The 57,671-nt window shown below is 68.5% G+C and carries 44 protein-coding genes, 1 tRNA gene, 3 pseudogenes and 1 riboswitch (1 of these 49 running past the window's edge); of the genes and pseudogenes, 25 read left to right on the plus strand and 23 right to left on the minus strand.

Annotation, left to right across the window (positions count from 1 at the left end; translation table 11 throughout):
* Window positions 1–116 precede the first annotated feature (116 nt).
* Window positions 117–341 (minus strand): hypothetical protein, encoded by a 225-nt coding sequence (locus tag ACO057_RS10295; RefSeq protein ID WP_421991307.1) that lies wholly within the window; start codon window positions 339–341, stop codon window positions 117–119.
* Here ACO057_RS10295 and ACO057_RS10300 point away from each other — a divergent pair.
* The 10 genes and pseudogenes from ACO057_RS10300 (at window position 328) to ACO057_RS10345 (ending at window position 13,381) form a co-directional block, all read left to right on the plus strand.
* Entirely contained in the window at window positions 328–966 is a 639-nt protein-coding gene (locus ACO057_RS10300; protein ID WP_421991309.1) for a TonB-dependent receptor domain-containing protein, read from the plus strand. The two genes, ACO057_RS10295 and ACO057_RS10300, sit on opposite strands and share 14 nt — an antisense overlap.
* 19 nt (window positions 967–985) lie before the next feature.
* Window positions 986–1,198 (plus strand): annotated as a pseudogene (locus ACO057_RS10305) (TonB-dependent receptor domain-containing protein); the annotation flags it as partial.
* A complete protein-coding gene (locus ACO057_RS10310; RefSeq protein ID WP_421991311.1) occupies window positions 1,125–1,550 on the plus strand; it encodes a TonB-dependent receptor domain-containing protein in 426 nt (141 codons plus the stop codon). The pseudogene ACO057_RS10305 and the gene ACO057_RS10310, both read left to right, overlap by 74 nt.
* A 308-nt stretch (window positions 1,551–1,858) precedes the next feature.
* A complete protein-coding gene (locus ACO057_RS10315) occupies window positions 1,859–2,677 on the plus strand; it encodes a MotA/TolQ/ExbB proton channel family protein (RefSeq protein ID WP_421991612.1) in 819 nt (272 codons plus the stop codon).
* A 6-nt stretch (window positions 2,678–2,683) separates the two neighbouring features.
* Window positions 2,684–3,110 (plus strand): annotated as a pseudogene (gene exbD / locus ACO057_RS10320) (TonB system transport protein ExbD).
* Window positions 3,107–3,883: an energy transducer TonB family protein gene (locus ACO057_RS10325; protein ID WP_421991313.1), complete on the plus strand. Its 777-nt coding sequence runs from the start codon at window positions 3,107–3,109 to the stop codon at window positions 3,881–3,883. The pseudogene exbD and the gene ACO057_RS10325 overlap by 4 nt, the downstream one beginning before the upstream one ends.
* A 246-nt stretch (window positions 3,884–4,129) precedes the next feature.
* Window positions 4,130–5,548, plus strand: a complete 1,419-nt coding sequence (locus ACO057_RS10330; RefSeq protein WP_421991315.1) for an efflux transporter outer membrane subunit — start codon at window positions 4,130–4,132, stop codon at window positions 5,546–5,548.
* Window positions 5,549–5,566: 18 nt separating this feature from the next.
* The gene (locus ACO057_RS10335) at window positions 5,567–7,099 is read left to right on the plus strand and encodes an efflux RND transporter periplasmic adaptor subunit (protein ID WP_421991317.1); all 1,533 of its coding nucleotides are present in this window, start codon (window positions 5,567–5,569) and stop codon (window positions 7,097–7,099) included.
* Complete coding sequence (locus ACO057_RS10340; RefSeq protein WP_421991319.1) at window positions 7,096–10,287, plus strand: efflux RND transporter permease subunit; 3,192 nt, start codon at window positions 7,096–7,098, stop codon at window positions 10,285–10,287. Before ACO057_RS10335 ends, ACO057_RS10340 begins: the two co-directional genes overlap by 4 nt.
* 1 nt (window position 10,288) lies before the next feature.
* Window positions 10,289–13,381 (plus strand): efflux RND transporter permease subunit, encoded by a 3,093-nt coding sequence (locus tag ACO057_RS10345; protein ID WP_421991321.1) that lies wholly within the window; start codon window positions 10,289–10,291, stop codon window positions 13,379–13,381.
* 16 nt (window positions 13,382–13,397) lie between these two features.
* On the opposite strand, the gene ACO057_RS10350 is transcribed toward ACO057_RS10345, so the two are convergent.
* Window positions 13,398–14,702: an NAD(P)/FAD-dependent oxidoreductase gene (locus ACO057_RS10350; RefSeq protein WP_421991323.1), complete on the minus strand. Its 1,305-nt coding sequence runs from the start codon at window positions 14,700–14,702 to the stop codon at window positions 13,398–13,400.
* A 359-nt stretch (window positions 14,703–15,061) separates the two neighbouring features.
* Here ACO057_RS10350 and ACO057_RS10355 point away from each other — a divergent pair, with 359 nt between their 5' ends.
* A complete protein-coding gene (locus ACO057_RS10355) occupies window positions 15,062–16,213 on the plus strand; it encodes an HlyD family secretion protein (protein ID WP_421991325.1) in 1,152 nt (383 codons plus the stop codon).
* Window positions 16,206–17,774 (plus strand): MDR family MFS transporter, encoded by a 1,569-nt coding sequence (locus ACO057_RS10360; RefSeq protein ID WP_421991327.1) that lies wholly within the window; start codon window positions 16,206–16,208, stop codon window positions 17,772–17,774. The genes ACO057_RS10355 and ACO057_RS10360 overlap by 8 nt, the downstream gene beginning before the upstream one ends.
* Here ACO057_RS10360 and ACO057_RS10365 read toward each other — a convergent pair.
* The 8 genes from ACO057_RS10365 to ACO057_RS10400 all read right to left on the minus strand — a co-directional run bounded on the left by ACO057_RS10365 (window position 17,771) and on the right by ACO057_RS10400 (window position 26,164).
* Window positions 17,771–18,550, minus strand: coding sequence for an SDR family oxidoreductase (locus tag ACO057_RS10365; RefSeq protein WP_421991329.1), 780 nt, complete (start codon window positions 18,548–18,550; stop codon window positions 17,771–17,773). The genes ACO057_RS10360 and ACO057_RS10365 overlap by 4 nt on opposite strands.
* Before the next feature lie 18 nt (window positions 18,551–18,568).
* Window positions 18,569–19,567 (minus strand): tripartite tricarboxylate transporter substrate-binding protein, encoded by a 999-nt coding sequence (locus ACO057_RS10370; protein ID WP_421991331.1) that lies wholly within the window; start codon window positions 19,565–19,567, stop codon window positions 18,569–18,571.
* 160 nt (window positions 19,568–19,727) lie between these two features.
* Window positions 19,728–21,584, minus strand: coding sequence for a dihydroxy-acid dehydratase (ilvD, locus tag ACO057_RS10375; protein WP_421991333.1), 1,857 nt, complete (start codon window positions 21,582–21,584; stop codon window positions 19,728–19,730).
* 98 nt (window positions 21,585–21,682) lie between these two features.
* Window positions 21,683–22,666, minus strand: a complete 984-nt coding sequence (locus ACO057_RS10380; protein WP_421991335.1) for a Bug family tripartite tricarboxylate transporter substrate binding protein — start codon at window positions 22,664–22,666, stop codon at window positions 21,683–21,685.
* A gap of 69 nt (window positions 22,667–22,735) precedes the next feature.
* A complete protein-coding gene (locus ACO057_RS10385; RefSeq protein ID WP_421991337.1) occupies window positions 22,736–24,007 on the minus strand; it encodes an NAD(P)/FAD-dependent oxidoreductase in 1,272 nt (423 codons plus the stop codon).
* Between the two features lie 3 nt (window positions 24,008–24,010).
* On the minus strand, window positions 24,011–24,745 hold the full coding sequence (locus ACO057_RS10390; protein ID WP_421991339.1) for an amino acid ABC transporter ATP-binding protein: 735 nt from the start codon (window positions 24,743–24,745) through the stop codon (window positions 24,011–24,013).
* Entirely contained in the window at window positions 24,742–25,401 is a 660-nt protein-coding gene (locus ACO057_RS10395; protein WP_421991614.1) for an amino acid ABC transporter permease, read from the minus strand. The genes ACO057_RS10390 and ACO057_RS10395 overlap by 4 nt, the downstream gene beginning before the upstream one ends.
* Window positions 25,402–25,405: 4 nt before the next feature.
* The gene (locus ACO057_RS10400; RefSeq protein ID WP_421991341.1) at window positions 25,406–26,164 is read right to left on the minus strand and encodes an ABC transporter substrate-binding protein; all 759 of its coding nucleotides are present in this window, start codon (window positions 26,162–26,164) and stop codon (window positions 25,406–25,408) included.
* 177 nt (window positions 26,165–26,341) lie between these two features.
* Between ACO057_RS10400 and ACO057_RS10405 the strand changes: the two genes are divergently transcribed.
* From ACO057_RS10405 to ACO057_RS10415, 3 genes are all read left to right on the plus strand, one after another.
* A complete protein-coding gene (locus tag ACO057_RS10405; protein WP_421991343.1) occupies window positions 26,342–28,033 on the plus strand; it encodes a tetratricopeptide repeat protein in 1,692 nt (563 codons plus the stop codon).
* A 10-nt stretch (window positions 28,034–28,043) separates the two neighbouring features.
* Window positions 28,044–28,910 (plus strand): 4-(cytidine 5'-diphospho)-2-C-methyl-D-erythritol kinase, encoded by an 867-nt coding sequence (locus ACO057_RS10410; RefSeq protein WP_421991345.1) that lies wholly within the window; start codon window positions 28,044–28,046, stop codon window positions 28,908–28,910.
* Window positions 28,901–28,975 (plus strand) — tRNA-Gln (locus ACO057_RS10415). Before ACO057_RS10410 ends, ACO057_RS10415 begins: the two co-directional genes overlap by 10 nt.
* A 272-nt stretch (window positions 28,976–29,247) precedes the next feature.
* Here ACO057_RS10415 and ACO057_RS10420 read toward each other — a convergent pair.
* From ACO057_RS10420 to ACO057_RS10435, 4 genes are all read right to left on the minus strand, one after another.
* Window positions 29,248–30,915: a recombinase family protein gene (locus tag ACO057_RS10420; RefSeq protein ID WP_421991347.1), complete on the minus strand. Its 1,668-nt coding sequence runs from the start codon at window positions 30,913–30,915 to the stop codon at window positions 29,248–29,250.
* Between the two features lie 10 nt (window positions 30,916–30,925).
* Window positions 30,926–31,510: a DUF3489 domain-containing protein gene (locus tag ACO057_RS10425; RefSeq protein ID WP_421991349.1), complete on the minus strand. Its 585-nt coding sequence runs from the start codon at window positions 31,508–31,510 to the stop codon at window positions 30,926–30,928.
* Window positions 31,511–31,660: 150 nt separating this feature from the next.
* Window positions 31,661–32,827, minus strand: a complete 1,167-nt coding sequence (locus ACO057_RS10430; protein WP_421991351.1) for an MFS transporter — start codon at window positions 32,825–32,827, stop codon at window positions 31,661–31,663.
* Between the two features lie 306 nt (window positions 32,828–33,133).
* Window positions 33,134–33,535, minus strand: coding sequence for a hypothetical protein (locus tag ACO057_RS10435; protein ID WP_421991353.1), 402 nt, complete (start codon window positions 33,533–33,535; stop codon window positions 33,134–33,136).
* 1 nt (window position 33,536) lies between these two features.
* Between ACO057_RS10435 and ACO057_RS10440 the strand changes: the two genes are divergently transcribed.
* Window positions 33,537–33,932, plus strand: coding sequence for a hypothetical protein (locus ACO057_RS10440; RefSeq protein ID WP_421991355.1), 396 nt, complete (start codon window positions 33,537–33,539; stop codon window positions 33,930–33,932).
* A gap of 740 nt (window positions 33,933–34,672) precedes the next feature.
* Here the strand turns inward: ACO057_RS10440 and cnbZ are convergent.
* Genes cnbZ through ACO057_RS10455 form a run of 3 tightly spaced genes read right to left on the minus strand, consistent with a single transcriptional unit; the run spans window position 34,673 to window position 38,403 of the window.
* Window positions 34,673–35,440 carry a 2-amino-5-chloromuconate deaminase CnbZ gene (cnbZ, locus tag ACO057_RS10445; RefSeq protein WP_421991357.1) on the minus strand — a complete coding sequence of 256 codons (768 nt, stop codon included), beginning with the start codon at window positions 35,438–35,440 and terminating at the stop codon, window positions 34,673–34,675.
* Between the two features lie 39 nt (window positions 35,441–35,479).
* Window positions 35,480–37,069 (minus strand): ABC transporter substrate-binding protein, encoded by a 1,590-nt coding sequence (locus tag ACO057_RS10450; protein WP_421991359.1) that lies wholly within the window; start codon window positions 37,067–37,069, stop codon window positions 35,480–35,482.
* Between the two features lie 29 nt (window positions 37,070–37,098).
* Window positions 37,099–38,403, minus strand: coding sequence for an amino acid deaminase (locus tag ACO057_RS10455; RefSeq protein ID WP_421991361.1), 1,305 nt, complete (start codon window positions 38,401–38,403; stop codon window positions 37,099–37,101).
* A gap of 206 nt (window positions 38,404–38,609) precedes the next feature.
* Here ACO057_RS10455 and ACO057_RS10460 point away from each other — a divergent pair, with 206 nt between their 5' ends.
* The 4 genes and pseudogenes from ACO057_RS10460 to ACO057_RS10475 all read left to right on the plus strand — a co-directional run bounded on the left by ACO057_RS10460 (window position 38,610) and on the right by ACO057_RS10475 (window position 41,164).
* Window positions 38,610–39,254, plus strand: a complete 645-nt coding sequence (locus ACO057_RS10460) for a TetR/AcrR family transcriptional regulator (protein ID WP_421991363.1) — start codon at window positions 38,610–38,612, stop codon at window positions 39,252–39,254.
* Between the two features lie 37 nt (window positions 39,255–39,291).
* On the plus strand, window positions 39,292–40,332 hold the full coding sequence (locus ACO057_RS10465) for an amino acid ABC transporter substrate-binding protein (RefSeq protein ID WP_421991365.1): 1,041 nt from the start codon (window positions 39,292–39,294) through the stop codon (window positions 40,330–40,332).
* Between the two features lie 268 nt (window positions 40,333–40,600).
* Window positions 40,601–40,945, plus strand: a pseudogene (locus tag ACO057_RS10470) (IS481 family transposase); the annotation flags it as partial.
* Window positions 40,946–41,023: 78 nt separating this feature from the next.
* Window positions 41,024–41,164, plus strand: coding sequence for a hypothetical protein (locus tag ACO057_RS10475; protein ID WP_421991367.1), 141 nt, complete (start codon window positions 41,024–41,026; stop codon window positions 41,162–41,164).
* Window positions 41,165–41,654: 490 nt separating this feature from the next.
* Here ACO057_RS10475 and metF read toward each other — a convergent pair whose 3' ends face one another.
* From metF to ACO057_RS10495, 4 genes are all read right to left on the minus strand, one after another.
* Window positions 41,655–42,596 carry a methylenetetrahydrofolate reductase [NAD(P)H] gene (metF, locus tag ACO057_RS10480; protein WP_421991369.1) on the minus strand — a complete coding sequence of 314 codons (942 nt, stop codon included), beginning with the start codon at window positions 42,594–42,596 and terminating at the stop codon, window positions 41,655–41,657.
* Between the two features lie 60 nt (window positions 42,597–42,656).
* A complete protein-coding gene (gene metE, locus ACO057_RS10485) occupies window positions 42,657–44,981 on the minus strand; it encodes a 5-methyltetrahydropteroyltriglutamate--homocysteine S-methyltransferase (protein WP_421991371.1) in 2,325 nt (774 codons plus the stop codon).
* A gap of 104 nt (window positions 44,982–45,085) precedes the next feature.
* A riboswitch (cobalamin riboswitch) is annotated at window positions 45,086–45,302 on the minus strand.
* 421 nt (window positions 45,303–45,723) lie between these two features.
* A complete protein-coding gene (locus ACO057_RS10490; protein WP_421991373.1) occupies window positions 45,724–46,767 on the minus strand; it encodes an amino acid ABC transporter substrate-binding protein in 1,044 nt (347 codons plus the stop codon).
* Between the two features lie 55 nt (window positions 46,768–46,822).
* A complete protein-coding gene (locus ACO057_RS10495; protein ID WP_421991375.1) occupies window positions 46,823–47,473 on the minus strand; it encodes a TetR/AcrR family transcriptional regulator in 651 nt (216 codons plus the stop codon).
* A 210-nt stretch (window positions 47,474–47,683) separates the two neighbouring features.
* Between ACO057_RS10495 and rsgA the strand changes: the two genes are divergently transcribed.
* Together rsgA and ACO057_RS10505 are read left to right on the plus strand one after the other, a co-directional pair.
* Window positions 47,684–48,757, plus strand: a complete 1,074-nt coding sequence (rsgA, locus tag ACO057_RS10500) for a ribosome small subunit-dependent GTPase A (RefSeq protein WP_421991377.1) — start codon at window positions 47,684–47,686, stop codon at window positions 48,755–48,757.
* A 152-nt stretch (window positions 48,758–48,909) separates the two neighbouring features.
* Complete coding sequence (locus tag ACO057_RS10505) at window positions 48,910–50,106, plus strand: MFS transporter (RefSeq protein ID WP_421991379.1); 1,197 nt, start codon at window positions 48,910–48,912, stop codon at window positions 50,104–50,106.
* A 10-nt stretch (window positions 50,107–50,116) separates the two neighbouring features.
* Here ACO057_RS10505 and ACO057_RS10510 read toward each other — a convergent pair whose 3' ends face one another.
* Together ACO057_RS10510 and ACO057_RS10515 are read right to left on the minus strand one after the other, a co-directional pair.
* Window positions 50,117–51,223 (minus strand): ribonucleotide-diphosphate reductase subunit beta, encoded by a 1,107-nt coding sequence (locus ACO057_RS10510; RefSeq protein ID WP_421991381.1) that lies wholly within the window; start codon window positions 51,221–51,223, stop codon window positions 50,117–50,119.
* A gap of 13 nt (window positions 51,224–51,236) precedes the next feature.
* Entirely contained in the window at window positions 51,237–54,077 is a 2,841-nt protein-coding gene (locus ACO057_RS10515; protein WP_421991383.1) for a ribonucleoside-diphosphate reductase subunit alpha, read from the minus strand.
* A gap of 377 nt (window positions 54,078–54,454) precedes the next feature.
* Here ACO057_RS10515 and ACO057_RS10520 point away from each other — a divergent pair, with 377 nt between their 5' ends.
* The 3 genes in view from ACO057_RS10520 to ACO057_RS10530 are tightly spaced (at most 31 nt apart) and all read left to right on the plus strand, a layout consistent with a single transcriptional unit that may run on beyond the window.
* Window positions 54,455–54,577: a hypothetical protein gene (locus ACO057_RS10520; RefSeq protein WP_421991385.1), complete on the plus strand. Its 123-nt coding sequence runs from the start codon at window positions 54,455–54,457 to the stop codon at window positions 54,575–54,577.
* 31 nt (window positions 54,578–54,608) lie between these two features.
* Window positions 54,609–56,216 (plus strand): carboxyl transferase domain-containing protein, encoded by a 1,608-nt coding sequence (locus ACO057_RS10525; RefSeq protein WP_421991387.1) that lies wholly within the window; start codon window positions 54,609–54,611, stop codon window positions 56,214–56,216.
* Window positions 56,217–56,221: 5 nt separating this feature from the next.
* Window positions 56,222–57,671, plus strand: the 5' portion of a protein-coding gene (locus ACO057_RS10530; RefSeq protein WP_421991389.1) for an acetyl/propionyl/methylcrotonyl-CoA carboxylase subunit alpha. 563 nt of this gene lie beyond the right edge of the window; 1,450 of the gene's 2,013 nt are visible here — the first part of the coding sequence; the start codon lies at window positions 56,222–56,224; the stop codon falls past the right edge of the window.

The following is a 57,671-nucleotide window of genomic DNA, read 5'->3' on the forward strand; positions in this document are numbered from 1 at the left end:
GGACATCAACGTCAATGCCGGCAACGTGGCGATGCGCCTCAATGCCATGGCGATGCACCAGGACATCGCCCGCCGCGACCATGTCTATAACGAGCGCTGGGGCGTCGCGCCCTCGATCACCTGGGGGCCTCGGCGGCGACACGCAGGTCACCCTCAACTACCTGCACCAGACCGAGAACAACATTCCCGACTTCGGCATTCCGATCATCGCCGGCCGCGTCGCAAATGTCTCGCCCGGCAGCTTCTACGGCCTGCGCGGCGTGGATCGCGAGGAGTACATCACCGACGTGATGACGGCGCGCATCCAGCACCCGCTTCACCGAGGGCGTGACCTTCAGCAACACCACGCGCTACGGCAACTACTACCGCAACATCTCGTCCACCGCGCCGCGCATCGTGGGCACGGTGACCGCGCTCACGCCGCTGGCCAGCATCATGGTGAACCGCCAGGCGCAGCTGCGCGCCGGCACGACCAGCATCATCGAGAACCAGAGCGAGCTGCGCGTGCAGGCCACCACCGGCCCGCTGCAGCACAACATCGTCGCCGGCGTCGAGGTCGGCCACGAGGCGGTGCAGTTGCGCCGCTGGACCGCCACCCGCCCGACCGCGTCGCTGGTCAGTCCGAACTACGACCAGGCCGTCGGCTACCAGGACGCCCGCTCGCTCACGGCCGATACGCGCACCTCGGCCAATCGCGTCGCGGTCTATGGCGTCGACCAGATCCGTATCGGCCAGTTCTTCGAGCTGCTGGGCGGCTTCCGCTTCGAGAACTTCGATGCGAGCCTGACCAACCGCTTCACGTCGAACGCCAACTTCTCGAGCAACGACAACATGTGGAGCTGGCGCGGCGCCGCGGTGTTCAAGCCCGTCCAGGGCGTGCGCACCTATTTCGCGGCCGGCACCTCCTACAACCCCTCGGCCGAGAGCCTCGCGCTCACGGCGGCGACGGCCCCGCTGCCGCCCTGAGAACAACCTCACTTACGAGGTGGGCGCGAGCTGGGAGATCACGCGGAACTTCGAGGTCCGCGGCGCGCTCTTCCAGATCACCAAGGAAAATGCCCGAACGGTCGACCCGACCAACTCCACCGTGACCGTGCTGCAGGGTGAGCAGCGCGTCCGCGGCGGTGAGATCTCCTTCAGCGGCGCGCCGGTGCCGAGCCTGCCGGGCTGGAATCTGCTCGCCGGCTACACCTATCTCAACAGCGAGACCACCAAGTCCCGCAACCCGGCCGAAGTGGGCCGCGAGATGCTCAACACCCCCGCGCCACACCGGGACCGTCTGGACCACCTACGATCTGCCCTATGGCGTGACGATCGGCGGCGGCGCGAGCTATGTCGACAGCCGCTACGGCAACTCCACCAACACGGTGCGCGTGCCGGCCTATGTCCGCTACGACGCGACCGTCTCCTGGAACATCACCCAGGGCCTGACGGCGCGCCTCAACGGCCTGAACCTGACGGACCGCCGGTTCTACGAAGGCGTCTATCAGGGCAACATCACCCCGGGTGCGGGCCGCACCATCATCGGTTCGCTCACCGCGAGGTTCTGAACCACGTGCCACGACGCCTGACATCCGTGCCTGAAGAGAAGGCGTTGCGCGTCGCGCAACGCCTTTCCGCTTCCGCGCCCGGAATGGCGGGCGCGCTCGACGTCGTGGCCGTCCAGAGCATGGCATGCCCGGCCGCATCGCCGTCTTCCCGGCAGGAGTTGCCCTGCCCCCTCCTATCACCACCGGCCTGCGCGGCCCGTTTGGGGCGGCGACGCCCCCAGCGGGCCGCGCAGGCGCGGCCGCGCCTTCGCGGGTCGGGGCCAGCCCCGTCCCGCCACCGGCGAGGCCCGTCTGAGAAAGTGACCGCCATGTCCAAGCGCCTCCTCACCCGAATCCTCGCCCCCGCGGGCCTGCTCGTGATCGCCGCCGCCCAGGCCTTCGCGCAGGGCGATGCCCCCGCCGGCGCGCCCGTCAGCGCCGCGCGCGCGATGCTGCCGCAGGACCTCTCGCCCTGGGGCATGTTCTCGCATGCCGATATCGTGGTGCAGTCGGTCATGTGCGGCCTTGCCGTCGCCTCCGTGCTGACCTGGACCGTGGCCCTGGCCAAGACCTTCGAGCTGCTGGGCGCCAACCGCCTCGCCCGCGCCGGCCTCACCACCCTGGCCCAATGCCCGCAACCTGACCGAGGCGGCGCGCGACCTCGCCGGCCAGCCCGGTGCCGCCGCCGCCCTCCCCCCGCAGCGCCGCGGCCGAGCTCGCCATCAGCGAGGGCGCCGAGCGCGACCCCCTGCAGGAGCGCGTGGGCTGGCGGCTGGAGCGCATCGTCTCCAATGCCGGCCGCCGTCTGTCGCGCGGCACGGGCGTGCTGGCCTCGATCGGCTCGGTCGGTCCCTTCGTCGGCCTCTTCGGCACGGTCTGGGGCATCATGGACAGCTTCATCAGCATCTCGCGCGCCCCAGACGACCAACCTCGCCATCGTGGCGCCGGGCATCGCGGAGGCGCTGCTCGCCACCGCGCTCGGCCTGGTCGCGGCCATCCCGGCGGTGATCCTCTACAACGTCTTCGCGCGCGGCATCACGGCCCATAAGGCCCTGCTGGCCGACAGCGTGGCCGAGACGATGCGCCTGCTCTCGCGCGAGCTTGACCATCCCGCGCGTGCGCAGCATCTGCGGATGGTGGCGGAGTAAGCGACCATGGCCTTCCAGCTCGGTGGCGGCGACGACGATCTCGTCGAGACCCACGACATCAATGTCACGCCCCTTCATCGACGTGGTGCTGGTCCTGCTGATCGTGTTCATGGTGGCGGCCCCGCTCGCCACCGTGGACGTGCCGGTGGACCTGCCCTCCAGCACCGCGACGCAGCAGCCCCGGCCCGACAAGCCGATCTTCCTCACGCTGCGCGCGGACCTCACCCTCGCGCTGGGCGACACGCCGGTCACCCGCGAGGGGCTGCGCGCCGCGCTCGACGAGGCCTCCAGCAACGACCGCGACCAGCGCGTCTTCCTGCGCGCCGACACGGTGGTGCCCTATGGCGAGCTGACCGAGGCGATGAACCTGCTGCGGGCCGCGGGCTACCTCAAGCTGGCCCTCGTCGGGCTGGATGCGAGCCAGAACCCGTGAGCGGCGCCAGCCTCTCCTGGAGCGGCATCGGCGCGGGCGACACCAGGCCGCGCTGGAGCATCGCGCTGGCCGTGGTCGTCGCGCTGCATGGCGGCGCGGTCGCCGCGATGCTGCTGAAGCCCGCGCCCGCGGCCCGGATGGCAGCCGAGGAGTCGATCATGATCGACCTCGCACCCGCGCCGCCTGCGCCCGACCCGATTCCCGAGCCGGAGGAGGCCCAGGCCGCCCCCCCGCCCCCGCAATTCGAGGAACCCCCTCCCCCTCCCGAGCCGCCGCCGCCCGTGGTCGAGCCCGAGGTGGTGCTACCCTCGCCGCCGCCTCCGCCGACCCCGCCGCCGCCCCAGCGCCGCCCGCCCCGGCCGCGCCCGCCGCATCCGCAGCCGGTGAGCAGCCAGGCCGCGCCCGCCGAAACCTCCACCGAGGTCGCGCCCGTCGCGGCGCCGGCGACGACCGGGACGGCGACGGTGCAGCGCTCCGGCGGCGGCGGCGTGTCGAGCTGGCAGGGCCAGCTGATGGCGCGCCTCCAGGCCGCCCGCCGCTATCCGGAATCCTCGCGCTCGCGGCGCGAGGAGGGCGTGGTGCATCTGGCCTTCACGATGGACAGGGCGGGCAATGTGCTGAGCGCGCGTATCGCGCGGAGCTCGAACTATCCGGCGCTGGACCAGGAGACGCTGGAGCTGGCGCGGCGCGCCTCGCCGCTGCCCGCACCGCCCGACGAGGTCTCGGGCAATCCGATCTCGCTGACCGTGCCGGTGCGCTTCTCCCTGCGCTGACAGCCCGCTTTCCCCGGCCCCGGCTTACCCGGCCCACCTTCCCGGCCCACCTTCCCGGCATGGCAACCCGCCATATGCCTGCCGGGTTCCTGCTTTCTGATGCGCCCCGGCGCCTTTCCGGCGTCCCGGTCCCGGGAGCTGCTCCCGGCCGTGTCCGGACGCGGAGGTGACGGCTTTGTTGGCAAGATTTGCAAAGGGTAACAGTTGCTGCGCCGCCTCGGCGAACGCGTCATACAGGGCCCCGTGATGTCACCCCGTCTCCCTTCCCGTCGAGCCGCCCTTGCGCTCGCGCTCCTCCCGCTCGCCGGTTGCTCCACCTTCCGGCCGCATCCCGAGTCCGGAATCGCCCTGCCCGCGCAGTTCGCCTCCGCGACGGCCGAGGCGGCCAACTGGCCCGATCCGCTCTGGTGGCGCGGCTTCGGCTCGCCCGAGCTGGATGCGCTCATGCAGCAGGCGGTCACGGCCAATTTCGACATCCGCGCCGCCATCGCGCGGGTCCGGCAGGCCGATGCCCAGGTGCGGATCACCGGCCAGACGCTGCTGCCCACCGGCAACCTGACCGCCAGCGCCACGCGCAGCCAGTCGCCGACCTCCACCGCCACCGCGGTGAACATTTCGGGCGTTGGGCGCAGCCGCTTCACGCAGCGCGAAATCTTCCAGACCGGGTTGCAGGCGAGCTACGAGATCGACTTCTGGGGCAAGAACCGCGCGGCGGTCGTCGCCCAGGAGCAGAACGCCCGCGCCAACCGCTTCGACGTCAGCGCCGTGACCCTGACCACCGAGGCCTCGGTCGCCACCACCTATTTCACGATCCTCGCCTCGCGCGAGCAGCTGGCGATCCAACAGTCCAACCTCGAGGCGGCGCAGCGCATCCTGACCCTGCTCCAGCAGCGGCTCGCGGCGGGCACCAACACCGGGCTCGACATCGCGCAGCAGCAGACACTGGTGGAGCAGCAGCGCGCCGCCATCCCGCCGCTGCGCCAGGCGATCGACCAGAACACCTATTCGCTCGGCACGCTCACCGGCCAGACGCCCGAGCGGGTGGCGCGGCCGAGCATGGCGCTGGGCGATATCCGCATCCCGGTCGCCTCGCCCGGCCTTCCCTCGGAAATCCTGCAGCGCCGGCCCGACGTCTGGCAGGCCGAGGCGACGCTCGCGGCCGCCCAGGCGAGCGTGGAGCAGGCCCGCGCGGCAATGTTCCCCTCTATCACCCTGACGGCGAGCGGTGGCTTCCAGAACCTCGCGATCGAGAACCTGCTGAAGCCCGGTTCCGTGCTCTACTCCCTGGCATCGGGGCTGACGCAGCCCATCTTTCAGCTCGGCCAGCTGCGAGCCCAGTACCGCCTGACCCAGGCCCAGGCCGACGAGATCCTCGAGAACTACCGGCTGGCGATCGTCGCCGCGCTGGTGGATGTGGAGAGCGCGATCGTGGCCCTTCGCGAGACGACCGCCCAGGAAGAGCTCCAGGCGCTGGCGACCCGCAGCGCCGAGCGGGCCTATTCGATCTCCGAAGCGCAGCTGCGCGCCGGCACGATCGACCTGCTCACCCTGCTGAACACGCAGCAAACCCTGTTCAACACCCGCAACCAGCTCGCGCAGGTGCGTCTCCTCAAGCTCCAGGCCGCGGTCGGACTCTTCCGCGCGCTCGGCGGCGGATGGTCCTGAGGTCGAGGGAAAACAACGATGCCCGATACGCCCTTCCCGCTCGAACCCGCCGCCAAGGCGCTGCCCGCACCGCCGGTGCGGCCTGCCTTGCCGAGCCCGGCCAGCCCCCCGCCCGCCGGGCTGGAGCCTGAACCGCCGAGGAAGGGCCGCCGTTGGATCGGCTGGCTCGTCTGGCTGCTGATCCTTGGCGGTGCCGGCGGATCCATCTGGTATTACTGGCCGCAGCTGTCCCAGAAGTTCTCGGGACAGTCTGCCCAGGCGGGACCTGGCGGACGAAGCCGCCTCGGCGGCGGCGCCGTCCCGGTCACTGTCACCCCCGCCACGCGCAAGGACCTGCCCGTCCTGCTCGACGCGCTCGGCACGGTGCAGGCGCTCAACACCATCACCGTCCGTTCACAGGTGGACGGCATCCTCGTCGAGGTGGCCTTCACCGAAGGCCAGGAGGTCCGCCGCGGCGACGTGCTGGCCCGGATCGACCCGCGCACCTATGCCGCCGCGGTCGCCCAGGCCGAGGCGAAGCTCGCCCAGGACCAGGCGGTGCTGGCGAATTCGCGGCTCGACCTGCAGCGCTACATCGACCTCTCGCGCAGCAACGGCGCCTCGCGCCAGCAGCTCGACACGCAGCGCGCCCTCGTCGCGCAGAACGAGGCGCTGGTGCAGGCCGACCAGGCGGCGATCGACACCGCGCGCATCCAGCTCGACTTCACCACCATCCGCTCGCCCGTGGACGGGCGCGTGGGCCTGCGCCAGGTGGACCAGGGCAACCTGGTACGATCGGGCGACACCACCGGCCTCGTGGTCGTGACGCAGGTCGATCCGATCACGGTCGTCTACACCCTGCCGCAGCAGGACCTGCCGCGGATCCTGGCGGCGATGCGCGAGGGGCCTGTCGAGGTCCTGGTGATCGCCTCGGATGGCTCGACGCGGGCCACCGGCACGCTGCTGACGCCGGACAACCAGGTGGACCAGACCACCGGCACCATCAGGATGAAGGCGACCTTCCCCAATGCCGACCGCCAGCTCTGGCCGGGCGCTTTCGTGAACGTGCGCATGCTGGTCGGCACCATCCGCCAGGCCATGACGATCCCGCTCGTCGCGGTGCAGCGCGGGCCGGACGGCACCTATGCCTTCGTCCTCAAGGACGACAACACGGTCGAGCAGCGGCCCATCACGACCGGCTTCATCAACGCGACCGACGCGGTGGTGACGCGCGGCCTTCAGGTGGATGAGAAGGTGGTCACCTCGGGCGCGCTCCGCCTGAATTCGGGGGCGAGCGTGCAGGTGATCGAGCCCGTGGTGCCGGCCTATGTGGCGCCCACGCGCGGACGCCGCTTCCCCGGCGGCTCGGGCGGCCAGCGGCCCGCCGGCAGCGGCCCGCCGGGCGATGCCGGCACCGGCAACCCGACCTCGGGCGAGGCACGCCAGGGGCGCCGCGGCGACGCGGGCCAGGGCCAGGGTCAGGGTGCTTCGGGCGAGAGGCGGCCCGCCACACCGCCGGTCGGCCAGCAGCCCGCCGCGCCGCAGGCCGCGCCCGCCGCCGCAACGCCGTGAACGTTTCCGCCCCCTTCATCGCCCGGCCCATCGCCACCTCGCTCCTCGCGGTGGCGGTGCTGCTGGGCGGCATCTTCGGCTACCTGAAGCTGCCCGTCTCGGCGCTGCCCGAGGTGGATTTCCCGACCATCGAGGTGAGCACCCAGCTTCCCGGCGCCTCGCCCGAGACCATCTCGCTGCAGATCGCCGCCTCGCTGGAGCGGCAGCTCAACCAGATCTCGGGGCTGACCTCGATCAGCTCGATCAGCAGCCCGGGCACCAGCCGCATCACCCTGCAGTTCAACCTGGGCCGCAACATCGACGACGCGGCGCAGGACGTGCAGGCGGCGATCAACGCGGCGCGCGGCACGCTGCCGCTGAACCTGCCCTATCCGCCGACCTACGCGAAGGTGAACCCGGCCGATCCGCCGATCATGACGCTGGCGCTGACCTCGGATTCCATCCCCATCTACCGTGTCTCGGATTCCGCGGATTCGCTGCTGGCCCAGCGCCTTTCGCAGGTCACCGGCGTCGGCCGCGTGACGGTGCAGGGCAACATGCGCCCGGCCGTGCGGATTCAGGCCGATCCGCGCCGGCTCGCCTCCTACGGGCTCTCGCTGGAGGATATCCGCAGCACCGTCGTGGGCGCCAACCAGGCCGGCCCCAAGGGCTCGCTGGACGGGCCGCACCAGGCCTCGACGGTGATGGCCAACGATCAGATCAGCACGGCCGCCGCCTTCTCCAGCCTCGTCGTCGCCTATCGCAACGGCGCGCCGGTCCGCCTCTCCGACGTGGGCGTCGTGGTGGACGGGCTGGAGAACACGCTGAACGCCGCCTGGTTCAACGGCCAGCGCGCCGTGCTCATCGACGTGCAGCGCCAGCCGGGCGCCAATATCGTCGAGACGGTGGACCGCGTGCGCGCCCAGCTCGAGCAGCTCCAGGGCGCGCTGCCGGGCGGCATCACGCTGACCGTGGTGGCCGACCGGACGGAGACCATCCGCGCCTCGGTGCATGAGGTGCAGTTCACGCTGATCCTTTCCGTCGTGCTCGTGGTGGCGGTGATCTACCTCTTCCTGCGCAGCGCGCGCGCCACGGTCGTGCCCGGCGTGGCCCTGCCGCTCTCCATCATCGGCACCTTCGGCATCATGTCGCTCTGCGGCTTCTCGATGGACAACCTCTCGTTGATGGCGCTGACCATCGCGACGGGCTTCGTCGTGGACGACGCCATCGTGATGATCGAGAACATCGTGCGCCTGATCGAGGAGGGCGAATCCCCCCTCGCCGCCGCCTACAAGGGCGCCAAGCAGATCGGCTTCACCATCGTCTCGCTGACCGTCTCGCTGATCGCCGTCTTCATCCCGCTGCTCTTCATGTCGGGCGTGGTGGGCCGCCTGTTCCGCGAATTCGCGCTGACGCTGACCATCGCCGTCATCGTCTCCATGTTCGTCTCGCTCACGCTGACGCCGATGATGACCGGCCGCATGCTTCGCCCCGCCGGCGAGGACCGGCCCGGCTGGGTCTCCCGCCAGTTCGAGCGCGGCTTCGACTGGATGCGCGACCATTACGCGAGCAGCCTGCGCTGGGTGTTGCGGCACGAGCGGCTGATGCTGCTGCTGACGGCGGCGACCATCGCCGGCACGGTCGGCCTCTACATCGTCATGCCCAAGGGCTTTCTCCCCGCGCAGGATACGGGCCTGCTGGTCATCACCACCGAGGCTCCGGAGGACGCCTCCTTCGCCCGGGTCGTGGCGCTGCAGCAGCAGGTCGCCGCCGTGGTGCAGCAGGATCCGGACGTGTCGGGCGTCACCTCCGTCGCCGGAGCCGGCACGGTGAACGCGGCGGCGAATGCCGGGCGAATCACCGCCATCCTGAAGCCGCGTGCCGACCGCGCCGCCAACGCCCAGCAGATCGCGGACCGGCTGGCGCCGCGGATGGCCGCCGTCGCCGGCGTCGACACGCGCATCCAGGCCGTGCAGGACATCCAGATCGGCGCGCGCGTGGCCAGCACGCAGTACCTCTACACGCTGTCCGATTCCGACGCCGTGCAGCTCCGCCAATGGGCGCCGCGGCTCGTGGAGCGTCTGGCCGCCGCGCCCGCCCTGCGTCACGTCACCTCCGACCAGCGCGACGGCGGGCTGCGCGTCCATGTCGAGGTCGACCGCGACCGCGCGGCGCAGCTCGGCGTCACGATGCAGGCGGTGGATGACATCCTCTACGACGCCTTCGGCCAGCGGCAGATCTCCACGATCTACGCCCAGTCCAATCAGTACCGCGTGGTGCTGGAGACGACGCCCGAGATCCGCGATGACCCCTCGCTGATCGGCCTGCTGCGCGTGCCGGGCAATTCCAGCGGTACCGGCGGCACCATCGGCGCCACGCAGGTCACCTCCGGCGCCACCGTGACCGCGACCTCGGCCAGCGCCAGCGGCAACTTCCAGGTGCCGCTCAGCGCCATCGCCACCATCACCCGCCGCGCCGGCCCGCTCACCGTCACGCGGCAGGACCAGTTCCCCGCCGTGACCATCGGCTTCGACCTCACCCCGGGCTATTCGCTCGGCGACGCGGTGCAGGAGATCGAGCGGATCGAGCGCGCCATGGGCCTGCCGGACACCATCACCGGAGAGTTCTCCGGCGACGCCGCGGAATTCAACACCTCGCTGCGGAGCTCGCCCTATCTGATCCTGGCCGCGATGGTGGTGATCTACCTGGTGCTGGGCATCCTCTATGAGAGCGTGATCCATCCGATCACCATCCTCTCCACCCTGCCCTCCGCCGGCATCGGCGCGCTGCTGGCGCTCTGGGTCATGGGGCTGGACCTCTCCGTGGTCGGGCTGATCGGCATCGTGCTGCTGATGGGCATCGTGAAGAAGAATGCCATCATGATGATCGACTTCGCGCTGGAGGCGCAGCGCGAGCATGGCCGCTCCCCGCGCGACGCCATCTACGAGGCGAGCGTGCTGCGCTTCCGCCCGATCATGATGACCACCATGGCCGCGCTGCTCGGCGCCGTGCCGCTGGTGCTCGGCAACGGGCCGGGCAGCGAGCTGCGCCTGCCGCTCGGCGTCTCGGTCATCGGCGGCCTGCTGCTGAGCCAGGTCATCACGCTCTACACCACACCGGTCATCTACCTGGCCATGGAGCAGCTGCGCACGCGCCTGGGCGGCAAGCCCGAGGGGCAGCACGTCCCGCAGGGAGCGCCGGCGGAATAGCATGTCGATCTCGGCCCCCTTCATCCGACGCCCCATCGCAACCGTGATGATGTCGGTGGGCCTCGCGCTCGCCGGCATGGTCGCCTATTTCGCCCTGCCCGTGGCGCCCCTGCCGCGCATGGACCTGCCCACCATCGTCGTCACCGCGAGCCAGCCGGGCGCGGATCCGGCGGTCATGGCCTCCTCCGTCGCGGCCCCGCTGGAGCGCCGGCTCGGCGCCATCGCCGGCGTGTCGGAGATGACCTCGCGCTCCGCGCTCGGCAGCACCTCGGTCGTGGTGCAGTTCGACCTGAACCGCTCGGTCTCGGACGCGGCCAAGGACGTGGAGGCCGCGATCAACGCCGCCGGCACCGACCTGCCCGCCGGCCTGCCCAACCCGCCCACCTTCCGCAAGGCCAATCCGGCCGACGCGCCGATCCTGATCCTCGCCATCACCTCCGACACGCTGACGCCCGGCGCGGTCTATGACGCGGTGGACAGCATCGTCTCGCCGCGCATCGCCCGGATCGACGGCGTGGCGCAGGTGAACGTGACGGGCGCCGAGCAGCCGGCCATCCGCATCCAGGTGGACCCCGCGGCGGCGGCCTCGGCCGGGATCTCGCTGGAGAACATCCGCAGCACCGTCACCAGCGCCAATATCACCCAGCCGACCGGGCTCATCGACGGCACCGAACAGGGCGGCGCCATCTCGATCAACGACCGGATCGACCAGGCGTCGGACTACGGCAACCTCATCCTGCGCGCCCGGGACGGCGCGATCATGCGCCTCTCCCACATCGCCAATGTCGAGCTCGGCGTGCGCGACCGGCGGCAGGGCGGCAGCTTCAACGGCCGGCCGGCCGTCATCGCCGTCATCTTCAAGCAGCCGGACGCCAATGTGATCGAGGTGGTGGACAGCATCCAGCGCCTGCTGCCGGATCTCCAGCGCTGGCTGCCCAACGGCGTGCATATCCACACCATCCGCGACCGTTCGGAGACCATCCGCGCCAGCGTGGACGAGGTGCAGTTCACCCTCATCATCTCGATCGTCCTGGTGGTGCTGGTGGTGGCCGCTTTCCTGCGCCGCAAGGCCGCGGTCATCGCCGCCGCCATCTCCGTTCCGCTCTCGCTGCTCGGCACGCTCGCCGTCATGTGGCTGCTGGGCTATTCGCTCGACAACCTGTCGCTGATGGCGTTGACCATCTCCGTCGGCTTCGTCGTGGACGACGCCATCGTCATGATCGAGAACATGACGCGATTGCGCGAGAAGGGCATGCCCGCGATGGAAGCCGCGCTGGAGGGCGCGCGGCAGATCGGCTTCACCGTCGTCTCCATCACGGTCTCGCTGATCGCGGTCTTCATCCCGCTGCTCTTCATGCCGGGGATCGTGGGCCGGATGTTCCGCGAATTCTCCGTCACCCTGGCCGTCGCGGTGGCCTTCTCGGCGGTCATCTCCCTCACCGTCACGCCCATGGTCGCGGCACGCATGGCCTCGCATGCGGAGCGCAAGCCGGGCTGGTTCGGCCGGACCTTCGAATGGGGCATGGACGCGATCATCGCGGGCTATATGTCCAGCCTGAAGGTGGTGCTGCGCTTCCGCGCGATCATGCTGGTCTTCACCGTGAGCCTCGTCGGCCTCACCGTCTGGCTCTACATCATCATCCCCAAGGACTTCTTCCCGGCCCAGGACACCGGGCTGATCGCCGGCTTCGTCCAGGCCGCGCCGGACACGTCCTTCCAGACCATGATGAACCTGCAGCAGCAGGCGGTGGACATCATCCTCGCCGATGCGGGCGTCGCCTCGCTCGGCGTCTCGGTGGGCGGCGGGGGCGGCGGTTCGAGCAGCTCGGCGCGCATGTTCATCTCGCTGAAGCCGGAATCCGAGCGGCCCGGCGTCACGGCCGAAGACGTGATCAATCGCCTGCGCGGACCGCTCAATCGCATCCCCGGGGCGCAGACCTTCATGCGCTCCGTCCAGGACATCAACGTGGGCGGCCGCGCCGGCAACGCCTCCTTCCAATATGCGCTGCTGGCGCCGGACCTCGATGAGCTCCAAACCTGGTCGGAGCTGCTGGTGCGCCAGCTGCGCACCGTGCCGCAGCTGGCCGACGTCTCCTCCGACCAGGAGCGCGCCGGGCTGGTCTCCCGGCTGGTGGTGGACCGCGACGCGGCCTCGCGCCTCGGCCTCAGCATCCAGGCGATCAACCAGACGCTGAACAATGCCTTCGCGCAGCGGCAGGTCAGCGTGATCTACCGCACGCGCAACCAGTACCGCGTCGTCATGGAGATCGATCCGCGCCTGACCGAGGATCCGCACCAGCTCGACGACCTCTATGTCCCGGGCAGCGGTGGCCAGGTGCCTCTCAGCGCCGTGACGCGGGTGGAACGGTCGAGCGCACCGCTCTCCATCGCCCACCAGGGGCAGTTCCCGGCCTCGACCATCACCTTCAACCTGCAACCTGGCGTGGCGCTGGGCGAGGCGGCCGCGCTCGTCGAGAAGGCGCAGCGCGACATCGGCATGCCGCCCACGGTGCGCGGCGAGTTCGCCGGCAATGCGCGGGTCTTCCGTTCCTTCCAGAGCGGGCAGACGCTGCTGATCATCGCGGCACTGGTCTGCATCTACCTGGTGCTCGGCATCCTCTACGAGAGCCTGATCCATCCGCTGACCATCATCTCCACCTTGCCCACGGCGGGCATCGGCGCGCTGCTGGCCCTGATCCTGACCAACACGCCCTTCACGGTCATCGCGCTCATCGGCGTCATCCTGCTGATGGGCATCGTGAAGAAGAACGCCATCATGATGGTGGACTTCGCGCTGCAGCATGAGCGCGAGGGCGGCGAAGGCGGCGAGCAGGCCATCCTGGAGGCCTGCCGCGAGCGCTTCCGCCCGATCCTGATGACGACGCTGGCCGCGCTGCTGGGCGCCGTCCCGCTGGCGCTCGGCAGTGGCCCGGGCAGCGAGCTGCGGCAACCTCTGGGCATCGCGATCATCGGCGGGCTCGCCCTGTCGCAGCTGCTGACGCTCTATACGACGCCGGTGGTGTATCTCGCGCTGGAGAGCCTGGCCGGCGGAAAGCGCGAGCGGATCGCCACACCGCCGCTGCCGGCGGAGTAGCGCGCCAGCCGGTTCTTCAATGCAGCTTCACCCGCGGCGCCGGGCGCTGCGAGAAGAGCGACAGCCAATAGCGCCATAGCGTCGGCGCCCTCCCGTGCAGCGCTGCCAGATGCATCTGGTAGAGCGATCGGTACATCAGCCGCGCGAAGATCCCCTCCACGAAGAAGCTGCGCCCCACCAGGAAACCCATCAGGCTCCCCACCGTGCTGTACTCGCCGAGCGAGACCAGCGAACCGAAATCCTTGTAGACGAAGGGCTCCAGCGGCCTGCCGTTTAGGATCCGCTCCACCTGCCCGACCATGTGCGACGCCATCTGGTGCGCCGCCTGGGCCCGCGGCGGCACCGTCTGCGCCTGGCCCGGCTGCGGACAGGCCGCGCAATCGCCCATCGCGAAGATCGCCGGATCACGCGTCGTGCGCAGCGTCTGCTCCACGACGAGCTGGTTGATCCGGTTGGTCTCCAGCCCACCGAGCTCGTGCAGGAAGTCCGGCCCCTTCACCCCCGCTGCCCAGACGATGAGCTCGCAGGGCAGGAAGCCGCCATCCGCCAGCAGGATTCCCTCGGCGCCCACTTCCGCCACGCGCGTGCCGGTGCGGACTTCGACGCCCATCTCACGCAGCAGGCGCATGGTCTCGTCGGCGATGCGCTGCGGCAAGGCGGGCAGGATGCGCGGCGCCGCCTCGACCAGAATGATGCGGATGTCGCGCTCGGGAACGATGCGGTCGAGCCCATAGGCCACGATCGCGCGCACCGTCTGGTGCAGTTCGGCCGCCAGCTCCGTGCCCGTGGCCCCGGCGCCGATGATGGCGACATGCAGCTGCCCCGGCCGCACCGGCTCGCTCTGGCTGTTGGCGCGGAGGCAGGCGTTGATCAGCCGGCGGTTGAAGCGGGTCGCCTGGTCGGGCGTCTCGAGCGGGATGGCGTATTCCGCGGCGCCCGGCGTGCCGAAATCATTGGTGACGCTGCCGACGGCCATGATGAGCGTGTCGTAGCCCAGGCGGCTCGCCGGGGTGATCTCGCGCGCCTCCTCGTCGAAGGTGGCGCCGAGCTCGATCTCGCGCGCCGCGCGGTCAAGTCCGGTCATCTCGCCGAAGCAATAGGTGAAGTGGTGCCAATGCGCCTGGGCCAGATAGTTCAGCTCGTGCTGCCCGCGGTCGATGGCGCCGGCCGCGACGGCATGCAGCAGCGGCTTCCACAAATGCGTCCGCGCGCGCTCGACGAGGGTGACGCTGGCCCGGCCGCCGCGTCCGTGCTGGTTGCCGAGCCGGGTGGCCAGCTCCAGGCCGGCCGCCCCTCCGCCCACGACGACAATCCGATGCATGCGGCATCTCCTTCGAGGCAGATGGCGAGGCGTGGGATGGAAGGGCCTCGGCGCCTGCTATTTATACACCAAGGAATAAATATACGATCCGCCTGATCACCGCGCGGCCCTGGCACGCGAGGGCTTCGCGATCTCGCCTGACACGGCCGTGGCTACCGGGCGAAGCTGCGCAACTCCGTCGCGCTCTGCGCCGCACGCCCATCCGACGCGCCAGGCGGATCGATGCCCTTTCTCGCCTCGCACGGGCAAAAGCTGACCATCAGGTAACCCGCCGACGGATTGGCGACCCGCAAAAATTCATCCTATGCTTACAATGTAAAGGTGCCGCCGGCATGATCAGGCGGATTGGGAAACGTCGAATGGATATCGGGCCGCCCAACCGCGCGAAAGCGGCGGAGGGCGTCGATCAGATCAGGCGGGACAAGCCTCGCCGTCGCCTTTTACGGACAGCGGCCTTCGCGCTGGTGGTGCTTGCCGGACTCGGCTTCAGCCTCCGCTGGCTGCATTGGCAATTGCACCACGTCGTCCTCGACGATGCGCGCGTCGCCTCGGACATGATCACTTTGGCCAGCCGCGTCCCCGGCTGGGTGACGCAGCTGCCGCCCGTCGCGGGGGACAGCCTGCGCCAGGGCGAGCTTCTCGTGCAGATGGACGGGCGCGAATCCGCCCTCGCGGTCGAGGAGCTGAACGCCCGCATCTCCGGCATCGGCGCCCGCCACGCGGAGCTTCAGGCGCGCCTCGCGATGGTCGACCGCACGAGCGCCAGCCAGCACGACGCCGCCATCGCCAAGCTCGATTCCGCCCGCGCCGCCCTTCCCGCCGCCGAGGCCGAGCGCGGCTTCGCCGAGGCCGAGCTGAACCGTGCCCAGGGCCTCATCGCCAGCGGCAGCGGCACGCGCCAGACGGTCGAGCGCCTGCGCGCCGGGCTCGACATCTCCCGCCAGCGCGTCGCCTCCGCGGCCGCCGAGATCCGCAATGCCGAGGCGCTGATGGCCGTTGCACTCGCCGCGCGCGAGGAGATGCAGGTCATCACGCGGCAGCTCGAGGCCCTCGGCCCGCTGGAGCGCGAGCTGACCGCCACGCGCGACCGCGCCGCGCTCGACCTCGCCGATCGTACCATGCGCATGCCCTTCGACGGCGTGGTGGATCGCATCTACGTCGATCCGGGCGAATACGTCCTCGCCGGCCAGCGCATCATCCTGGTGCACAACCCCGCCCAGATCCGCATCGACGCCAATGTGAAGGAGACGGACATCCGCTTCTTCCGTCCCGGCACGCCCGTGCGCGTAACCGTGGACGCCTGGCCCGGCCAGGAGTTCCCGGGCGTGGTGGACCGCCTGGTCGAGGCCGCGACCAGCGAATTCGCCCTGCTGCCCAGCCCCAATCCCAGCGGCAACTTCACGCGCATCACGCAACGCCTACCCGTGCGCGTGCGGCTCGATCCGCCGCCGCCGCCGGGCCTGCTTCGCCCGGGCATGCTGGTCCGCGTAGAGGCGGAAGCGCGTGAGTAGCGCGGCGGGTGGCGGCGCCTCGATCGAGGCGATGTTCGCCCGCTTCGGTCCCTCCTACCGCTGGCTCGTCACCCTGACGGCGCTGACCGGCACCATCTCCTGCATCCTCTCCTCCACCATCGTGGTCGTGGCCCTGCCCGACATCATGGGCGCGCTGGGCATGGGCCAGGAGGAGGGACAGCTGCTTTCGACCGGCTTCCTCGCGGCCAATACCGCCTTCATGCTGGTGAACGCCTGGGCGGTCGACCGCTTCGGATTCAAGTTCACCTATGTCGGCTCCATCGCCGTTTTCGTGGTGACCTCGCTGCTAGCCGGCTTCGCGACGGACACCAACGTCATGGTGGTCTGCCGCGTGCTGCAGGGCGCCTCGGCCGGGCTGTTGCAGCCGCTGTCGATGCAGATCATCTTCCTCGTCTTCCCGCCCGAGCGGCGCGGCACGGCGATGGGCCTCTTCAGCATGGGCGTCGTGATGGCCCCTGCGATCGGCCCCACGCTCGGCGGCGTGCTGGTGGATCATTACTCCTGGCATGCGGTGTTCTTCCTCTCGCTGCCGACCGCGATGCTCGGCCTCGTGATGGGCCTCGCCTTCATGCCGGGACGCCTTTCGGCCGGGACGCGCCTCTTCGACTGGCCCGGCGCGATCCTTCTGGCTTTGACCATGACCACGCTGCTCTCGGGCCTCACCAACGGCCAGCGTGAAGGCTGGGGTTCGGATCGCGTGGTGGTCGAGCTGATGATCGCGGGCTTCTCCGGCCTCGCCTTCGTGACGTGGCAGAACTACGCGCGCTCGCCGCTGATGGACCTGCGGCTGTTCCGTCACTGGGGCTTCACCGGGGCGGCGATGGTCGCCTTCATCTATGGCGGGGCGATCTTCGGCTCCACCTATCTGCTGCCGCTGCTGGTGCAGGTGGTGCAGGGCTACACGCCCACGCGCTCGGGGCTGATCCTGATGCCGGCGGGCTTCGCGGTGGCGCTGGCCTTCCTGATCGCGGGGCGCATGGCGGATTTCGTGCCGCCCTGGCTGCCGGTCTGCTGCGGGCTGCTGCTTTTCGCTTTTTCCAGCTGGCTGATCGCGGGCGTGGGGACGGACAGCTCTTTCTGGCAGCTGGCCATCTGGATCCTGATCGGGCGCGTCGGGCTCGGGCTGACCATGCCCAATATGAATGTCGGTGCCATGCGCGCCTTGCCGCCGTCGCTGCTGGGCCAGGGCGCGGGCAGCATCAACTTCTTCCGCATGCTGGGCGGCGCCTTCGGGACGAACCTGCTGGCCGTCTATATGGAGCGGCGCACGCAGCAGCATGCCGACAGCCTGAACGTCTTCATCGACGGCGGCCCCGCGACGCTGGAAGTGCGCCGCCTGCTGGAGAACCTCTACACCCAGGGCGGCCTGCCGGAGGTGGTGCGGCGCGACGCGGCGCATGACTTCCTGATGCGGATGGTGGAGGCCCAGGCCGGGCTGATGGGCTTCCGCGACGCCTTCATCGCGGTGGGCCTGGCCTGCCTGCTGGCGGTTCTGCCGGGGCTGACGCTACGGCAGAAACCGCCCGGCGCACGGAGCTAGAACGTGCCCGGAAACTGCCCGCCATCCAGCAGCAGGTTCTGCCCGGTGATGTAGCCGGCCTGGCGGCTGCACAGATAGGCGCAGGCATCGCCGAACTCGGCCGGATCGCCAACACGCCGCGCGGGGATGGTCCCGCGCTGGCGCTCCAGCTGCTCCTCGTAGGTGATCCCGGCCGCCTTGGCGCGGCCCGTCACGCCGCCGCGGAAGCGGTCGGTCTCGAAGGCCCCGGGCAGAAGGTTGTTCACCGTCACGTTATGCCCCGCGATCTGCCGCGCGACGCCGGCGACATAGCCGGTCAGGCCCAACCGCGCCGCCGTGGACAGACTGAGGTCCGCCGTCGGGCTCTTCACCGCCGAGGACGTGATGTTCACGATGCGGCCGAAACGCCGCTCCATCATGCCGTCGACCAGCGCGCGGATGAGCTCGATCGCCGCGACCATGTTGTCGTTGACCGCGGCCAGCCATTGCTCCGCCGTGAAGGACCGGAAATCGCCGCGCGGCGGGCCGCCGGCATTGTTCACCAGGATATCCGCCTGAGGCGCCGCGGCCAGGATCGCCGCGCGGCCCTCCACGGTCGTGACATCGGCGACGATGGCGGTGACCGCCACGCCATGCGCCGCGCGGATCGCCGCCGCCGCCGCCTCGATATCGGCGCGCGTCCGCGCCGAGATGGTGAGGCTCACGCCCTCGCGCGCCAGCGCCTCCGCACAGGCCCGGCCCAGCCCCTTGCTCGCCGCGCAGACGATCGCGTGGCGGCCCGCAATTCCCAGATCCATGTGGTGCTTCCCCTTGGTCTATTCGACCGTCTGCGGCGTGACGCCCATGGCCGACAGCAGCCGGCCCAGTCGCTGATATTCTTCCTGGAACCGCGCCTCATGCGCCTCGGGCGTCCACTCATTCTCGGGGAAGACCGTCGTGCCCAGCTGCGCGAAGCGGGCCACGATGGCCGGATCCGCCAAAGCGGCGCGCAGGGCCGCGTTCAGCTGATCGATGATGGCGCGTGGCGTCGCGCGCGCGACGTACATGCCGTGCCACACGGCCAGGTTGACCTCGGGCAGGCCAAGCTCGGCGGAGGTCGGCACATCGGGGATGGAAGCGATCCGTGCAGGCCCCGCGACCAGCACGCCCTGCACCGCCCCGGAGGCGATCTGCGGCACGGCATTGGTGGACTGGTCGCAAATGGCGTCCAGCGTTCCGCCGATGAGGTCGTTCATCGCCAGCGCCCCGCCGCGATAGGCCACGAAGGTCGGGCGGATGCCGAGTGCGCGGGCGAGCAGCATCTCGCAGAAATGCCCGCTGCTGCCGATCCCGCCATTACCGAGATTGGCGCCGTTGCCGTTCTCGCGCAGCCGGCTGATCGCCTCGGCCGGCGAGGAGGCGAGCCCCTTGCGGGCCATGAGCACCGTATAGCCGGCATTGATGAGCCCGACCGGCGCGAAGGCCGTCTGCACGTCGTAGCGCAGGCCGGTGAAGAGGAAGGGGGCGGAAATGAGCGGCAGCTGCGCGATGAGCACCGTCGCCCCGTCCGGCGCCGAGACGGCGGTGCGCGCGGGCGCGACCGTCGCCTGCCCACCCGACACGTTCTCCACCACCACGGTCTGGCCGAGGGTTCGCGCCATGTGCTCGGCGAGCACGCGGGCGATCACATCGGTGCTGCCGCCGGCGGCCGCGGGGACGATGAAGGTCGTGCGGCGCGACTGGGCGGCTGCGGGCGATCCGAGAATCGCGGCCAGGACGGCGCAGCAGAGGGCGAGAAACCGGACGGGATTCCGGGCCGGCGCGGGCGGTGCCATGATGGGGCGGTCTCCCTTGGGTGGTCTTTTTCTTGGGGCCGGGTCTTCGCCCAGCTCGTCGGATCGGCAGTCAGGCTATCGGGCATTCCCGTCGCGCGTCTAGGAGACGCCGCGCGACGGCGGTTAGGGAAAGCGCGGGGGGCGCGAAGCCCCCCTTCCCTCAGCGGCGCTTGATCGAGGACAGGTCGCGCACGGCGCCCTTGGCCGCGCTGCTGGCGAAGGCCGCATAGGCCTTCAGCGCCGTGGTGACGTTGCGCTTGCGATGCTCGGTCGGCTGCCAGGCGGCGTCGCCCTTCGCTTCCATCGCCGCGCGGCGCTGCGCCATCTCCTCGTCCGACACGGCGAGGTTGATGGTGCGGTTGGGGATGTCGATCTCGATCAGGTCGCCCGTCTCGACAAGGCCGATCGCGCCGCCCTCGGCCGCTTCCGGCGAGAGATGCCCGATGGACAGCCCCGAGGAGCCGCCCGAGAAGCGCCCGTCCGTCACCAAGGCACAGAGCTTGCCCAGGCCCTTCGACTTCAGATAGCTCGTCGGATAGAGCATTTCCTGCATGCCGGGCCCGCCGCGCGGCCCCTCGTAGAGCACGACCACGACCTCGCCGGGCTTCACCGCGCCGCCGAGAATGCCCTCGACCGCGGAATCCTGGCTCTCGAAGACCCGCGCCGGGCCGGTGAACTTCAGGATCGCCGCGTCCACGCCGGCCGTCTTCACGATGCAGCCCTCGGCCGCGATATTGCCGTAGAGCACCGCGAGGCCGCCATCCTTCGAGAAGGCGTGCTCCATGTCCCGGATCACGCCCTTCTCGCGGTCCATATCCACCTCTTCCCAACGCTCGGACTGGGAGAAGGCCACCTGGGTCGGCACGCCGCCGGGGGCCGCGCAGAAGAAGTTCGTGACCTTCGGGTCCACCGTGCGGCGGAGGTCCCAGCGCTCCAGCGCCTCGGCCAGCGTCGGCGCGTCCACGCGGCTCACCGAGGTGTCGATGAGACCGCCGCGCTCCAGCTCGCCCAGGATGCTCATGATGCCGCCGGCATGGTGCACGTCCTCGACATGCACGTCGGCCACCGAGGGCGCGACCTTGCACAGCACCGGCACGCGGCGCGAGAGCCGGTCGATATCGGCCATGGAGAACTTGATCTCGCCCTCATGCGCGGCGGCGAGCAGATGCAGCACCGTGTTGGTGGAACCGCCCATGGCGATGTCCAGCGTCATCGCGTTCTCGAAGGCGGCGAGGGTCGCGATGTTGCGCGGCAGGACCGAGAAATCGTCCGTCTCGTAATGGCGGCGCGTGATCTCGACGATGCGGCGGCCGGCCTCCAGGAACAGCTCCTTGCGGTCGGAATGCGTGGCCAGGACGGTACCGTTGCCGGGCAGCGCGAGGCCGAGCGCCTCGGTCAGGCAATTCATCGAATTGGCGGTGAACATGCCCGAGCAGGAGCCGCAGGTCGGGCAGGCCGAACGCTCGATGACCTCCACCTCCTCGTCGGTGACGCTGCTGTCGGCCGCGACGATCATGGCGTCGATCAGGTCCACCTTCCGCTTCTTGCCGCGATGGATGACCTTGCCGGCCTCCATCGGGCCGCCGGAGACGAAGACGGTCGGGATGTTGAGGCGCATCGCGGCCATCAGCATGCCCGGCGTGATCTTGTCGCAGTTGGAGATGCAGACCAGCGCGTCGGCGCAATGCGCGTTGACCATGTACTCGACCGCGTCGGCGATGAGCTCGCGCGAGGGCAGGCTGTAGAGCATGCCGTCATGGCCCATGGCGATGCCGTCATCCACCGCGATGGTGTTGAATTCCTTGGCCACGCCGCCGGCCGCCTCGATCTCGCGGGCGACCATCTGGCCGAGGTCCTTCAGATGGACATGGCCGGGGACGAACTGGGTGAAGCTGTTGGCGATGGCGATGATGGGCTTGCCGAAATCGCCGTCCTTCATGCCGGTGGCGCGCCAGAGGCCGCGGGCGCCGGCCATGTTGCGGCCATGGGTGGTGGTGCGCGAACGATACTGGGGCATGAGGGGCAAAGTCCTGGCGTTGTTCTCGGATCAGCCGGTCAATATAGCGATGCCGGGCGGGCGCGGCTATCCGCCGTGCCCGCCCACTTCGCGATGCGCTACTCCACCGTGATATTCGCCTCCCGCACCACGCGGCCCCATTTCTCGGACTCGCTGACGAGGAAGGCCGCCAGTTCCTCCGGCGTGCTCGCCTGCGGATCCACCCCCGCATTGGCCATGCGCTGCATGACCATGGGCATGGCCAGCGCCTCGCGCAGCACCTGGTTCAGCCGCGCGATGGCCGGCGCCGGCGTGCCCGCCGTGGTCATCACCGCGCCCCAGGAGGTCGCCGTGGCCTGGGGAAAGCCAAGTTCCGCCAGGGTCGGCACATCGGGCATGAGGGCGTGGCGGCGCGGCCCGCTGACCGCCAGCGCCCGCAGCCGGCGGTCCTGCACGGCGCCGACGGCCCCGGCGATCTGGATCATCATCATCTGGATATTGCCCGCGATCAGGTCGTTCATCGCCCCGCCCGAGCCGCGATAGGGCACGTGCTGGATGTCGATCCCGGCCGCGATCCGGAACAGCTCCGTCGCCGTATGCGTGGAGGCGCCATGGCCCGAGGAGCCGAAGGACAACTCGCCCGGCCGCGACTTCGCGAGCGCGATGAACTCCGCGAGATCGCGCGCGGGCAGCGAGAGCGGCACGACGATCACGAGGTCGCTCGTGTAGCACATGCCCACGGGGGCGAAGTCGCGCGCGGGGGAAAAGCTCATCGTGCGGTAGATGTGCGGATTGGTGCTGAGCAGCCCCGTCACGCCCATCAGCAGCGTGTGGCCGTCGGCCGGGGCGCGGGCCACCATCTCGCCGCCGATATTGCCGCCCGAGCCGCCGCGATTCTCCACGATGACGGGCTGGCCCAGCTTCTCGCCCATCTGGTCGGCGACCAGGCGCGCCGCGACATCGGTGCTGCCCCCGGCGACGAAGGGCACGATCATCCGCAGCGGCCGGGTGGGCTGCCACGGGGCTTGTGCCTGGGGGGCTTGCGCCTGGGCGGCGAAGGGCAGGACCGCGCCGGCGGCGAGGATGCAACGACGATGGATCATGGGACGGCGCCTCCCCGCGCCTTTGCCCCGAAGCTGGCTTCCGCTGCGCCCCAAGGCAAGGCCGCGCCCTCAGCTGTCCAGACGGTCGCGCAGGCGCCCTTGCAGGATCGCCCAGGCCACGCCGAGCTTCCAGAAGCCGTGGAAGGGGATCGGCCTGATGGGCAGCACCGGCATGTCGAGCTCGGCCGCCGGCCGGCCCTGCAGGCGCAGCGCGATCTGGCGGCCCATCGCCGTGCCCATGGCCACGCCGCGCCCATTATAGCCCAGCCCCGCCAGCAGCCCGGGCGCCGGCTCGTGCAGATGCGGATAATGGTCCTTCGTCGCGGCGATCTGGCCATTCCAGCCGTGGGTCCACTCCACCCCCTCCAGCCCCGGCCAGAGCCGCGCGGCATAGTCCATCAGGTAGCGGATCGGCTCCAGGCTCGTCAGCGCCGATTGCGGCCCGCGGCCGCCCATCAGCAGGCGGTTGGACTGGTCCATGCGGTAATAGACGGTGATGTGCCCCGCCTCGTAGAGCGAGGCACGCTGCGGCATGACGCCGCGCGCGATCTCCCCCCGCAGCGGCGCGGTGCAGGCGATGGAGCTGTAGACGGGCACCACGCTCCGCCGCAGGCCGGGCCAGAGGTCCCCCGTATAGCCGTTGGTCGCGAGCACCACCTGCTCGGCCAGGACCTCGCCCTTCGGCGTGGCGACGCGCCAGCCGCCCTGCGCGCGGGCCAGCGAGACGGCCGGCGTCTGCCCATGGATCCGCGCGCCGAGCTGCATCGCCGCCCGCGCCAGGCCACGCGCATAGGAGAGCGGCTGGAGGTCGCCGCCGCGCCGGTCGAGCATGGCACCCGCATAGCGGTCCGTGCCGGTGAGCGCGGCGGCGCCGGCCGCATCCATCATCGCCACGGGCCAGCCGCGCCGGATGCACTGCTCGGCCGTGACGGCGATGGTCGCGGCGTTCGTGGCGCCGATCCCGGCGCGGATCGTGCCCTCCTGGCGGGCCTCGCACTGGATCTGATGGCGTTCGATCAGATCGAAGAGGGCATCCGGTGCGCCATAGGAGAGCGCCACCATGCGCCCGCCCATCTCGGCGCCGAAATCGGCCTCGACCTGGTCGGGGTCGTATTTCAGGCCCGGATTCACCTGCCCGCCATTGCGGCCCGAGGCGCCCCAGCCCGGCTCCTCCGCGTCGAGGACGATGACGTCCGTGCCGGCCTCGGCAAGGTGCAGCGCGGCAGAGAGCCCGGTGTAGCCGCTGCCGATCACGCAGACCGAGGCGCGGGCGGTCCCCTCCAGCGGCGGCGTCTCCAGGCGCGGCGTGGCGGTGTCGGCATAGAGGCTCGGGGGCAGCATCTTCTACTCCAAGGGCCGCAGGACGCGGCGGAGGAAATCCTGGGTGCGGGGCTCGCGCGGGGCGGTCAGCAGTTCGGCGGGCGGGCCCTCCTCGACGACGCGGCCGCGATCCATGAAGACGACGTGATCGGCCACCTCGCGCGCGAAGCCCATCTCATGCGTGACGACGGCCATGGTCATGCCCTCGCGCGCCAGGTCGCGCATGACGGTCAGCACCTCACCCACCAGTTCGGGGTCGAGCGCGCTGGTCGGCTCGTCGAAGAGCACGGCCTTGGGCCGCATGGCCAGCGCACGGGCGATCGCCACGCGCTGCTGCTGCCCACCCGAGAGCTGGGAGGGATAGGCGGATTCCTTGCCCGTCAGCCCGACGCGGGCCAGCAAGGCGCGGGCATGTTCCTCGGCGTCCTTGCGGCTTTCGCCGGCGGCGTAGATCGGGCCTTCGGTCACGTTCTCCAGCGCCGAGCGATGGGCGAAGAGGTTGAAGCGCTGGAAGACCATCGTGACCTCGCGCCGGACCGCGCGGATCCCGGGCGAGTTGCGGTCGACGCGCCGGCCCAGCACGCGCACCTCCCCGCCCTCATAGGATTCCAGCCCGTTCACGCAGCGCAGCAGGGTGGACTTGCCCGAGCCCGAGGGCCCGATCACGCAGACCACCTGCCCCTGCGCGACATTGAGCGTGATGCCGTCCAGCACGCGGTTCGCGCCGAAGGATTTTTCGAGCCGGTCGATCTCGATCATCGCCGCCCGAACCTCCGCTCGAGCCAGGCGACGACCAGGATCAGCGGGATGCTCATGCAGAGGTAGAGCAGCGCCGCCATGGTCCAGACCTCCTGGTTCTTGAAGGTCGAGGAGGCGATCAGGCGCGCCTGGGTCGAGAGCTCGGCGACGGTGATCACGCTCGCCTGGCTGCTGTCCTTCAGCAGCATGATGAGGTTGTTGCCATAGGGCGGCAGGACGAGGCGCACCGCCTGGGGCAGTACCACGCGGCTCAGGATCCGCAGGCGCGGCATGCCCAGGCTCTGCGCCGCCTCGATCGAGCCCGTGTCGACCGCCAGGATGCCGGCGCGGAAGACCTCGCCCATATAGGCCGAATAGGCGATGCCCAGGCCGATCACGCCGGCCTGGAAGGCGTTCAGGTCCACGCCCATCTCGGGCAGCACGAAGTAGATGTAGAAGAGCTGCACCAGGATCGGGATGCCGCGGATGGTGTTGGTGAAGATCACCGCCGGCCATTCCAGCCAACGCTTGCCCGAGGTGCGCATCAGCGCCCAGACGACGCCGAGCGCGGTGGACAGCACCAGGGCGCAGAGCGTGACGGCGACCGTCACCCAGACGCCCTGGAGCAGGATGGGCAGGAATTGCTGCCCGTCGCGGAGAAATCCGGCCCAGCTCAGCGGATCAGTCCACCGAGGCCGGGAGGTTCCATTTCCCCACGAGGGCCGCGAAGGCCCTATCGGCCTTCATCGAGGCGAGGCCCGCATTGATCCGCGCCAGCACAGGGTCGCCCTTGCGCGTGCCGATGGCGATGCTGCCGAGGACGCTGGGCCGGTAGTCCGGGATCAGCTTCACGCCGCGGAAAATGTTCTGGGCGATCTGATAGGAGACGATCGGCGCATCGCCGAAGCCCGCCTGGATCCGGCCCAGCGAGACGTCGCGCATGATGTCGGCCACGCTGTCATAGGTTCGGACCTCGAGGCCCGCGGCCCGCAGCGGCTCGATATAGATCGTGCCGACCTGCACGCCGGCGGTGACACCGCGCATATCGGCCAGGCTGCGCCAGGGGCGGCTCTCGCTCTCGCGGATCGCGGCGCCCTCGCCATAGCCATAGACCGGGTCGGAGAAGTCGATCTGCTCGCGCCGGGCGGGCGTGGCCAGCATCGCCGCCGAGATGATATCGATGCGCGAGGAGGTGAGCGAGGCGACGAGCGCCGCGAAGGGCACCGCCTGGACATCGGTGTTGAAGCCCTGCCGCTTCCCGATCTCGGTGATCAGCTCGACCATGAAGCCGGTCAGCGTGTTCGTGCGGGTGTCGAGGAAGGTGAAGGGGATGCCGGTCGGCGTCGAGCCGACCTTCAGGGTGGGCGTCTGGGCAATGGCCCCGCGGCTGACGAGACCCAGCGCGGCGGCGGCGCCCCAGAGGTGACGACGGTTGAACATCGGGAATGCTGACCTTCCGCTCTGTGACAATCGAATGAGGTCACGGTACGGGAAATGCATCAAGGGCCGGTTTCGGCGAACCTTCCGATGCCTAAATGTCACAGCGTGTCGCGCGGGTGTGGAGAACAGATCACGGCCCATGGTGCGGTGCGGCGCTTCGCTGCTACATTCCACGCTATGGCTCAACGCCGTTTTCATCCCCGATTTGCGCTGCTCGCCGCGAGCCTTGTGGCCGCCTGCGCGGCCGGCGGCCTGGACGCTTCCGACCCCGGCGCAGCCGAGGGCGCGCCGGCCGGCACCGTCTTCGGCAGCTTCCTCGTCGGCCGCTTCGCGGCGGACGAGCAGGACAGCCGCGTCGCCGCCGACAACCTCCTCTCCGCCCTTCGGGCCGAACCCAACCAAAGCGAGATCCTCCAGCGGGCCTTCTCGGCCGCCGTGATGGACGGCCGGCCGGACGCCCTGCGCCTGGCCCGTCGCCTGCCGGACAACGCTTCGGCCCAGCTCCTGCTCTTCGGCGCCGAGATCGCGAGCCAGCGCTGGGACCGCGCGGAGAGCCGCGCCCGCGCTCTGGGCCGCCAGGGCCCGATGCAGGCGCTGCAGCCCGTGCTCGTGGCCTGGAGCCTCGCCGGGAGGGGCCAGACCGACCAGGCCATCGCCCTGCTCCGCCCGGCCGCCGAGCAGGGGCGCTTCCGGGCGCTCAACGCCCTGCATGCCGCCCTCATCGCCGACGTCGCGAACCGCCCGCGCGAGGCCGAGCGCTATGTCCGCCTCGCCTTGGCCGGCCAGCCCGAGCCGACGCTGCGCCTCACCCTGCTGGCCGCCGGCATCCTCAACCGCGCGGGCCGCAATGCCGATGCGGTGCGCCTGCTGAATCAGCTGGCCGAGACGCATGACGAGCTGGCGCTCGCCGTGCAGGAGCCCGCGCGCGGCATCGTGCTGACGCAGAAAAGCATTACCGGCCCCGCCGACGGCATCGCCGAGGCCTATGTGGCGCTCGGCAGTGCCCTGCGCGGCCAGGGGCTGGAGGAGATGGCCGGGCTGCTGGCCCGCCTCGCCTTGCGCCTGCGCCCCAGCTTCGGCCCCGCTTTGCTGCTGCTGGCCGATACCCTGACAGAGGGCGAGCAGCTTGAGGCCGCGGCCACCGCCCTGGGCCAGATCCGCCCGGAAGACCCGCTCTTCGGCACCGCTCAGCTTCGCCGTGCGGGCCTGCTCGACCGGCTCGACCGCCTGGCCGAGGCCGAGGCCCTGCTCAACCAGACGGCCGCCGCCGTCCCGAACCTGCCCCAGGCGCTCACCCGACTCGGCGACATCCTGCGCCGCCGCTCGCGCTTCGCCGAGGCCGTGACCGCCTATGACGGCGCCATCGCGCGGCTGGAGCAGGCGCGCGACTTCGATTGGCCGCTCTTCTACGCCCGCGGCATCGCGCGTGAGCGGTCGGGAGACTGGACCGGCGCCGAAGCCGATCTGCTGCGCGCCCTGGCGCTCTCGCCCGAGCAGCCCTACGTCCTGAACTACCTCGCCTATACCTGGGCGGATCAGGGCGTGAACCTCGATCGGGCCCGCGCCATGCTGGAGGGCGCCGCCGTCCAGCGGCCGCAGGACGGCAATATCGCCGACAGCCTGGGCTGGGTACTGTACCGCATGGGCGACCTGCCAGGCGCGATCACCCAGCTCGAACGCGCCGTCGAGCTGGAATCCCGCAATTCGACGGTGAACGACCACCTCGGCGACGTGTACTGGGCGGCCGGCCGCCAGAACGAGGCGCGCTTCCAGTGGCGCCGGGCATTGACCATGGAGCCCGATCAGGCGGAGACGGCCCGGATCGAGGCCAAGCTCCAGAACGGCCTGCCCATCCCCGCCAGCCGCTGAGGCCCCGCCGATGCTCGAAGACGCGCCCGCCAAGGTGAACCTGTATCTGCACGTCACCGGACGGCGGGCCGATGGCTATCACCTGCTCGACAGCCTGGCGGTCTTCGGCCCGGCAGCGGACAGCCTCCATGCCGAGCCCGCACAGGAGCTGTCGCTGGTACTGGACGGCCCCTTCGGCGAGGCCCTTGCCGCCGAGCCGGACAATCTCGTGCTGCGCGCGGCGCGGGCCCTGGCGCCTCGGGGTGCGGCGCTGCGGCTGACCAAGCGCCTGCCGGTGGCCTCCGGAATCGGCGGTGGCTCGGCCGATGCCGCGGCGGCGCTGCGGCTGCTGAACCGGCTCTGGGGCGCGGGGCGCGACGAATCGGCGCTGGCCGCGCTCGCCGCGCCGCTGGGGGCCGATATTCCCGTCTGCATCGCCTCCCGACCGGCCCTGATGCAGGGAATCGGCGAGGTGATCCGGCCCGCCCCGCGACTCCCCGAATGCGGATTGCTGCTGGTCAATCCGGGAGTGCCGGTGGCCACGCCGGCGGTGTTCCGGGCGCGGCAGGGCGAATTCACGCCGCCGGCGACTCTGCCGGAGTCCTGGCCGGATGCGGCGGCGATGGCGGCGGACCTCCGCCGGCTGACCAATGACCTGGAGTCGGCGGCGCTGTCGCTCTGCCCCGCGATCGCGGAGGTCCTGGCAGCCCTGCGCGCCCAGCCCGGCTGCCTCCTGGCACGGATGAGCGGCTCGGGCGCGACCTGTTTCGGCCTCTTCGCGACGCCGGCTGGCGCCGCCGCCGCGGCCCGCGCGATGCCCACCGGGTGGTGGGCTTCGGGTGGGGGGCTTTACGGCGCGGGGGTGCCCTCGCTACATCCGGACACCGGTGGGGTGTAGCCAAGTGGTAAGGCAACGGTTTTTGGTACCGTCATTCCTAGGTTCGAATCCTAGCACCCCAGCCACCCAGTCAGCCTGACGCAGAAGATTTCGGGGTTTTGGCCCCTCCCCCGTGAAAGCCCGGCCTTTCGGGCCTCTCACGCGAGGTCAGTAGCGCAACTGTACCTGAGAGACGCTGAAAGGGCGGTCCGAGGGGCCTCTCGCGGCCTATCGTCTCTCCATGCCATTTCGGCATGTACAGTTGGCCTGGAACGGCCCGCTCGGCGGCTTATCCTCGGGTGAATCGGTACGCCCGAAACTACGCTGTGTCGGATCCGAACCGCTGTGTTGCTGGAGGCTATTGCGCGAAGCCGAGCGCGCGGCGCTGGTCCTGCCAGTCTATCGGGATGCGCGTGTCCCGCATCAAGCTAGATGCCGTCAGGCCCTTCGGCTGCCGTCCATCAAGGATCGACTCGACGATGTCTGGGGCGAGCCAGGCCAGCCGAACCAGTCGCGACGCATAGGATTGAGAGATGCCTTGCTGCTGAGCGAAGGCCGTCAGGCTCGGCGCTGTGCTCGCAACGAGCTCGTTCCGCAGCGCCCAAGCCTTGGCGACCAGGCGAACCAGCGAGGGGTCGGATCGATCGGCCGCGATGGTCGACCCGACGAGCAACGCCATCTCGCGCCCCGCTCGCCGAAGCGCCACCGGCTCCGTCAGCGTGATGTCGTCTTCGATCGGTCGATGGCTGGTTGCCAGTTCCTCGTGGGCTCGCCCCGTCAGCTTCGCGACAAGCCGACGCGCCGAGATGCGGATGGCGACTTCATGCCGCTGCACAGCGATCTCCGCGGTAATCGACGATAGGAAGTCGCGCTGCAGAGTATGACCCATGTTCAACCACCGGCCGCTCAGGGCGGCCGCAGCCCCGAGGATCGATCGTTGCTCGCCCCCCTGCGGTGGCAATGCCTCGGCCGACCGCAGCACCTGCAGCATCGCCGGCCCATCCGACAGCAGCCGTCCGACGCGTTCAAGGACAACTTTCTCCAACGCAACGGCAGGTAGCCGCAGCGCGTCAGCATGCTCCTCCCGCGTTCCAGTGATCAGCACGCTCGAGACGTAGTAGCGATAACGACGATCAGACTTCGTGGCGTGGGTCGCAACCATCAGCCCTCCTACTGCGTCGCTCAGCATCCCCGCCAGCAGACTGGGCTGGCTAGCTTGGCCCCCAGCCCTCCGATCGGCCCGAGCTTCAGCAAGACGCGCTTGCACCATCTCCCACAACTCCGGATCGACGATGGCCTCGTGCTCACCGGGATAGATGTTGCCCTTGTGGGCGACCTGGCCGCGGTAGAGGCGGTTCTGCAACAGGTGGAACAGCGCGCCTCGACCGAAGGCCCGGCCATCCTTGCCCGTGATCCCCTCCGCAGCCAGCTGATGCTGGACCAATCGCACCGATCCGAAATCCAGGTAGAGCTGGTAGGTCCGGCGCACCAACTCAGCCTGCTCGGCATTTACGATCAGCTTGCGATCGCGAACCTCGTAGCCGAAGGCCACCGATCCCCCCATCCACATGCCCTTGCGCTTGGAGGCGGCGATCTTGTCCCTGATGCGCTCCCCGGTAACCTCGCGCTCGAACTGAGCAAAGGACAGCAGCATGTTCAGCGTGAGCCGACCCATGCTCGTCGTCGTGTTGAAGTGCTGCGTCACCGACACGAAGGAGGCGCCATGGGCATCGAACACCTCGACGATCTTGGCGAAGTCAGCGAGCGATCGGGTCAGGCGATCCACCTTATACACGACCACCAAATCTACCCGGCCGGACGCCAGGTCAGTCAGCAGGCGCTGGAGAGCCGGCCGGTTCAGGCTGCCACCGGAGAGACCGCCATCGTCATAGCTCGCCGGGAGCAGTGACCATCCTTCATGGCGCTGGCTACGGATACCTGCCGCATCAAGTCGACCCAACTCGATCACAGCCTCCTGGCTCAATGAGGAGGGCACCTTGGCCCCCGCCCTGGTACGGCGCGCCACGGCGCTCGCCTTAGCCAGACGCCCCGATGCGATAGGCCTTTCGGCCCTGCTGCTCGGAGAGCTGGATGGCGAAGCCTCGTTGGCGAAGGCCCGTCACAGCAGCCCGCGCGGTATGGGGCAGCCAGCCCGTCATAGTCGTGATCTCGGGAAGGGTCGCGCCCACGTCCTTGGAGATCGCCCGGAGGACATCGCCTAGCTTGCCCGCCGGAGCGCGAGGCGCGGTCGTCGCAGGGGCCGCGCCTGCAGCGCCCTCCCCGGAGCTGTGCCGCGAGCCGCGCTCCACTTGCTCCGCATCATTGGACGCCACTGGATTCGCCACCGAATCGCTTGATCCGCCCGCCGCGGCAAGGCCGGCGGCCGTCAAGCGTAGACCAAAGTGTTGACCGCTATCGTCCGCACGCCAGGAGAGCGTGGCGTCGTCGATGGGGAACTCCTCCACGAGCTCGATCTTGAGCAGCGTTGCGAGCAGGGTGCGCTGGGCGCTGCCGCGGACGCGCAGGGTCGGCGGAAGTGGCAGGACCACGCGATCCGGGCGCTGGGCGGCGGTCGTCACGACGAGGAGCTGGGCGACGGTCAGGCTCTTGGGCTTCGACATAGGGTGGTCTCCATTGGAGCGCCGCCCGATGCGACGCTGCCACCACCCAAAGCCCGGAGCAGACCGGGCCGTGCCGCGCGGGCACTCCTGCGCGGCACGACGACACCAATGCTTCCCGGTGCAAGGAAGTCGAGCGGGATCTGCACGCGTCTAACCCCGCGGCGCGCGCCCTCGGAACGTAGCGATCGCGACCGCCACGGTTGCTGCGAAGAGCACCGCGGCGGAAATCGCCATGGTGATCTCGACCGAGGCCCAGGTCAGGTTAGCGCTCGTCAAAATGATCCCGAGGGAGTTCGCTGTACGGGACAGTGCAAACACCTCGGCCTTTCGATTTGGCGGGGAGAGAGCGTCGAGCCGCAGCGAATTGTAGGTGCCGAGCGGAGCGAGAAAGCATCCAATGGTGACCGCGCCTATGAGCGTGGCTAACACCGATAGATTGGCGGCTGTAAGGGCAGCTCCAAAGGTCACAAAAGCGAGCAGGAACGGTACCGCGAAAGGACCCGGCACTCTGTTCCGTGTGCTGACCCAAATGCCGCCGGCAACTGCTGCAACACATAGCGCTACCGCGAAGATGGCACCTTCCGCAGGCTCCAGGCCGTAATTGATCGCGATCGCCACGGCGCCGATTTCAACCGCCGAAGTCACCGCACTGGTCGCCAGAGAACAGACCAGCCATAGAAGGATTGCGGGCCGCAACAGCCTCTCACCGCCCCGGATGGGTTCCGGCGCTGTAGCTTGCGGGATGGCAGGTACCAGCAGCGCCGGCGCGGTACCCAAGACAACCAGCACCAAGAGGGCAAAGACGGGATCGATCAGGGATCCCAGGACCGAAGCGGCAATGGGGGCAGCGACGAAGGTGAGTTCGTTCAATGTCGCGGCCATGCCGAGGGCACGAGGCATTCCCGTTGGCCGGACGAGATGATTGAGGACGGATCGCAGCAGGCCGAAGGCTGCACCGTTGACCAGGCCGCCAGCGGCGGCGGCAACGACAAGGAGAGGAAAGGGTGCGCCGACCTTTGCCAAAAGCGCCATAGCAACGAGCGACACCGCCCGAAGACCCACCAGGACTCGGAGGTATGACACGGCGTTGAAGCCGTTTCCGATACGGAGGACAGGAACCGCACCGGCAACCTGGGCGAGCGTGATGGCCAGCACCAGCACCGCGCCACTGCTGGAGCTGCCAGTGAGGGGCAACGCCAACAGGGTAAAGGCGATCGGGCCGGCCGCCTGCGGCACGGCAAAGGTGCCGTACGCGAGGAGCCATTGCAGCAGGCGCCCGGACAAATGGCCCGTAGGCTGCTTATTGTAGGAACTCATCACCCCGCCTCGACTGCGGGGCCCTCCCCAATGATCTCACGCGGGGCGAAGCCATGCGCGCAGCGGCGGGACCGCTTCGAAGAAGGCGCATTTGTACGAGTCATTGGGATGCGTTCAAGACCTTCCGCTGCTGCAGGCTCAAGCAGCAGGCTCCGGGCACGATGGGCATTGCGGTGGAGCAGTGCGCACTCTCCGGGAATGTGCCCCGAATGCCTGTTTCCCAGCGATCAGATCACTGGGCAGCGTTTAGGCTTTGGCAGGATTTGGCCGAAAGCGGACCGGCAGCTATCTAGCGCCCAAGCAGGCCTAGCGGCCGGTGCATGATTGGCGCGGCTCCTGCCGGGCCTGATCGGCAGGCGCCGCCGTCAGCACTCTTTCGGCGGCCGTTTGCAAGAATTGCTCCGACAGCCGTTCGTCGTTGACGGCCCGCGAGAGCACCACTGCACCGACCATTGTCGAGAGAATGGCCATGGCTTTGCCGCCGGGCTCCTCGCCATCAGGCTCGCCTACCCATGGGCCGAGCATCTCGAGGTAATGCCTGATCCCGGCTTCGAATGACGATTTCACCTCAGTGCCCTGTCTGGCGGCATCGGAGCCGAGCGCGACACCCGCAGCGATCTCCCTGCGAAGCTCAGCCTGCCGCGCCTCCAACTGCTCTAGCCGTTCCCGAAGACCAGCCGTCCGCAGGCCGTCGGCGATCGCGTCCATTATGTTCACGAAACTCGGGTATCTCGCGCAGACGTCCGCATTCTTTTACGACCGTCACCGTGCCGTCCACGATTGCCTTGCCGCGATCGAGCTCCTGGCGCGCCTCTTGCCCAAGAGTGGAAGATCTGCGCTTGCGCAGCTTCTTCAGCGTGCGCGGACTCCATTTTGGCGAATATGGGCGGAGAACAGCCCCTTCGACTTCAAGGACCTTCTCAAGGCGCGCGGCGACCGATGGAATAGAGATGGCAACGGTTCGCCATGGGCTTGGTACACCGACGTTGAGGATGCACAGCGTGAACCTGAACTGGCATTCCTGAAGGCAGAAATCTACCAACGTGACATCAATATTCCTTTCCGCCGAGTTGATGCATACGACCGCTTCTCCGATCGATGCTGATGTGATGCGTGTCGTCGTTGGCCTACTCGGTAGCGCCGAACAGCGTCGTTCTGCTCTGAAAGGTCATTGAGATTGTGATTGAGAGCGGAACACTCTCGGGACAAAGCAATCATGATCCGGAGTTCGCTTGGCTTTACGGCGCCATAGAGCGAATGCTCGCCCATGCGCAGCGTTTCGCCCGGCCTTGCTGAACCTGCGGGCTCGGGCTCGTAGCACTCGGGTGATCGGGTGCCGAACGGAGCCTGACGATGACCAAGCTTTCCAATTCCCAATCGATCATTCCCAGTCAGACCGGCCGGCACGAGGAGCGGCTGGCCATGGCGCCGGCGAACCTGCATGCTGCGGCACACTTGGCGGTGTTCCGCAGCATGCAGAAGAACCACCTGCCGGAGAAGGTGCCGGCGCCGGCTGAGCATCGCGACCTCGGTTGCCCGCCCGATCCGCTAGATTGCTCTGCGTACTGGACCGACCAGGCGCTCACCGGCGGCACTTCGAGACGCGGGCGGAGGCGGACCCGATCTTCACGCGCGGTGTACTCAAGGGTTTCGCAGACCTGTATGCTCCCCCTCATCAGAAACACCCAAGCGGCCAGTCGCTCTCCGTTATGCTGCGCGCAGCGTCGAGATCCTATTCCCCGGCGACGGCGATTACGCATCTCGATAACTGCCGTGCGCGTATGCCTGAAAACTGTCGATGGGCATGATGCCCGCTTGGCTTAATGCCATGCGGACCATGTCAGTTCAGACACGTAGTAGAATCTCATGGTCCAGCCCACGGCAGTCCATCTCGAAGTCGACTTTCTGCACGGGCGGCCGGCAGGGATGCCAGGTGATGCCGTTCTGCGCCGCTCCGCGAGCGGTGATCTCGTCCAGGAAGAATGGGTGAAGGTCGTACACAGTATAGACCTGGACCGCAGTCGTGTCCGCCCAGCCGAAACCGAAGCCGGTCAGCCGCCGTTCCATTTCACCGAGTGTCTGGCGGGCCTTGGCGCGCAGGCCCTCGGGCGAGGTGTCGCCATAAGCCACGACGCGCTGCTCCGCCGGCCCGGTGCCTCGCGCTTCTGCCCCGCCCGCGATCAGGAATGTCGGGCCGGTCGTCTTGTCAGGCACGGTGTAGGTGAAGGCGTAGAAGCCGGACTCATCCGGAGGCGACAGCTCGGGACAGACGTTGCTGCGTGCGACGGGATTGTCGTCGCCTTCCATGATGCCCCATTCGCGCAGGACCTGAGCATAGCCCAGGTTGAACTCGCGGAACCCGTCATCGGTGAAGGGCAGCGCGGAGCGCAGCTCGCAAGCAGCGAAGGCCGTGAGCGGCCGACCGAGAGCTTCCAGATGGGCCCTGATCCGCGCGAAGCCCTCTGCCATCGGCAGGAGCCTGCTGAACCGTGCGCGCTCGAGCCGATAACCCGGCAGGGCCGCGACACCCGAGGAGTACTGGAAGACGGCAGGGATATAGCTGTAGCCGCCGGCCTCCATGGTCTTGGTCGTAGCTGCTGGGGAAGCCGACATTCGCATCATCCTTTGGGTTGAGTGGGGATAGAGCCGGCCTCAGCTGAGCCGGGAGATATTCCAGAAGACCATGGCCTCGCTGGTGAGCCAGCCCTGGATGCGGTCGCGCCGATAGGCGCCGAACTGCCGGAACTCGCCGAGCCAGGCGAAGCTCGCCTGCTCCACGGCGCGGTCCTGGATGGCAATGGCCAGCTGGCGCCTCTCTGCATCGTCGCGGGCTCGCAGGAAGGCCTCGCGTAGACGCTCCTGCTCGGTATCGCAGGGCCAGCCGAAATAGGCCCGCTCGCAGGATCCGCCCAGGGCGCCGTTCGTGCCGGGATCCGTGATGTCGGACATACCGGTCCAGGTGAAAAAGATGTTCCAGCCACCTTGCTCGACCGGCTCCTTCTTGGCGCGGCGCGCCACCACGGTCTGCCAGTCGAGCGAGACGAGGTCGACGCGGAAGCCGGCCTGCTCCAACTGAGACTTCACCACCGGCCCCACCTGTGCGAGCAGGCTGTGGTCGGAGGCGTTGAGCATCGCGATCGGGCGGCCGTCATAGCCCGCCTCCTGCAGCAAGCGCCGTGCCTCCACGAGGTTCGGGCGCAGCAGCAGATCGCCGTATTCCTTGGCCAGCGACGTGCCGCAGCCGATCGGCGAGTTGCAGGTGCGGAAGAGCTCCGGCTCGCCGAGCTGCGCCAGCAGAATATCCTCCTGGCCGATCGCCAGCATTGCCGCGCGCCGGATCCGCACGTCGTCGAAGGGCGGCACCAGATGGTTGAAGCGCATCCAGTACTGGCCACCCCGCTCGTTGGCCGGGAAGACCGCGATGCGGCGATTGGCGCGCAGCGCGGGCAACAGGTCGGGCAGCGGGCTCTCGATCATGTCTACCTCGCCCGAGGCGAGCGCGGCGCTGGCCGTCGCGGGATCGGGGATGATGCGCCATTCGATGCGGTCGACCTTCGCGACCTTGCCGCCGGCGAGGCCCGAGGGCGGCTCAGCGCGCGGCCGGTAACGGGGATTGCGCTCATAGACGGCCTGCACGCCGGGCCGCCATTCCGCGGCGCGGAAGATGAAGGGACCGGAGCCGATCGTCTCGGTGATGCGTTGATCGCCCGGTGTCGCAGCCACGCGGGCGGGCATGATGAAGGGCACGCGCGAGCCCGTCTTGCCGAGCACGTCGAGCATGCGGCCGAAAGGCTCCTTCAGACGAATGCGGAAGCCCTCCGCCCCCAGGGATTCCATCGCCTCCGTGGCGCCGAGGAGGCGTCCTCCGAGGGTGTCCCTGCTGCCCCAACGGCGCAGCGAGGCTATGACGTCGTCGCCGGTCACCGGCTGGCCGTCGTGGAATTCCAGCCCCGCGCGCAGCTTGAACGTCCAGCTCAGCTCGTCGTCGCTGCGCGTCCAGCTTTCGACCATCATGGGCTGCGGCGTGTCGTTTGCGTCGATCGCAAAGAGCGTGTCGTAGATCAGGAAGCCATGGGTGCGCACGATATAGGCCGTGGTCCAGATGGGATCGAGGATGGTGAGGTCGGAGGATGGCACGACGCGCAGCACCGAACGAGTCTGCGCCTTGGCATCGAGCCCACCGAGACCTGTGGCAGCAAGGGCCGCCGCACCGAAGGCACGGCGCGGGACTGAATCCGTCATGTTCCTCGAACTCCTGGGACAGGTTGCGGCTAGAAGTAGGTCCGGATGGCGGACACGCTGTCATAGGCATCGTTCACGACCTGCATGACGCGCCATTTGTCGAAGGTCAGGCAGGGGTGGGAAATGCCGAAGGCCACCATGTCGCCCACGGCCAGCGGGGAATCCGCGGGGATAGTGAGATGGCAGTGCTGGTCGTTCAGTCCCGTCACGCGATGGCCGTCGGGCACCGCAACGGGCGCGGCCATGCCGGCGCCAGGTCGGAACCACTTCAGCGCGACGGGCGGGTCGTCGTAGGACGCGTCGCGCTTACCAAAGCCGAGGATCGCCTTGTCCGGTTCGGGGCGGGACTGCACATAGGCCCAAACCTCCAGCGCGGGGCGTAGCCCACCATCCATCGCCGCGAGCTCGGGGCGGCGCAGGCGCAGCGCCTCGAAGACGCGGCGGTAGAGGATGTCGTCATGCGTGATGTAGCAGCCGCTGCGTAGCAGGACTGTGCAGGGCTGGCCGAGCTCCACGGCGCGCAGCCGCGTGGCCACGAGGTCGTAGTAGATCGAGCCACCCGCGCTCAGCAGCACCTCGCCGGGGGAGAAGAGCTTCTCTTCCGCGCATGCCGAAGCCAAGGCACAGACGCGATCGAGGAAGCCCTCGACCATCGCCGTGCTTTCCGCCGGCGTGGCGCCACGTAGCAGACCCTCGAACCCCTCGATCCCGGCCAACGAGAGAAAGGGCGTTTCCGCCGCAATGGCGCGTGCCACCGCCAATGCTGATTCCAGCTCCCGGCAGCCCGTGCGGCCGCCGGGATAGCCCATCTCGACGAGCAGCCGCAGAGGGCGACCGGCGCCGACGCGGCGCGCGGCTTCGGAGAGGCGCGCGACGTTCTCGAGGGAATCCGCGAGGCACCAGAACTCGAAATCCGGGTCGCGCTTCAGCTCTTCCAGCACATAGTCTATGCCGCTGCGGCCAACGAGCTGGTTCGCGAGCACCAGGCGCGAATAGCCGAATCGCCGCGCGACCTGGAGCTGATGGACCGTCGCGACGGTGAGGCCCCATGCGCCGGTGGCCAGTTGCAGGTCGAAGAGCGCGGGGCTCATTGTCGTCTTGCCGTGCGGGGCGATGGCGGCGCCACTCTGCTCAATGAAGCGCTGCATCCAGGCGGCATTGTGCACCAGCGCATCCTGCTTGAGGACGGCGACGGGCAGCGGCAGATCCTCACGCAGCAGGTTCCAACCCTGGGTGGCGACGGCCTCCATCGCAACGGTGCCGGCATGGCCGGGGATGCCCTTCTCGGTGGCGTCGAGCGCGAGCTCGTCCTGGCGTGAGGTGATTCGGATCATGCTGTCGCCTTCGGCGGCCAAGGCCGCATCAATCGGATTACTGTACCAACCATCCGGTACATGACATCACCGCAGATGCGGCCTTGTCAAACCCTCATTCTCCATGGACCATCATAAAATCCGCGACATAAATGTACCGTCCATATGGTATAGTAATTTTCCGAAGATGCTTGACATCGGACGCCGCGGATCGGAATGCTGAGCGCATGTCCAAAAAGGCCGTCAGCGCGAAATCCGCCCCCGTCGCTCCCACCGCCGAACGTGGCGTCGGGCGTCCCAGTGTCCGGCCGATGCTGCTCGACGCCGCGCTGGATCTGATCGCCGAGGACGGCGTGGCTGGCCTCACCTACGAGACGCTCTCGGTGCGCACCGGCATCAGCAAGGGCGGCCTCCTCTACCATTTCCCCAACAAGGAAGCCCTGCTCGAGGCACTGACCGAACGCCTCGTCGAGCGCTACGCCGACGCACGCAGAGCGACCACGGAGAGCCTGCCGGAATCGCCCTTTCGCGAGCTCAAGGGCTATGCGATCGCCTCCATCCACAACCGCTCAAAGGCGGACAAGGCCAGTGCCCGCCTGCGCATGTCCGGCTCGTGGAGCAATCGCGCCGGCAAAGCCTATTACGCGCGCCGCTTCCGTGAGATCAGCGCGGGCATCGACGCCGATCGTGCGGCCATCGTGCACCTGGCGGTGGAGGGGCTCTGGTACATGGAGCTGGCCGGCCTCTCGCCCTTCAGCGCCATGGAGCGCCGCCGGATCGTGCTGCAGCTGCTGCGCCTCGCCGATGGCGGAGAAATCGGAGGTGAAGACATCCCCCCGCCGCCCAAGTCCAAGGCCCGGCGCAAGTCCTGAGGCCGATCCAAGAAGACCACCCGAAGGGGAAACGATCATGACATGGACATCGCTGAAGGCCGGCCTGTGCGGTCTGCTGCTGGCCGGCTGGCTGACCGGGCCTGACGCCGCGGCGCAGACGGCCGCCGGCCCTACCCTCTCGGCCGTCCGCGCGCGCGGAACGGTCAATTGCGGGACGAGCGGCGCGAGCCCGGGCTTCGGGCTCTTCGACGGCCGGGGCGAGCTGCGCGGCATCGATGCCGACATGTGCCGCGCCGTCGCGGCCGCGATCTTCGGCGACCCCGCGCAGGCGCGTTTCGTCGTTATGACCACGGCTCAGCGCATCGTGAGCCTGCAATCGGGCGCGATCGATATGGCCGCGCAGTCGCTGACCTGGACGCAGACGCGCGAGGCCAATAACGGGCTCGAATTCACCGGCACGCATTTCTACGACGGCCAGGGCTTCCTGGTGCGCAAGTCGCTAGGCCTCACCGCAGCGACCGGTCTGGCGGATGCCACCATCTGCGTGCCGGCTGGCGGCCGCGCGGAGATCAACGCCGCGGAATGGGCGAGGGCTCATCGCATCCGCTTCACCGCGCTGGTCTTCGAGCGGACCGACGACATCGTCTCCTCCTACGAGTCTGGCCGGTGCGACGCCATCAGCAACGACGCGACCTTGCTGGCCGGCCTGCGCTCACGCCTGCGGGCACCGGACGAGCATGTCCTGCTGCCCGACCGCATTAGCAAGGAGCCGCTCGGCGCCTATGTCCGCAAGGGCGACGAGCAGTGGCTGGATATCGTCAAATGGACGCTGCACGCGCTGATCAATGCCGAAGAGCTGGGCGTCACCCAGGCCAATGTCGAGCAGATGCTCGCCAGTGAGAACCCTCTTGTCCGCCGACTGCTCGGCGTGACGGGCGACCATGGCCGCTTCATGGGGCTCGACAACCGTTGGGCCTACAACGTGATCCGGACCATGGGGAACTATGGCGAGATCTACGAACGAAACTTCGGCGCGGCGAGTCAGACGCCGACACCGCGTGGCTTGAACCAGCTCTGGACGCAGGGCGGTTTGCTGTACGGCGCGCCGATCCAATAGGCCGCTGGTATGTTCGAAACGAGCTGGACACACCCGCCGGTTGCTGGCCCGGTCTCGGCGGATGGTGCAGCGGAAGGCAGAGCATGCCGATCTCCGGAGATTGGCGCAGGCGCTGGGTCAGACCGGGCGGGCCATCGGTCAGACACCGGATGCGCTGCCGGCTATCGTCGCCCTGGAGAGCCGCCTGCGGATGCAGCTGCTGCCGCACTAGCTGTCTGATCCCAGGCTTTGATGGTGCAGCCTTCTCGCAGGCATGGAGGGACGCGCTATGGGTCAGGTTCTCCACGGGTGCGCCACAACGATAGCGGCGGTCCGTCGCGCGATCCAACATAGTCAAGCGAGCCTGAGGGCCCTGGCGACCCGCTACGGCATCAACCAGAAAACCGTGGCCAAGTGGCAACGCCGCAGGTCCGTCGACGATCTTCCAACCGGGCCGCGGGAAGCAAAATCGACCGTGCTGTCCGCCGAGGACGAGGCGATCATCGTCGCCTTCCGGCGGTATACCCTCCTGCCGCTCGACGACTGCCTCTACGCCCTTCAGGCGACCATCCCGCGGCTCACGCGCTCATCGCTACATCGCTGCCTGCTGCGCCACGGCATCTCGCGCCTGCCGCGGTGATCTCCTTGGCAGCTGGATGCTTGGCGCCGAGTTCGCCCTGATCTGCTGCTCCAGCCCCGCGACATTGGCTGCGTGCTCGCTGAGCTCCCCCTCGAGGCGCGCCACATCGCGCTCCAAGGCCAAAGCTCGAATGCGCGTGGCGTGGCCGACGCGGAGCAACTCCATTACGCCGTCCAACTCCTGCCGCAGCAGGCGGATCTGCACCACGCGTGAGCGCTCCTGCCCGGTCAGGCCGTTATTTGCTCTCGGAGCTGTCGGTTCCGCTGGTTCAGCACGGAGATCTGTCCGCCCAGCGATACACGCCGAGTTTCGAGAATGCTGCGCTGGGCCCGAATGGTTGCGGCAAGGGTCGGATGCCTGCCGCGCCAGGAGATCCGACCCGACCGGCACGCTCGAATGGCCGTCCTGTTCCGCCCGCAACCTCGAGACAAGCAGGCGCGACGCATCCACCTGGGTTCGGACAAGGCGGGCCTGCGCCGCCCGCGTCGTAGGCGGTGGAGCGGGCGCGGCCGGCGGCGTCCGTCTCGGAGGTCAGGCGGCCGGCCGTGTCGTAAACATAGGTGATCGGCGCCGCGTCGATGCTCTGCCGCGCGCTCAGTGGCCGCCCCGTCAGGTCATAGCCGTCACAGCCGTCATAGACGAACAGCGTCGTGTTGCTGCTGCCGTCCGGCCAACTCGCCAGCAACTTGTCCCAGCGCAACCCTCATGCCGGAAGGCCCGCTTGCACGCCCAGGATATGGGCGATGGCATAGGTCAGGTCGGGCCGGTTGAGCGTGTAGAAGTGGAACTCGTCCACGCCATTGGCCTGCAGGATGCGCACCTGCTCGGCCGCCACCGTCGCCGCCACCAGCCGGCGCGTGTCCACATCCTCGTCCAGCCCCTCGAAGAGCCGGCCCAGCCAGTCCGGCACCGAGGCGCCGCACATGGCCGAGAAGCGCTTCAGGCTGGCGAAGTTCGAGACCGGCATGATGCCGGGCACGATCGGCGCCGTGATCCCCGCCGCGTGGCAGCGGTCCAGGAAGCGCAGGTAGATGTCGGTGTCGAAGAAGTATTGCGTCACCGCCCGGCTCGCCCCGGCGTCGATCTTGCGCTTCAGGAAATCGAGATCGGCATCGGCCGAAAGTGCGGCCGGATGGACCTCCGGATAAGCGCCCACGCTGATGTCGAAGTCGCCGATCCGGCGCAGGCCCCGCACCAGGTCCTCCGCCTGGGCATAGCCGCCCGGATGGGGCTCGTAGGTCGCCGCGCCGGCCGGCGGATCGCCGCGCAGGGCGACGATGTGCCGTACCCCGGCCTCCCAATAGGCCTGGGCCACCTCGTCCACTTCCTCGCGGGTCGCGCCCACGCAGGTCAGATGCGCGGCCGGCGTCAGCGAGGTTTCCTTCGCGAGGCGCGCCACCGTGTCATGCGTGCGCGACCGGGTGGAGCCGCCCGCGCCATAGGTCACGGAGACGAAACGAGGCGCCAGAGGCTCCAGCCGGCGGATGCAGGTCCAGAGATCCGCCTCAAGCTTCTCGTTCTTGGGCGGGAAGAACTCGAAGGACAGCTTGGGGGCCGGAAGGCTCGACGGCGTAGGCAGGGTCGGCACGCGCGGCGACGTCACCCAGCGCGTCAGCGTGGAGTCCAGATTCGGCATGTTGCTCATTGGAAGATCCCCCGGGAGTAGTGCGTGGCCACCCCGAGCGGAGCGGCCACGCGTTTCAGGTCAGGCCGAAACCAGGGCGCGGACCTTCCGCGCGGCCTCGACCATGTTGATCAGCGCGGCCTCGGTTTCGGGCCATTTCCGGGTCTTGAGGCCGCAGTCGGGGTTCACCCAGAGCTGATCCGGGGAGAGGCGGCTGCGGGCGGCCTCCAGCAGCTCCGTCATCTCCTCGACCGCCGGGACGCGCGGCGAGTGGATGTCGTAGACACCGGGGCCGATTTCCGCGGGGTAACGGTACTCGGCGAAGGCGCCCAGCAGCTCCATCTTCGAGCGTGCCGTCTCAATCGAGATCACGTCGGCGTCCATGTCGCCGATCGCCTCGATGATGTCGTTGAACTCCGAGTAGCACATGTGCGTGTGGATCTGGGTCTTGTCCGCCACCCCCGAAGCCGTCAGGCGGAAGCTCTCCACCGCCCAGCCGAGGTAGTGCTGCCAGTCGCCGCGGCGCAGCGGCAGGCCCTCGCGCAGCGCGGCCTCGTCGATCTGGATGATCTTGGCTCCGGCCTTCTCCAGATCCACCACCTCGTCGCGGATCGCCAGCGCGATCTGCTTGCAGGCCAACGAACGCGGCACGTCGTCGCGGACGAAGGACCAGTTCAGGATGGTGACGGGGCCCGTCAGCATGCCCTTCATCGGCTTGGTCGCCACGCCTTGCGAGAACTTCCACCACTCCACGGTCATCGCCTTCGGCCGCGACACGTCGCCGAAGAGGATCGGCGGCCGCACGCAGCGCGAGCCGTAGGACTGCACCCAGCCGCTCTTGCTGAACACGAAGCCCGAGAGCTGCTCGCCGAAATACTGCACCATGTCGTTGCGCTCGAACTCGCCATGCACCAGCACGTCCAGGCCGATCTGCTCCTGCCACTTCACGGTGCGGGCCGTTTCCTCGCGGAGGAAGGCATTGTACTCGGCGTCGGTCATCGTCCCCTTGCCATGGGCGGCACGCGCCTTGCGGACATCCTCGGTCTGCGGGAAGGAGCCGATGGTCGTGGTCGGGAAGGCCGGCAGGCCCAACGCCCCGATCTGTGCCTGGCGCCGCTCGGCGAAGACCGAGTGGCGGCGGGCCATCTGGGCCGTCACCTTCGCCAGGCGCGCGCCCACGGCGGCGTCGTGGATCTTGGGCGAGGTCTTGCGCAGCTTCGCCGCGGCGGTCGAGGCGGCGAGCTTGTCCGCGACAGCGGCGCGGCCCTCGTTCAAGGCCTTGGCCAGGATGGCAAGCTCCTCGATCTTCTGCACGGCGAAGGCCAGCCAGCCCTTCACGTCGGGATCGATCGCATTCTCGGCATCGAGGTCGATCGGGGTGTGGAGCAGCGAGCAGGAGGGCGCCAGCACGACCTTGCGGCCCGACTTCACCACCGGCTCGACGCGGTCGAGGATGGCTTCGAGGTCGGCGCGCCAGACGTTGCGGCCGTCGATCACGCCGAGCGAGAGGACGAGGTCCTTCGGCGCATTCAGCACGGCGCTCAGCTGATCCGGGGCACGGATCAGGTCGAGGTGCAGGCCGGCCACGGGCAGGGCCAGGGCGGCCTCGAGGTTGTCGCCGAGGCCGCCGAAATAGGTGGTCAGCATCAGCTTCACGGAGGGTACGGCCTTGGCGAGATGCGCATAGGCCTCGGCCAGGAGCTCACGCTCCTCGTCGTTCAGGTCGAGGACGAGGCAAGGCTCGTCGATCTGCACCCATTCGGCGCCGGCGGCGGAGAGCTTGCCCAGCACCTCGGCATAGACCGGCAGCAGCGCGCGCAGCAGCTCCTTGCGGTGCAGACCCTCGGTGTGGCTCTTGCCGAGCTTGAGGTAGGTGACCGGGCCGACCAGGACGGGGCGGGTCGCGACGCCCTGGGCCTTCGCCTCCAGATACTCGTCGATCACCTTGGTGGAGGAGAGCGCGAAGGCCTGGCCCGAGGAGAATTCCGGCACGAGGTAGTGGTAGTTCGTGTCGAACCACTTGGTCATCTCGGAGGCGGGGACGTCGATCGCCTTGTGGGTGCAGCCGGCGCCGCACTCGGCATGCGCATCGCCCTGGGCACCGCGTGCCATGGCGAAATAGGTGTCGAGGTCCACCGGACCGCCCTTCCAGCCGTAGATGGCCGGCACGGCGCCGACCATGGCGCTGGTGTCGAGCACCTGGTCGTAGAAGGAGAAATCGTTGCTCGGGATGATGTCGGCGCCCAGTGCCTTCTGCCGGGCCCAGGTCCTGGCGCGCAGCTCGGCCGCGACGGCGAGCAGGTCGGTGCGGCTGGACTTGCCGGACCAATAGCGCTCGAGCGCGGTCTTCAGCTCGCGGCGCGGGCCGATGCGGGGGAAGCCGAGGGTGGCAACGGAAACGGTCATGAACCTCACCTGTGTCGTTGTGACGAGGACAGCCGGGCGCGCGCCCACGCGCGGCGGTTTGCACCGATCGCGGGCCAATCGCGACCTGACCGGGCACCCCGCCGGAGGACGTATGTGTCGAGGCAGGTCTCCTGGCTCGCGGGTCATCGCCTCGATCCCCCTTCCCAGGGCCCGAAGGCCCCAGTGGTTCCGGATCTCGGCTCGCCGCTCACAGTTGCGGGGGCAGCCCCGGCATCAGCGGCGAACCGCCTGCACCGGATTCCCTCTTAGCCCCCGCGACGCGAGGACGCGCCCGGGGGAACCTAGACGATCCTCCATAGGCTCATTGCCGGAGCAGAGTCAAACGACATAATGATATGCTTATGTAAGCAAGGGTTGACCGATGTCGCGTTCTGCAACGGAGGAGCGGCACGGCCTGGCGGGGCTCCAAGCGATGCGAACGGCCCCATCCGAAAGGGGTTGACTGGCGGAGGGTGAGCCAATCGGTGACCCGATGCTCAAAGTGCAGGCGCACCTGCGTCGCGAGTGAGCGGTAGATGTAAAAGCACCTCGCCCGGACAATCGGACGAGGTGCTGGAACAAACGACAGGGAGGGCAGAATCTTCTTCTGCGAAGCAAAATACCCTTGGCATGAACCTCAAATTCGTACTTACGAGACGGATCTCACTTCAGTAAATCTGCTTCCATTCAATCCGACCTGAACTTCGGCACACGGCGCAAATCGCCCAGTCAATTTTCGGAATTACTGGACCGGCGCACCGTACATGATGCCGCCATCGGTCCAGAGCCGGTTAATGCCCCGAGGTGTAGGCGTCTGGCTGGCCTCGCCAAAGTGACGGTCATACAGCTGGCCGTAGTTTCCGACGGCCTGAATGGCCGAGATCGCCCAGCGGTTGTCGAGGCCCATCATCCGGCCGTGATCGCCCGCGACACCGAGCAGCCGTCGCACCAGCGGATTTGTGCTGGTGAGCATCTGCTCGGAATTTTCCCGGGTGATGCCGAGCTCTTCCGCATTGATCAGCGCCTGTACCGTCCAGCGCACGATGTCGAGCCAATTGTCATCGCCCTTACGAACGTAGGTGCCCAGCGGCTCTTTGCTGATCCGATCCGGGAGGACGACATGTTCCGCCGGATTCTGCAGACCCGAGCGGAGACCCGCCAGAAGGGAGGCGTCATTGGTGATGGCGTCACACCGACCGGAGCCATAGGCGGCAATCACCTCGTCCGTGCGATCAAACAGGATGATCGTGATGCGAAGGCCGATAGACCGCGCCCATTCCGCGGCGTTGATCTCGGCCCGGCCGCCGGCAGGGGCACAAACCGTCGCTCCCTGAAGCTCCCGCGCCGATTGCAGACCAAGCGAGGTGCGCGTGAGGAATCCCTGCCCGTCGTAATAGTGGGTGCTCGCGAAGACGAGGCCGTTTGCCGCCTCCCGCGTGTGGGTCCAGGTCATCGACTGGGCGGCCAGATCGACCGCGCCGGACTGAAGATTCAACACGCGCTGCGAGGACGAGGTCGTGACGAACCGAACCCGGCTGGCGTCACCGAAGACGGCTGCCGCCACGGCCCGACAGATGTCGGCGTCGATGCCCTGCGGGACGCCGCGGCTGTCGAAGGCGCTAAAGCCGGGGCTCGCACCGCCTGTCGAGCACAGGAGATGGCCGCGCTCTCGCACCGTCGCGAGTGTCGAGCCTATCTGCGGTTGCGCATGGACTTCCGCTCCCTGAGCGAACAACATCGCCGCCAAAGTTGCCATCGCCAGTATCTTATTTGATTTGTAAATCATATTTATTTTCCTCTTTATTTTATATTATTCCGGAATAAATTCTACTTTCGTTGCATTACTGCGAGGATGCTGCCGGAAGATCGGATCCACCCGCCATATCAAGAAGTATTTCCGCCACCCGACTACGCTGCTCGTCGCTAAAGGGGGAAAGCCCGAACAATTCCACGAACCACAATCCCTCGACGGCGAGATGGACAATCGAGGTACGCTCGAAACCAAGCCCGGAGCTCATGCCTTCAAGGCGCTCCTTGAAGTATTTGCGGCCAGATTCGCCGCTCCATACTCCCGATAATTTGAGTTTTGCGCTGGCCGAATCCAGATTTGAGTGATTGTTCATGGAGGATATCGCGTACCCCTCAAGTTCCCGGGTCGGGGATTCAGAGAGGGATTCGCTCGCACGTCTGCGTGCCTCCGCATATCTTTCGATAAGTCGCGCCGTTATTGCCTCAAGTAAATCTTCTTTACTGTTGAAATGATAAAGCAGGCCGCTTTTTGTGATACCGGTCCGAATGGAGAGTGACCTGTAGGTAAGTCCGCTCACACCGTCACTTGCAACGATGTCCAAGGCGGCATCCAGAAGTGACGGCCGCAGGCTAGGTCGTCCAAGGGTTCCCCCGGCCCGTTTCGCCGCTCCCCCAGTGCTGGGTCCCGCAGCGTTCCTGCCGGGTGCCGTTTTCGCGCTGGGCTTCTTTTCTGTACCGGACATCCGGTAGAGTTTCTCTCCATTCGGCACCCTGTCAAGCGCATCTGGAAGTTCATGTCGCGCTCGGTCGAGGCGCAAAGCCTGAAGCGAACTGGCGGTTCTCAGCCCAGGCCGCGAGACGGCAGTCGAGCCTGCGGAAGCCACCCCTTTGCGGGCGGGCGGCTTGCCGCCCAGTCGGTGCTATAGTGCCCATCCCTCAGGAGAGTGCCGCTTTTGATCGAACACTATGGCTGGTCCGATGCGCTGCGGCTGGCGTTCGAGCCCCATGCGCGCGCCGGCTATGTCCCCGGACGCATCATCGTCCAGCAGCGCGAAGCCAATCTGGTGATCACGGATGCCGGCCAGCTGAGCGCCCGCCTTTCCGGACGCCTGCGCCATGAGGCCCGCGAGGGGGGGCATCCCGCCGCCGGCGACTGGGTGGCCTTGTCGACCAAGCCCACCGAAGGCACGGCCACGCTCCACGCCGTCCTGCCGCGCCGCACGGCCTTCGTGCGCCGCGCGGCCGACAGCGTGCAGACCATGCAGGTCATCGCCGCCAATATCGACGTCGTCTTCGTCGTCACCTCCATGAATGCCGACCTCAATCCGCGCCGTCTCGAGCGCTTCCTCGCGGCGGCCTGGCAGAGCGGCGCGCGGCCGGTGGTGGTGCTGACCAAGGCCGACCTGTCCGAGCAGCCCGAGGCCGAGGCCGCCGAGATCGCCAGGCTGGCGGCCGGCTGCCCGGTGCTCATCGTATCGGCGCGCCAGGGCCTTGGTCTGGACGGTCTCCTCGGCCACATCGCGCCGGGCGAGACCTGTGTGCTGATCGGCTCCTCGGGTGTGGGGAAGTCGACGCTGGTGAATGCCCTGCTCGGCGAGGAGCGGATGGCCACCCAGGACATCCGCGCCTCGGATGCCCGGGGGCGGCACACCACCAGCTATCGCCAGCTCGTCCTGCTGCCCGGCGGAGGGTTGATCCTCGACACGCCCGGCATCCGTGAAGTCGGCCTGATGGACGCGGATGTCGGTCTCAGCGCGGTGTTTGAAGACGTGGAGCGCCTCGCCCAGGATTGCCGGTTCAGTGATTGCCGGCACGGCACGGAGCCGGGCTGCGCGGTCCGCGCCGCACTGGACGAGGGCCTCCTCGACGCAGAACGCTGGGCGCATTTCCAGAAGCTGAGCCTGGAACAGACCGCATCGGGGCTGACCAAGGACCGGACCGCGCAGGAGGCCGAGCGCCGTCGCCAGTCCGGGCTGCAGCGCGTCTATCGGTCGACCAAGAAAAACCTGCGGGACCAGCGGTCATGAGCGCCGCCGGGAATTTTGCCGGGGCCGTTGCGCGATTCCGGCACGCCGGATCGCCGTGCGGCGCTTGCCGCCCTGCCCCGCCCGGTGCATGGGGAATGCCGGCGCCCGCGACGAGATCACGACGGGCCAAATAGGGCAGGAACGAATTGAAGGTGCCTCTCTGGGCCAGCGCTCTCGTTGGAACCCTTCTCGTCCAGACCGTCTGCGCCTTCTCCAGCATCGCCGTTCCGCTGATGGGGCCGCCCCTGATGGCCCGCGCCGGCCTGCCCCCTGAAAGCATCGGCCTGGTCTCGGCGATCTCCTCGGCCGGCATCTGCTGGTTCCTGGCCTGCGGCGGGCCGATGCTCAACCAGCACGGGCCGATCCGCACGCTCCAGCTCGGCATGGTCTGCATGGCATTCGGCCTGGTCGTGCTGTCCCAGCCGCTGGGCGCGCTGGGCCTGCTGGGCTCGCTGGCGATCGGCTTCGGCAATGGGCCGAACACGCCGGCCGGCAGTCAGATCCTCATCCGCTCGGCGCCCCCGGCGCACCGGACGCTCATCTTCTCGATCAAGCAGGCGGGCGTGCCGCTCGGCGGCGCCCTGGCCGGGCTCTCCGTGCCCTATCTCGTGCTGACCCACGGCCTGCCCGTGACGCTGGGGGTGATCATCGCGATCCTCCTGGCCTGCTGCCTCATCGTCCAACCCTTCCGCGTCAGGCTCGACGGCGAAAGAGGCGTGGGCGACCCGCGCTGGATGCGCGCACTGGTCCAGCCCGCCGCCATGATGAGCTGCGTGAGCTCCCTGCGGGCGCATTCCTCCCTGCCGATGCTGACGGCCGTGGGCGCCTCCTTCTCGATCATGCAGGCCTGCCTGATGACCTTCACGGCCACCTATGTCTTCACCCGGCACGGCGCCTCCCTGGCCGAGGCCGGGCAGGTCGTCGCCGTGATGCAGGGGGCCAGCATGTTCGGCCGCGTCGCGCTCGGATGGGCGGCCGACCGCATGGGCAACGCGCTGCGCCACCTTGGCATCCAGGCGATCCTCTCGGCCCTGGCCGTCTGCCTGATGGTGACGATGGGCGGCGAGGCGCGCTGGATCCTCTATGCCTCGGCGGCGTTGGTCGGCTTCACCGCCGTCGGCTGGAACGGGGTCCATATCGCGGAGCTGGCGCGGGTCGCGCCGCTGCATCTCGTCAGCAGCGTGACCTCGGCCTCAAGCCTCTTCGGCTTCGCCGGCTCGGTCTGCGGCCCGCTGATCTTCATGGTCCTCGTGGGCTGGGCCGGCGGGTATGAAACCGCCTTCCACGTCATGGCCGCCCAGCTCGCGGGCTTGGGCGTCATCTGCCTGGTCGCGAAGCGGCGGAGCTGATCCGCCGCTCTCAGTCCCAGTTCAGCGCGCCGCCATTCTGATATTCGACGACGCGGGTCTCGAAGAAGTTCTTTTCCTTCTTGAGGTCCATCATCTCCGACATCCAGGGGAAGGGATTCTCCACCTCGGCAAAGATCGCCTCGATGCCCAGCTGCGCGCAGCGGCGGTTGGTGATGAAGTGCATATACTGCTCGCACAGCGCCGCATTCAGCCCGAGGAAGCCGCGCGGCATGGTGTCTCGCCCATAGGCGATCTCCAGCGCGCAGGCATCCGTCAGCATCTGCCGCACCTCCTGCGCGAATTCGGCCGTCCACAGGCGCGGATTCTCGGCGCGGATCTGGTTGATCACGTCGATGCCGAAGTTCAGGTGGATGCTCTCGTCGCGCAGGATGTACTGGTACTGCTCGGCGATGCCGACCATCTTGCCGCGCCGGCCGAGCGAGAGGATCTGCGCGAAGCCCGTGTAGAACCACATCCCCTCGAAGACGACGTAGAAGGCGATCAGGTCGCGCAGGAAGGCCTGGTCCGATTCCAGCGTGCCGGTGGCGAAGCCGGGATCGGAGAGATTCTGCGTGTATTTCAGCGCCCAGGCGGCCTTGCCGGTGATGGAGGGCACCTCGCGATACATGTTGAACAGCTCGCCCTCCTCCAGGCCGAGGCTCTCCACGATGTACTGGAAGGTATGGGTATGCACCGCCTCCTCGAAGGCCTGGCGCAGCAGGTACTGGCGGCATTCGGGGTTGGTGAGGTGACGATAGACCGCGAGCACGATGTTGTTCGCCACCAGCGATTCCGAGGTCGCGAAAAAGCCGAGATTGCGCTTCACCGCGTGCCGCTCATCCTCCGTCAGCCCGTCGCGCGACTTCCACAGCGCGATGTCGGCCTGCATGGAGACCTCGGTCGGCATCCAGTGGTTGTTGCAGCCGGCGAGGTACTTCTCCCAGGCCCAGCGGTACTTCATCGGCAGCAGCTGGTTCACGTCGGCGCGGCAATTGATCATCGCCTTGTCGTCGACCGAGACGCGCCCCGCCCCGGCCTCGATGTCGCCGAGGCCGGTCGCGGGCGCAGGAGCCGGCGTCGCGGCCCCATCGGTCCAGTCGAGAAGATTCGTGTCCATCGTCAGGGGCCCCTTACTGGCAGGCTTCGCAGGTCGGATCGTCGAGCATGCACACGGCCGGCGCCGCCTCGGCGCGGATGGCGGGCATGGGATCGACCTTCACCGAATTCAGCTTGCCGTCGGACGTCTTGGTCGTGGATTTCTCCACATGCGTCGCACTCTGCGTGCGCAGGTAATAGGTGGTCTTCAACCCGCGGCGCCAGGCGTGGCGGTACAGCGTGTCGAGCTTCCGGCCGTTGGGATTGGCCAGGTACAGGTTCAGCGACTGCGCCTGGTCGATCCACTTCTGCCGCCGCGCCGCGGCCTCCACCAGCCAGGTGGGGTCGATCTCGAAGGCCGTGGCGTAGAGCGCCTTCAGATCCTGCGGAATGCGGTCGATCGGACCCAGGCTGCCGTCGAAATACTTCAGATCGCTCACCATGGCCGTGTCCCACAGGCCGAGCCGCTTGAGGTCGCGGACCAGATAGGGATTCACCACCGTGAAGTCGCCCGACATATTCGCCTTCACATAGAGGTTGCGGAAGGTCGGCTCGATGGACTGCGTGGCGCCGACGATGTTGGAGATCGTCGCCGTCGGCGCGATGGCCATCACGTTGGAATTGCGCATGCCGATGGCCTTCACGCGCTCACGCAGCGCGCTCCAGTCGAGCTTCGCCGAACGGTCGAGGTCCAGGCTGCCGCGCGCCTCGGCGATGTATTCGAGGGAGTCGATCGGCAGGACGCCCTGGCTCCAGAGCGAGCCGGGGAAGCTGGCATAGGCGCCGCGCTCCTCGGCGAGATCCACCGAGGCGGAGATCGCCTGGAAGCTGACCTCCTCCATGCTCTCATCGGCGAAGCGCACCGCCTCCTCCGACGCGAAGGGCAGGCGCAGTACGTGCAACGCATCCTGGAAGCCCATCAGGCCGAGCCCGATCGGGCGGTGCCGCAGGTTGGAGCGGCGCGCCTGGGGGATGGTGTAGAAGTTCACGTCGATGACGTTGTCGAGCATCCGCATCGCGACGCGGATGGTGTTCGCCAGCCGCGCGCGGTCGATGCCCTCGGGCGTCACGTGCCGGGCGAGATTGATCGAGCCCAGGTTGCAGACCGCGACCTCCGTGTCGGAAGTGTTGAGCGTGATCTCGGTGCAGAGGTTGGACGAATGCACCACGCCCGCATGGCGCTGCGGCGAACGCAGATTGCAGGGGTCCTTGAAGACCATCCAGGGATGGCCCGTCTCGAACAGCATCGTCAGCATGCGCCGCCAGAGCTCGACGGCGCGGACGCGCTTGTGAACGTTCATGCCGCCGGCGGCCGCCTTCGCCTCATAGGCCAGATAGGCCACTTCGAAGGGCTTGCCGTAGAGCTCGTGCAGGTCGGGCACTTCATCCGGGGAGAAGAGCGTCCAGTCGCCATCCGCCTCGACGCGCTGCATGAACAGGTCCGGAATCCAGTTGGCCGTGTTCATGTCGTGGGTGCGGCGGCGGTCGTCGCCGGTGTTCTTGCGCAGGTCGAGGAACTCCTCGACGTCGATGTGCCAGGTTTCCAGATAGGCGCAGACCGCGCCCTTGCGCTTGCCGCCCTGGTTCACCGCGATGGCCGTGTCGTTGGTGACCTTCAGGAAGGGCACCACGCCCTGCGAGGCGCCGTTGGTGCCGCGGATATGCGCGCCGAGGCCGCGCACCCGCGTCCATGAATTGCCGATGCCGCCGGAATACTTGGCCAGCATCGCATTGTCGCGGATCGCGCCGAAGATGCCTTCCAGGTCGTCCGGGACCGAGGTCAGAAAGCAGGAGGAGAGCTGCGAATGCCGCGTGCCCGCGTTGAACAGCGTCGGCGTCGAGCACATGAAGTCGAAGGAGGAGATCAGCTCGTAGAATTCGATCGCGCGCTCCTCGCGATCGATCTCGCGCAGCGCGAGCCCCATGGCGACGCGCATGAAGAAGGCCTGCGGCATCTCGATGCGCACGCCGCCCGTCTGCAGCAGGTAGCGGTCATAGAGCGTCTGGAAGCCGAGGTACTGGAACTGCAGGTCGCGCTCAGGCCGCAGCGCCGCGCCGAGGCGCGCGACGTCGAAGCGCGCCAGCTCGGGATCGAGCAGCCCGACCGCGATGCCCTTGCCGATATAGGCGCGGAAATAATCCGGATAGCGCGCGGCCATCTCGGCCTGGCTGGTGGCGGGAATGCCCTCGACGAAGCCGGCCGCCTCGCGGCGCAGCGTGGCGAGCAGCAGACGGGCACTGACCTCGCTGTAATTGGGCTCCTGCTCGATCAGGGTACGCGCAGCGAGGATCGGCGCCTGGGCCAGCTCATCCTCGGAAATGCCGTCATAGAGGTTGCGCCAGACCTCGGTCAGAACAGGGCCGGCGCTCACATCCGCCAGGCCCTCGCAGGCCTCGGCGACGCCGCGCGCCAGCGCCGCGCGGTCGAGCGGCAGCGTCCGCCCGTCGCGCATCCGGACCTGCAGGACGGGCTCGGACGAGACCGGCGCCGCGGCCAGCGCGCGCTCGCGCGACCGCTCCTCGCGGTAGAGGACATAGGCGCGCGCCACCTTGTGATGGCCCCCGCGCATGAGCGCGAGCTCGACCTGGTCCTGGATGTCCTCGACATGCAAGGCGCGCAGGCTGCCCGAGCGCCGCAGGACCGCATCGGCGACCTGCCGCGTCAGCTCCGCCACCACCTCGCGGATGCGCTGGGACACCGCGACCGAATGGCCCTCGACGGCCAGGAAAGCCTTGGTCATGGCCACATTGATCTTGTCGGGCTGGAAGGGCGCGGGCCGCCCGTTCCGCCGGATCACCTGGGTGCCGGCCAGGCCCTCGGGCGCGCTGTCGGCGCCATCGGTCCGGGCGGAATGGGTCAAGGCGGAATCGGACATGGGCAACCTCTGGATGGAAGGGCCGGCGCGACGGGTCGGCCAGCCGTGCGCCCCTGCCCCATGGCGAGGTGGAAGGACGGCTCGAATCTCGATCGAACAGACGACGCGGCAAGCGGATCGTCAATATGTGGTGGAAGGCCAAAGAATTTCCACCACATATTGACATCAGGGATTCGGCCGCCGCTTCCAGAACCGCATGGGAGCCCCCCGCGCCACGCATCCTCCAGGCCCCTGCGACAGCTCGGCGGCATCCTGTCCGCTCCGCACAAACGCGCGGCGACCGGGCACGGCTGACTGATTGACGTGAGGCTCTCGCCGAGCCCGGTCCGCTCATCGGGTTTTCCGGCAGGAAACAGACGCCCCTGGAAACGCCGCCGATGCTCAGCCAACATGCCACGGAGGTTCTGCGCCGCGAGCTCGGCCTGTCCGAGGAACGGATCGCGGAATTGCGGCGCCTGGGCGTCATCGACCGGGCCGGGCCGGCGGTGCCGTCGTGCTGAAGCCATCCGATATCCCGACAGGAATGCCGCCATGCCCGTGATCGAAACCGCGGTGGACCTGCGCTCCGCCGACAGCCGCGCCAATGCCGAGGCGATGGGCGCCCTGGTCCGCGACCTGCGCGACACGGCCGAGCGCGTGCGCCTCGGCGGCGGCCCGGCCGCGCGCGAGCGACATCTCGCGCGCGGCAAGCTGCTGCCGCGCGACCGTGTCCGCGCGCTGATCGACCCCGTCGCGCCCTTCCTGGAAGTCGGCCAGCTGGCCGCGCAGGGGATGTATGGCGGCGAGGTTCCTTCGGCCGGCATCATCACCGGCATCGGGCGCGTCGCCGGGCGCGAGTGCATGATCCTCGCCAATGACGCGACGGTGAAGGGCGGCACCTATTTCCCGATGACGGTGCAGAAGCATCTGCGCGCGCAGGAGATCGCGCTGCAGAACCGGCTGCCCTGCATCTATCTCGTCGATTCCGGCGGCGCGAACCTTCCCAACCAGGACGAGGTCTTCCCCGGACGCGACCATTTCGGGCGCATCTTCTTCAACCAGGCCACCATGTCCGCCCAGGGCATCGCGCAGGTCGCGGTCGTCATGGGCTCCTGCACGGCGGGTGGGGCCTATGTGCCCGCGATGTCGGACGAGACGATCATCGTGCGCAACCAGGGCACCATCTTCCTCGCCGGGCCGCCGCTGGTGAAGGCGGCCACGGGCGAAGTCGTCACCGCCGAGGATCTGGGCGGCGCGGAGCTGCACAGCCGCGTCTCCGGCGTCACCGACCACATGGCCGAGAACGACGCGCATGCCCTGGGCATCGCGCGCCGTGTAATCGCGAGCCTCAATACCGTGAAGCGCCCGCCGGTGGAATTGCGCGAGCCCGTGCCGCCGCGCCATGCCGCCGAGGAACTGCATGCCGTCGTACCCATCGACCTGCGCACGAATTACGACGTGCGCGAGGTGATCGCGCGGATCGTGGACGGCAGCCTGCTCGACGAGTTCAAGCAGCTCTATGGCCCCACCCTCGTCTGCGGCTTCGCGCATATCTGGGGCTATCCGGTCGGCATCATCGCCAATAACGGCATCCTGTTCTCGGAGAGCGCGCAGAAGGGCGCGCATTTCATCGAGCTCTGCGCCCAGCGCGGCATTCCGCTGGTCTTCCTGCAGAACATCACCGGCTTCATGGTCGGCCGGAAATACGAGGCCGGCGGCATCGCCAAGGACGGTGCGAAGCTCGTCACCGCCGTCGCCACCGCCGCCGTCCCGAAGTTCACGGTGATCATCGGCGGCAGCTTCGGCGCCGGCAATTACGGCATGTGCGGCCGCGCCTATTCACCCCGCTTCCTGTGGATGTGGCCCAATGCGCGCATCGGCGTGATGGGCGGCCCCCAGGCGGCCTCCGTGCTCGCCACCATCCGCCGCGACGCCATCGAGGCGAAGGGCGGCACCTGGCCGGCCGAAGAGGAAGAGGCGTTCAAGACCCCCATCCGCGAGCAATACGAGGCCCAGGGCCACCCCTATTACGCCAGCGCCCGCCTTTGGGACGATGGCATCATCGATCCGGCGGATACGCGGCGCGTTCTCGCCCTCGGCCTGTCGGCCGCCTTCAATGCGCCGGTGCCGGAAACGCGCTTCGGCCTGTTCCGGATGTGACGCGCATGTTCCGCAAGATCCTGATCGCCAATCGCGGCGAGATCGCCTGCCGCGTCATCGCCACGGCGCATCGCCTCGGCATCGCAACCGTCGCCGTTTATTCCGAGGCCGATGCCGGCGCGCGGCACACGCGCCTCGCCGACGAGGCCTGGCCGATCGGCCCGGCGCCGGCGCGCGAGAGCTATCTGTCCATCGACAGGATCATCGACACCGCCCTGCGATCCGGCGCGGAGGCAATCCATCCCGGCTACGGCTTTCTCTCCGAGAATGCCGCCTTCGCCGAGGCCTGCGCGGCGGCCGGCCTCGTCTTCATCGGACCGCCGGTGGAGGCCATCCGCGCCATGGGTTCCAAGGCGGAATCCAAGGCGTTGATGGAGCGCTCGGGCGTGCCGCTGGTGCCGGGCTATCACGGCGCGGCGCAGGACCTTCCCATCCTGACCGAGGCGGCGCGGCGCATCGGCTATCCCGTGCTGATCAAGGCCAGTGCCGGCGGCGGCGGCAAGGGCATGCGCGTCGTCGAGCGGCCGAAAGAACTTCAGGAGGCCATCGAGGGCGCGAAGCGCGAGGCCCTCGCCTCCTTCGGCGACGACCGCGTGCTGATCGAGAAATACCTCACGCGCCCGCGCCACATCGAGATCCAGGTCTTCGCCGACACGCTCGGCCACACCGTCTCGCTCTTCGAGCGCGACTGCTCGATCCAGCGGCGGCACCAGAAGGTCGTCGAGGAGGCGCCCGCGCCGGGGATGGACCCCGCGCGCCGGCAGGCCATGGGCGAAGCCGCGATCGCGGCGGCACGCGCGGTCGGCTATGTCGGCGCGGGCACGGTCGAGTTCATCGCCGAGGGCGATGCCTTCTACTTCATGGAGATGAACACCCGCCTCCAGGTCGAGCATCCGGTCACCGAGATGATCACCGGCCTGGATCTGGTGGAATGGCAGCTGCGCGTGGCCGCCGGCGAAGCCCTTCCCTTGCCGCGCGAGGGCCTCGCCATTCGCGGCCATGCCATCGAGGTCCGCGTCTATGCCGAGGATCCCGCGCGGGACTTCCTTCCCTCGACCGGCCGCCTGTCGCATCTGCGCCAGCCGCGCGAAATGCCGGGCCAGGTGCGCGTCGATACCGGCGTGCGCGAGGGCGACGCGATCACGCCGCATTACGACCCGATGATCGCCAAGCTGATCGTCTGGGGCGAGGACCGCCCGACGGCGCTGCGGCGCATGGAGACGGCGCTGGCGGAATACGAGGTCGGGGGTGTGCACACCAATCTCGACCTGCTGCGGGCCATCGCCGCCCATCCGGCCTTCGCCGCGGCCGAGCTCGACACCGGCTTCATCGCGCGGCACGCCGCCGCGCTGCTGCCGGCCGAGCCCGTGCTCACTCCCGCCGAGGATGCCGCCATCTGGGCCGCCGCCGCGCTGGCCGCGCTGCGCGACGAGGAGGCGTCGATCCAGGCCGTGG

This window comes from Roseococcus sp., from assembly GCF_965227005.1.
In the GTDB taxonomy this organism is placed as follows: Bacteria; Pseudomonadota; Alphaproteobacteria; order Acetobacterales; family Acetobacteraceae; genus Roseococcus.

What these genes read in the sequence shown, in the direction of transcription:
- ACO057_RS10315 (WP_421991612.1), top strand. Translation starts at nt 1,859, where the DNA reads ATGTCCAAGCGCCTCCTCACCCGAATCCTCGCCCCCGCGGGCCTGCTC.
- ACO057_RS10495 (WP_421991375.1), bottom strand. Translation starts at nt 47,473, where the DNA reads ATGTCCGGTACAGAAAAGAAGCCCAGCGCGAAAACGGCACCCGGCAGG.
- ACO057_RS10510 (WP_421991381.1), bottom strand. Translation starts at nt 51,223, where the DNA reads ATGGACACGAATCTTCTCGACTGGACCGATGGGGCCGCGACGCCGGCT.
- ACO057_RS10410 (WP_421991345.1), top strand. Translation starts at nt 28,044, where the DNA reads ATGCTCGAAGACGCGCCCGCCAAGGTGAACCTGTATCTGCACGTCACC.
- ACO057_RS10525 (WP_421991387.1), top strand. Translation starts at nt 54,609, where the DNA reads ATGCCCGTGATCGAAACCGCGGTGGACCTGCGCTCCGCCGACAGCCGC.
- ACO057_RS10460 (WP_421991363.1), top strand. Translation starts at nt 38,610, where the DNA reads ATGTCCAAAAAGGCCGTCAGCGCGAAATCCGCCCCCGTCGCTCCCACC.
- ACO057_RS10345 (WP_421991321.1), top strand. Translation starts at nt 10,289, where the DNA reads ATGTCGATCTCGGCCCCCTTCATCCGACGCCCCATCGCAACCGTGATG.
- ACO057_RS10335 (WP_421991317.1), top strand. Translation starts at nt 5,567, where the DNA reads ATGCCCGATACGCCCTTCCCGCTCGAACCCGCCGCCAAGGCGCTGCCC.
- ACO057_RS10355 (WP_421991325.1), top strand. Translation starts at nt 15,062, where the DNA reads ATGGATATCGGGCCGCCCAACCGCGCGAAAGCGGCGGAGGGCGTCGAT.
- ACO057_RS10440 (WP_421991355.1), top strand. Translation starts at nt 33,537, where the DNA reads ATGTTCACGAAACTCGGGTATCTCGCGCAGACGTCCGCATTCTTTTAC.
- ACO057_RS10435 (WP_421991353.1), bottom strand. Translation starts at nt 33,535, where the DNA reads ATGGACGCGATCGCCGACGGCCTGCGGACGGCTGGTCTTCGGGAACGG.
- ACO057_RS10450 (WP_421991359.1), bottom strand. Translation starts at nt 37,069, where the DNA reads ATGACGGATTCAGTCCCGCGCCGTGCCTTCGGTGCGGCGGCCCTTGCT.
- ACO057_RS10350 (WP_421991323.1), bottom strand. Translation starts at nt 14,702, where the DNA reads ATGCATCGGATTGTCGTCGTGGGCGGAGGGGCGGCCGGCCTGGAGCTG.
- ACO057_RS10405 (WP_421991343.1), top strand. Translation starts at nt 26,342, where the DNA reads ATGGCTCAACGCCGTTTTCATCCCCGATTTGCGCTGCTCGCCGCGAGC.
- metE (WP_421991371.1), bottom strand. Translation starts at nt 44,981, where the DNA reads ATGACCGTTTCCGTTGCCACCCTCGGCTTCCCCCGCATCGGCCCGCGC.
- ACO057_RS10370 (WP_421991331.1), bottom strand. Translation starts at nt 19,567, where the DNA reads ATGGCACCGCCCGCGCCGGCCCGGAATCCCGTCCGGTTTCTCGCCCTC.
- ACO057_RS10400 (WP_421991341.1), bottom strand. Translation starts at nt 26,164, where the DNA reads ATGTTCAACCGTCGTCACCTCTGGGGCGCCGCCGCCGCGCTGGGTCTC.
- ACO057_RS10515 (WP_421991383.1), bottom strand. Translation starts at nt 54,077, where the DNA reads ATGTCCGATTCCGCCTTGACCCATTCCGCCCGGACCGATGGCGCCGAC.
- ACO057_RS10365 (WP_421991329.1), bottom strand. Translation starts at nt 18,550, where the DNA reads ATGGATCTGGGAATTGCGGGCCGCCACGCGATCGTCTGCGCGGCGAGC.
- ACO057_RS10490 (WP_421991373.1), bottom strand. Translation starts at nt 46,767, where the DNA reads ATGATTTACAAATCAAATAAGATACTGGCGATGGCAACTTTGGCGGCG.
- ACO057_RS10430 (WP_421991351.1), bottom strand. Translation starts at nt 32,827, where the DNA reads ATGAGTTCCTACAATAAGCAGCCTACGGGCCATTTGTCCGGGCGCCTG.
- ACO057_RS10330 (WP_421991315.1), top strand. Translation starts at nt 4,130, where the DNA reads ATGTCACCCCGTCTCCCTTCCCGTCGAGCCGCCCTTGCGCTCGCGCTC.
- ACO057_RS10520 (WP_421991385.1), top strand. Translation starts at nt 54,455, where the DNA reads ATGCTCAGCCAACATGCCACGGAGGTTCTGCGCCGCGAGCTCGGCCTG.
- ACO057_RS10385 (WP_421991337.1), bottom strand. Translation starts at nt 24,007, where the DNA reads ATGCTGCCCCCGAGCCTCTATGCCGACACCGCCACGCCGCGCCTGGAG.
- metF (WP_421991369.1), bottom strand. Translation starts at nt 42,596, where the DNA reads ATGAGCAACATGCCGAATCTGGACTCCACGCTGACGCGCTGGGTGACG.
- ilvD (WP_421991333.1), bottom strand. Translation starts at nt 21,584, where the DNA reads ATGCCCCAGTATCGTTCGCGCACCACCACCCATGGCCGCAACATGGCC.
- ACO057_RS10455 (WP_421991361.1), bottom strand. Translation starts at nt 38,403, where the DNA reads ATGATCCGAATCACCTCACGCCAGGACGAGCTCGCGCTCGACGCCACC.
- cnbZ (WP_421991357.1), bottom strand. Translation starts at nt 35,440, where the DNA reads ATGTCGGCTTCCCCAGCAGCTACGACCAAGACCATGGAGGCCGGCGGC.
- ACO057_RS10380 (WP_421991335.1), bottom strand. Translation starts at nt 22,666, where the DNA reads ATGATCCATCGTCGTTGCATCCTCGCCGCCGGCGCGGTCCTGCCCTTC.
- ACO057_RS10465 (WP_421991365.1), top strand. Translation starts at nt 39,292, where the DNA reads ATGACATGGACATCGCTGAAGGCCGGCCTGTGCGGTCTGCTGCTGGCC.
- ACO057_RS10390 (WP_421991339.1), bottom strand. Translation starts at nt 24,745, where the DNA reads ATGATCGAGATCGACCGGCTCGAAAAATCCTTCGGCGCGAACCGCGTG.
- ACO057_RS10425 (WP_421991349.1), bottom strand. Translation starts at nt 31,510, where the DNA reads ATGTCGAAGCCCAAGAGCCTGACCGTCGCCCAGCTCCTCGTCGTGACG.